The following is a 57,671-nucleotide window of genomic DNA, read 5'->3' as shown; positions in this document are numbered from 1 at the left end:
TAAATTATCTTCTCGCCATTTCGTTAATGCGAGAATGCGAAACCCTGCAAATTGATTCAAAATCAGTTCAGGAAGGTTTTTACTTGCTAAACGAACTAGCCGAAATTTTGAATCCTTATCTGGATGCTAAATAATTAAAAACGAGAAAAGCCACTGCGAAGTGGCTTTTTTTATTTTGTGGTTTGGTCTGCTTTTTCTGCCTGCTTTGTCATTACAAAGAATGAAAAATTGCAAAATGTTGTCAGACTGAGCGAAGTCGAAGTCCCCGCAATAATTATAAAACTTGTCTTTCTGCAATCGCCTTCTGAATTTCAACAATACAGGAATCTAAATTCTTTTTGATATCATTACTCCAAAAACGCAGAATTTTCCAGTTTTGAGATTCTAAATACGCATTGACTTCTATATCCCGTTGCATATTTCGCTCGATTTTTTTGACCCAGAATTCAGGATTGGTTTGCGGTTTTTTTCTCGTCTCCCAATCTTTCGCATGAAAGAATTCACCGTCAACAAATATTGCAATTTTAAGTTGTTTGAAAGTTAAATCTGGAGTTCCAAAAACTGTTTTGTTATTTTTTCGATATCTGTAACCTAGGTTCCATAATGCTTTTGCCAAAGTTACTTCGGCTTTTGTTGCGGTGCTTTTGATTGCACGCATGTTTTTGGAGCGTTGTTGTGGATTATGGACATCCATTATAACTAGAAATGTTATTTATGTTAAATCAATTATGTTATCTTGAAAAACGAATTTCCTATGGAATTCTAAATAAATCTCTCTGTTTTCAGGGAAAATTCTCATTTTGTTTTTAGCATTTGGATTGATATTTACTCTTTCCCAAGTAATTGAGCTAAATTGAGTTCCACAAATTAAAAAACCATCATCAGTAAATGTTATGTAACCTTGATCAAATAACCTGTCATATGTAGGAGAAAGAGCAAGTCCATTTAAATAATCTAAAGCTTGATCTTCCCTGTTTTCTTTTATACATATATTATAGGGTTTAATGTGACTTGCAATTAGTAATCTTTCTTCAGTAATTTTTGAAAATGGACATTGCGGCATGTATTCTAGTACTTTTTTTCTATATTTTTCAGAACCTTGTCGATAAATTTTTTGCAATTGTTCCATGGGTACCTCTAGATGAGTAGTTTCATATTCAACTAACATAGCTTGTGGATGTACAAATGATCTGAATTGATAGTCTAATAAAATTCTAAAATAAAATAATGTTTCAGATGAATCAGTAATGTTTTCAATTGGTACAAGTTTAAGTATTGAGAGATAACTTATTTTAGGTAAAATTAATTCTCTCCATAATTTCCAAATATAATCATCAGATCTAATATATCCTCTATTTTGATTTTGAGATAAATTATCTGAGGCATCATAAATACTAAAGAAAATATTTTCATTATTAAGATCTAGGACTTTATTGTATCTTTCTTGATAGTATTTTCCAATATCATTGTGATATAATTGATCTTGAGCATAATATTCGGTTTTTGCATCATCTAAATATTTTAACATATTTGATTTGCTGAAAAAACACTTCCTTTCTTGTATAATTGCATTATGTGCTCTTGCGGATTCTACTGTTTTCCTTTTTTTAATATTATCAAAATGTTCTACCCCCCAATTTGAATAATTGAAAAAGTTTGACATTCTTCCACCTAATTCTCCTTTATAAGTGCCAACATGTTTTTTCGATTCACCATTTCCTCCAAATTGAGCTAATTTGTTTTTTCTGTCGATAAAACTATCTTCTGCTCTAAAATCTTGGATAGAATCAACTATATAATATTCTATTCCATCAACCTTAATTTTTTGAAAATTTTCCATAATTTATTTGGTAATAAATTTAGTTATGTCCATTTGTTTCATTAGCGCGATAAAAACATTTACAACAATACTATTTCCAGCTTGTCTATACATTTGAGTATCACTTACTACTTGTTTAAAATCATCCTTAAAGCCCATTAATCTTAAGCATTCTCTAGGTGTTAATTTTCTGATTTTACCTTTATTATGTGTAACATAATTGTCAACTCCTGAACGATGCATTTTATGCATTGATTGAAGAATTGGTCTTGCGATTTCTAGATCGGTTCCTACTGTTGTTTTAAAAGTTTTAGTTCCTGTAGATAAAACGTATGCTTTTGTTTTTTCGGAGAGATAATATTTCTCTTCAACTTTATTAACATCAAAAACAAAATCATTAAAGTCATTTTCAGTTTCTTCAAAGACAAAATCTCCATGCCAGTTAAATTGTTGATTTGCTTTTTGACATAAAGCTATTTCACCGTTTATCTGTGTGTATCTTTTGTTTCTGTTTTTTGTACTTGTAACAAATTTTATTCCTTTCTCTTTTAGATAATATTTACTATCAATATAATCTTCAAGAAAATCTTGCATTTTATATTCTAACGAAATTGCTTCAGGAAAATCAAATTTAGTTTCGATGTCTCGAAATCCTACTACAAAAATTCTTTCCCTATGTTGTGGAATACCAAAGTTCTTAGAATTTAATAGTTGATATTTAATTTTATATCCTAGTTCTTTAAAGGTTTCCTTAATTACTTTAAACGTATTCCCTTTATCATGATTTACTAAGCCTTTAACGTTTTCAAAAATGAAAACTTTAGGCTGGCTTTCTTTTATAACTCTTGCAAATTCATAAAAGAGTGTTCCTCTGGTATCTTCAAAACCTTTTCTTTTTCCAACCATTGAGAAAGATTGGCAAGGACTTCCACCTACTAGTAAATCAATATCTCCTTTATACTTAGATCCATCTATTTTCGTTACATCATCATACCAACTTTTTTCAGATATGTCATAATTAGCAAAATAACTCTGTTTGACATATTTATCATTATCACATGCAAAAATGATTTCACTTTTTAAGTCAAGTCTTTTCAAGGCATGTTCAATTGAGCCAATTCCACTAAACATAGTAGCTAATCTTATAGTCGCGTTTGGTTTGGTAAATTTTTTATCAACCCAATTTTCAAGCTCATAAAAAACATTATATTGAGATTCATTTACTTCGATGTTGACAATTTCTGTTTTTTCGCCATATATATTCTTTTTCATCTTTTAAAATTATTATCATTAAAAAAAACCTCAAAATCAGTGTCAAGAGCGATAATAATTTTTTCAATAATCTGTATTGAAGCATTTCTCTTCCCTTTTTCTATCTCAGAAATATATGTTCTGTCTACATTTGAAATATTAGCTAGATATTCGATTGAAAATCCTTTTTCTTCTCTTAGTTCTTTGACTTTAGATCCGAATTTTTCTTTTATATTCATAGGCTATAAAAGTAGACCTGAGTTGACAATTGACCTGCTTACAATTGTCATCATTGAAATTTAGTTTTCAACTTATTATAAAATAGTGCATATAAAAAAACGCCAATCATTTCTGACTGGCGTTAATTAATATTTCTAAACTTGTTACGAAAACCAAAAGCTCTAGCCCTGATGGGAACGGCATCCTTTTGTTGCTTTCTTTAAGCAATAAAAGATATAGTGTACAGCAGGAAATAGCTCCTGGATATTCAAGTTAAAGTATTTTTAAAACACAAATTTTAAGTTACAAAAGCTTTTCGACTTCGCTCAGAGGGACAAATCTTTGGCGAGTTTCTAGTGTGATTTCTCCTTTCGTTGAGATGACAAGATTGCTGATAATTTGTGATTGCTTTCGCCACGACGAACAGGTCTTTCCTCGCAATGACGATAGAAACTACTTATCCTTCTTTCCCCATTTAATTTTCATTTTTCCTTCATCATCTAATGCGATTAAATGCAGAACAATTCCGCGGTCGCGAACGGCGTCTCGTTCGGCTTTGGTGGCAAGTTTGATATCGTTTTTAGAGTTTCGGAGTGGGATTGTGAGCGCGAGATTGGTGCCACGACCAAAGGAATAAATGCCTTCGGCATCGAGGTTTAAAACGCTGGAACTAATAGTAAAATTATTAACATCGACTTGTTCTCCGCGTAATTTAAGATTGCCGGATAAATCGCTGAAGGTAATATTCTTTACATCGCGAAACGGAAACGCAAATTTGCCAATTTTTACGATAGGCTCAAAGTCTAACAAAGCGCCCTGATTGACGTTGAAACTCAGATTGCCGTGCATAGAATTGGTGATCAACGCACCGTTGCTGTTGATGAATCCGGTAACATTTGCCTGACTGCTCAGTTTTCCTTTGATATTATTAGGATTAAAAGACGTCACGCCAAAGTTGTTGAACGACTTTAAGAAACTCGCAATATCAACCCTGTTTACTTGTGCGTTCGAACTAAAAGCAAAGTTTTTTCCGCTTGGTTTTACTTCGCTGTTAAAGGTGATGCTTCCGCCGGAAGTTTGCAGTGAACCATTTTTTATGACCAATCTCGAATCGATCATTTGTACGGTTGCGGTAGTATTTGTTGCGGTTAATTTGTTGTAACTAATTTTATCTGCTTTAATGTCGATTACTACGGCACATTTGTCGATTGCGGTTCGTATTTGGTTCGATATCGAGGTTCTTTTATTGGTTTTGGCAATGGCTTTGCTTTTTTGCGAAGTGGCTAAAACGCCCAGAAATTGTTTGAGATCGATGTACGGAGAATAGATTTTCCAGTTTACGATCATTTTTTCGGGTGCATCATAATATAGGTTCAGGAAATTGTCGATTTTGCCTTCGATTAAAATGGTGTTTTTTAGGTGTTTGTAGGTAATTTGTTTGATTAGTAAAGCTTTCTCGGTAAAATCCAGATGAATGTTGGTTTTTACGGCGCGAACATTCTTCGGGATGTAATGAAACGAAGCGTCATCGACATCTATTTTGCCTATAAATCGAGGTTTTGTAATGTACAAATCGACAATATCAAACTGAAATTTCAGGTTTGCTTTGGCGTGTCCGTCTGTAAACTGAATCCATTTGTCGTTGCTGATTTCGTTAAGCCTTTCTACATCAAAATCAGAACTTACGTTTCCGGTAGCAACGGGTTTCTCCAGATTATTAATAGACAATTGCGGAATTGTAAGGGGGATATTCTCGTATTCGCCCACAAATTTCGTTAATATAATGGCTGAATTTGCGTCGTTGTAACCGTCTTTTGGTTTGAAATTATTGGTAAATATTCCTTTAAAATTACATTTTTTGATTAATCCGTCCGGAATACTCAGTTCGTTATCTTTTATAATCGCCTGAACTACAATTTTAGGATCTCCCTCAGCATTAAAATCGCCTTTTATGTCACAATTTACATCGATAGGTTTGCTTAGATTAAAACGGTTTAGCTTAGAACTGATATTTGCCGATAATACATTCGAAGCGTTTTGCCATAAAATAGTGGTTCCAATATTGATTCCGAAAAGGGCATTTCCTTTCGCTAAATTAAAAAAGGCAATAATGTCAAAACCGTCAGTTCCTATTTTTAGATTTTTGGTTACAACGTCAATTCGTTCTTTTTCGGATCCGTATGAAACATTAAAAGTTCCGGTAAGTTGCTTTTCTTTGGCAAAACTTCCGTGTACGGTATTAAAGGCTAAACTCTTGATTTTAGTATCCAGAAAAACATCAGTTTGCCAATTATCGCCGTCGTAATCTACTTTTGTTTTTAAACTGGCTACATCAAAATCAAATAATTTATGACCAAGACGATTATCTAAAATAAAATGCACATTGTTAAGGTCAACCTGATCGATTGTAGTTTCTCTATCTGATTTATTTTCGGGTATTTTTTTCTTTTTTGGCTTAAAGATATCAGCGTTCGAGTAACCATCTTCGGCTTTATAAACATAAATATCGGCGTCGTTAATGAGGATTTTATGAATGTTGATTTCGTTCTGTAGTAAATTCCAAACGTTCAGGCGTACTTCTATTTCTTTGGCATTTAATAAAGTATGTTTGTGCGTTGCCCATTGATTGTCTTTGAGTTCGACATCTTTTAAGGCTAAAGTAAAGTTGGGGAAACCGGTTAGAAATTTATAATGAAAATCGCCAACATGAAATTTTCCGTTGATGTTTTCATTAATCTTCGTATTGATCTTGGCGATGATTTCGGTTTTATTTTGGTTAAAATAAATCGCCAATCCTCCACAAGCGATTAATAGTAAGCCAATGAGTCCTAATATAAAAAAGCCAAAACGCTTGGCATATTTTTTAAAACGAACTGATTGAAAGAAGTTTTTTATATGGAGTAAAGTTGTTGTCATCTCGAAGAATTTTCTGGATCATTAAAGATAAGGTAAAAAAATGATGTTATTTTAAAAAGATGACCTTCAGTATATTGTAAGTTAAAGCTTATAGTTTTAAAATATGGGAATCATATAATAAATGACAATGCATTTATAATTAAAACTAATTTAAGAATGGTGTTTGATTAGTATTTAATTTTTAAATTTGTAGTCTAGTTTGAAACGAACAATTCAGACAATAATTTTAAAAGACAAAAAATTATGGCATTAGCAATAACAGATGCTACTTTTGATGAAGTAGTTTTGAAATCAGATAAACCAGTAATGGTAGATTTTTGGGCAGCATGGTGCGGTCCTTGTAGAATGGTTGGTCCAATCATTGACCAAATCAGCGAAGAATACGCAGGTAAAGTTGTCGTTGGTAAAGTTGATGTAGATGCTAACCAGGAATTCGCTGCAAAATATGGTGTGCGTAACATACCAACCGTTTTGGTTTTTCATAACGGTGAAGTAGTAGGAAAACAAGTAGGAGTTGCTCCGAAACAAACCTACGCAGATAGTTTAGACGCTTTGTTGTAATCGTAAGATTATGATTTATATAAAAAAGGTTTGGCGAAAGTCAAGCCTTTTTTATTGGAATAAAATAGGGCTTAAATTTCTAAACATATAGAATTATAAAAGAAATGTGTTTCTTTAAAAAAAACTTGGCGTCTGTGCGTCTTAGCGCGATTATAATTTTAAGCGTTTTAATTGTTGGTGTGAAATTTGCGCGCAAAGACGCAAAGGCGCCAAGTTTAAACATCATATGGCGTAAAAAAGCTTTAGAATGTAATCGTGAAAGTAGTTCCTGAATCTTGTTGAGATTTTACTTCGATTTTGCAATTTATGGCTGTAGCCAAATCTCTGATTAAGTGCAATCCTAAACCGGATTTGATTCCTATGACTTCTGAGTCGTCGTATAGCGCTTTAAATTGTTCCTGAGTTCCGCCTGGACCATTGTCTGTAATTGCAATATAAATTTGGTTGTTTTTTTGCCATGCTTTCCAGATTATTTTTCCGTTTATGGTTTTGTCGAGCGCTTTTATGGCGTTTCCGGTAAGGTTTCTAATGATCGTTTTGAGATAATTTTCATCGGTGTTTAAGATGAGGTTTTCTGGGTTTTCAAATGAAATTTGGATGTTTTCGATACTTGAAAAATGGTTCTTGATTTCCTTAAAAATAGCATCTACAGGAATTTCTTTAAAATGAGGTTTAAAGTTTTCCATTTGGCCTTTGCTCCATAACAAAATATCTTCCATAGACGATAATAGATTTTCGGCTCCGGTAATGACTTTGGTTTGCATTCTTGTGGCCATTTCTTCATCAATCAATTCAGGGCTTTCTTTTTGAAGATGCAGAAAGTGAATTAAATTGGAAACGGGACTTCGTAAATCATGATTTAAAATACTAAAGAATCGCGCTTTTATTTTATTGGCTTCATCCAATTCCTGATTCAAAAGTTGTAATTTTTTATTGGTTTTCTTTCTGTTTTGGTTTTGCCTGAACAGTAATAACCCAATAATTGCAACTAGAATTAATCCCGAAATTAGAAAAATACGCTGCTTTTTGGCTTCGTCAATCTGAATGTTTTTAATGGTGTTTTGAGTCGAAAGATTCTTGATTTCCTGTCCTTTCGTTTTATTTTGGTAACGCGCCTCGGCATTGGCAATATTTTGCTTCGCCGATTCCTGCATCATTTCGTCGTTGTATTTGCTATAGATTTCGTTATAATAAAAAGCTTCTTTCCAAAGTCCTAATGCGGCATAACTTTGAGAGAGTTTTTTGTTGATGTTTACAAACGATTCTTTGTCGTAAGTCAACGCATTTTTTGAAGCTTTCTTTAAGGTTTCGATGGCTTTTTTGTAATCTCCTTTTTCATATAAAACCCTTCCCATTATGGCATTGGCTTCCATAATAATATCTTCGTCATTTGATTTTTGTGCCAATAGAACTGCTTTTTTTGCATAACTAAATGCCGTGTTTGTTTTGCCCGCATTTGCATAATATTCAGATACGCTTCTGTTGGCGAAACTTAGATTGAGAAATAAAGAATCTTTTCTGGAAGGATACGTATATATTAAAGTGTAATATTTTTGAATGCTGTCAATATTTTTTAAAGGAACAAAACATTGTAAATAATAGTTGCAGGAAAAAGCACTGACATAAGGCGAAGTTTTGATATAAGGTTGGGCATAATTAAGATATTCAATAGCCTTATTGTATTGTTTCATTTTAGTATATGCCGCCGCAATCTGACTGTAAGAAACGCCAATGGTTTCGTCGTTTGGCACCGTTTTTTTAAGCAGTTTTTTGTAGTTAATAGCTTTTAGCTGATAACTAATAAAGATTTCATATTGTGCATTATCGAGATAATATTCGCCAAGACTTCCGTAAAGAACAGATTTAGTGTAGGTGCTTTTTGTAGTGTCAAGAACTTGTTTGACATATGCTATTAATTTTTTTCTTTTTAAAGTTTCGTTCAGCGCATAATAGGCATAACTAAGGCGCATCAAAGCCGAAGTTTCATTTTTAAGATGTCTGGCTTTTTGCGCATATTCTAAGGCAAACTCATAATTAATCGATGCCTCTTTGGTCTGGTTATTATTGAATTCGTATGCATTTCCTTTTAAAAAATAAAACCTTGATTTGTAGGCGAGATGATCTTTAGACAGTTCGATTCCTTTTTGTGCGGCAACGATTAGTTTGGGATAATCTTCAGCATCTAATACTTCGTTGGTGTATTTTAGCCAGGCTTTTAGTTTTTCGGGTTGGGTTTTATACTTTGCTAAAATAGGTTCCTGCTGCGCAAAAGCAGTTAAATTGATGAATAACAAAAACAAAAACCACATTTTTCTCATGAAAACAGGTTTAAGTTTTCTTTATAACTTCTTCCTACCGGAATGGCAACGTTATTATTTAAAATAATTTCGGTTGAATTAATCTTCTGAATAAATTGTTTCTGAACAGCATAACTTCTGTGAATTCTAATAAAAGATTGAAAATGATCTTCTTTCAATAAATTACCAATACTCGATAAAACGCAATGTCTTTTTTTATCGGTTATCACAAGCGTATAATCTTTTAATGCTTCGAGATATAGAATTTCGTGCAATTTGACTTTAGTTTGTTCGTGACCTTCTTTAATATAAATAGTATCACCGCCAATACTGGCTTCAAAAAGAGAAGCTTTGAGTTTGATCTCCATAAATTCCTCAATCCTGCTTACGGTTTGTGTAAAGCGATCCAGTTTTAGGGGTTTTACAATAAAATCAAGCGTTTCTATTTGAAAACTTTCTACAGCATGTTCAGGATGTGCGGTTATAAAAATACAAACCGGAATTTCCAGGGCTTTTTTTCTAAAGTCAATTCCGTTTAAACCCGGCATATCAATATCCAGAAACAAAATATCGACTTTTTCTTTTTCGATAAACGGAAGGGCATCTTCTGCCGATTCAAAAACAGCTAAAATATCCAGAACAGGAAACTTTTTGGCAAACGATACTACCGTAAGTCTGTCTATTTCGTCGTCGTCAACAATAATACAAGTGTATTTTTTTGCCATTTAGCTAGAATTTATGTCGTCTGTCTATTTAAAATGTTGTTCGTCTATTGGTGGTTTTTCTCCACATTTTAATCCTGCAAATTTGTCTTGTAATTCAATCATAACATAAAAAGGAATACTCTTTTTTACCAATTGATTGTTGCAAAAATAATGTTATTGAATTAAATACGAATCATTTAGCCAAAATTTTAAAACCAAATTATTATGAAATTTTCAAAAACAATTTTCACCCTTTTATTAGTAGCAATTTCTACAATTTCATGCAGCAGTGATGACGGAAGTAACGGAATCGATGGAACAAACGGAACAAACGGAACGAATGGACTTGATGGAAAAACCGGAGCAACAGGACCGGCAGGAACAGCAAATGTTATTTATAGTGCATGGTTAACAGCGCCCGCAGCAGTTGCAGAAACAATAGACGGAACTTCAGGAATGTCAACAAGTATAAATGCGCCGGAATTATCAGAAGATATCCTTGCAAAAGGAACGATACTGGTTTATGTGTCGTTTGGTACAGGTACTTATACACTGCCTTACACATCAACAGCCGGAGGATTTGTTAATACGATTACTGCTATTTCTACAGCAAAGAAAATCAAATTATTCAGATTTAGACATGATGCAGGAGGAACTGTAAATCTTCCAACATCACTTTCCTGGCGCTATATTTTGATTCCCGGAGGTGTCGCCGCTACAACAAAAACAGCAAAAACTGATTATTCGAAATTGAGTTATGAAGAAGCTTGCGCACGTTTTAATATTCAGCCTTAATTTTTTAGAGAGAAATCAAAAAACCAAAATAATTAAGATTATTATGAAGACTTTAAAAACCATTTTTACGATTTTATCAGTTGCATTATTAACTATTTCCTGCAGCAGCGATGATGACAAAGAAGATTCAGTAAAATATAACGAAGAAAATCCTCTTGATGCTTATATGGCAGGTTCAGGATTTAGCCAGAAAGCAGTTGATGTAAAAAACTCAGGAATTTACGAATACGGTTTTAGCTTTAAGCCTACAGTAACCGGAAAAATAAATGCTTTAATAGTGAAAATTCCGGATGTAAATGCTGCTTTAAGAATCACTTTATGGGATGCGGCGACGAAAAAAGTTATAAAATCTGAAACTGTAAATGTAGCCACAGCAAATGTTACGGTAGAAAAAACAATCGCTTCGATTGCACTTACAAAAGACAAAGAATACTTTTTTACGGTAAACAGCGACGACTGGATTAACAGAACAAAAACCGACGGATCAGCAACTACTTATCCTATTGTAGCCGGAAATATCACCATAACGGGATATGCTTATATTTCGAGTACCGCTGCAGAAACTATTTTCCCAACCAATGAACGCAATACGTATTATGCGGGAGATATTACTTTTAAATTTCAACGAACTGAATAATTTTATTTTGGATAGTGAGAATTAGTATTTTTTAAAAAGGTCTGGCTAAAGTCAGGCTTTTTTTTGTTCAGACCTAACAGGTTTTTAAAACCTGTTAGGTCTTTTTTTTAAATAAGGCATAAAAATTCGTAAAATTCAATTTTAAACATAAAGTGATTCGTGATAATTCGTGAAATTCGTGGCAAACTTTCAATAAAACCGATCCTTTTTTTTATTTTTACAGATCTAACATTCCTTTAAAAATGAAAATTTTCTACAGCTTTCTTTGTGTTCTTGCATTTACTACAATTGGTTTTTCTCAATCGAAACAAAAAGAAAATCTTGTTTTAGAAAACGGCGTTTCAGAACAAATGGCGCACTTTCGAAAAAAACAAATTTCAGAGGTTACTTACGGACTTTCGTTTGAAATTCCGCAACAAAAACAGCAGGAAATCAATTCGAATCTTGCCTTGAATTTGACGATTTCTGATTTAAGCGAACCTTTATATTTAGATTTTAAAGAGAAAAGTCAGAACATAAAATCGATTCAGGTTAATACTAAAAATGTTGCTATTGTTCACGAAAAAGGGCATATTGTTATTGCTGCGAAAGATTTAATTCAGGGAAAAAACACCATTGCCATTTCGTTTATAGCAGGAAATTTATCCTTAAATAGAAATGATGATTTTTTATACACCTTATTAGTTCCGGATCGCGCGAGCACTTTATTCCCGTGTTTTGATCAGCCGGATATTAAAGCGACTTATAAGTTGAGTTTAACGGTTCCTAAAGACTGGACGGTTTTGGCTGGAGCCGATGTAAAAGAGAAAGTAGAAAAAGGAGATTTTACAGCTTATAGTTTTGGAGAATCAGATAAAATGAGCATGTATTTGTTTTCATTCGTTGCCGGAAAATTCAAAACGGTAACACAAAAACCAGGAAATAGAGAAATGACAATGCTGTATCGCGAAAACAATGCTGAAAAACTTCGCGTAAGTACCGATACGATTTTTAATTTGCACCAACAATCAGTAGACTTTTTAGAAAAATATACCAATTATCCGTTTCCGTTTCAGAAATTGGATTTCGCTTCGATTCCGGTTTTTCAATATGGCGGAATGGAACATGTAGGCGCGATTCAGTACAGAGAATCGACTTTGTTTTTAGATAATAGTTCAACGGATAGCGAGAAGTTAGACCGAGCGAAACTAATTGCGCACGAAACCTCGCATATGTGGTTTGGAGATTTGGTAACAATGAAATGGTTTGATGATGTCTGGATGAAAGAAGTGTTTGCGAATTTTATGGCAGACAAAATCATGAACCCAATTTTCCCGAAAGTCAATCATAATCTACAGTTTTTAACGGCGCATTATCCTAATGCTTACGCGGAAGATCGTTCGTTAGGCACACATCCTATAAAACAACATTTAGCGAATCTAAAAGATGCAGGTTCGCTTTACGGAGCCATTATTTATAATAAAGCACCTATTATGATGCGCCAATTAGAAGCTTCGATGGGAAAGGAAGCTTTTCAGAAAGGAATCGAAAAATACATTAAAAAATACGCCAACGATAATGCCGATTGGAATAATTTGGTAGAAATCCTCGATGCTGAAACACCGCTTGATATACAAAAATGGAGCGAGGTTTGGGTGAATAAATCCGGAAGGGCAATTTTCTCTGATAAGATTGAATACGATGCTAAAAACCGAATTTCGTCGTTTGAAATAAGCCAGCAAGCCGAAGATAAATCAGCAAATGTATGGCCTCAAATTTTTGATATTGGTTTGGTTTATAAGGATCAGGTTAAAGTGATTACTGTCAATATAAAAGATAGAAATTTAGCTGTAAAAGAAGCAATTGGACTTGAAAAACCGCTTAGTATCATTTACAATTATAATGGATTTGGTTACGGTGTTTTTCCGCTTGACGGAAATAATATTGAAGCTGTTTTATCTTTGAAAGATGAGGTTGCGAGAGCTTCAACCTATATTAATATTTATGAAAATACCTTAACGGGAAATGTTGCGCCAAAGAAAGCTTTTGATTGTTTTGTAAAAGGAATTCAGCAGGAAGAAAACGAGTTGGTTCTAAAGATAATTACCAATCAAACCAGTAATGTCTTTTGGAAATTTTTAACCGAAAAACAACAAACTAAAGCGCAAAAACAATTAGAAGAAGTTTTGTACAAACGCTTGCAAGTCAGTTTGCCAAGCAATATCAAAAAGACGTTGTTTAATTTGTTTAGTTCGATTGCGTACTCAAATTCGGCGAAAGCCAAATTATATGCGTTATGGAGTAGAGAAAAAGTGATTCAAGGTTTGAAATTAAACGAAGACGATTATACGAATATGGCAATGAATTTGGCTATATTTAAACATGAAAAAGCAGATGAAATTTTAAATAAAGCCAGAACAACCATCACAAATCCTGACAAACAAAAGCGATTTGAGTTTTTGCTTCCGTCATTATCGAAGGATGAAATGGTTCGTGATGCGTTTGTAAAATCGTTGAAAGACGATGAAAACAGAGAAAAAGAATCGTGGGTTGCTGTAGGTTTGGCGAATATTAATCATCCTTTACGTCAGGAAAGTGCTCAGAAGTATATAAGGTTTTCATTAGATTTGGTGGAGGAAATTCAGCAAACGGGAGATATTTTCTTCCCGAAAGACTGGCTTAATAATACTGTTGGCAAATACTCATCGAAATATGCTTTTGATGAAGTGCAGCGATTCTTAAAAGAAAACCCTAATTTTAGTCCAATTCTAAAAAGGAAATTATTGCAGGCGACAGACGGTTTATACCGTGCGCAAAATATTAAAAAAGAAACCGAATGAAAATCGAATCGGAAATAGAGAAAGTCTCCAGTTTTCAGCATCTCGAAATGCTGGCAAATCAGGTTGTAGAAGGTTTTATATCCGGAATGCACAAGAGTCCGTTTCATGGATTTTCGGCTGAATTTGCTGAGCATAAAGTCTATAATGCAGGAGAAAGCACCAAACACATCGATTGGAAATTATTTGCCAAAACAGATCGATTGTACACGAAACGTTATGAGGAAGAAACCAATTTGCGTTGTCATCTTATAGTCGATAATTCGTCGTCAATGCATTATCCCGAACTAAAATCAGGTCAGCCTTTTTATGAAAAGAAGATTGGTTTTGCGGTTTTAGCTTCGGCAGTTTTAATGAATATCTTAAAGAAACAACGTGATGCTGTGGGTTTAAGCGTTTTCTCAGACAGTTACGAATATTATGCTCCCGAAAAAGGAAGTGATCGCCACCACAGAATGTTGCTCAATAAATTAGAGCAATTATTAGAACAGCCAAAAGTCAAAAAAACAACGGACACGATTACGTATTTGCATCAAATTGCAGAGAAAATGCATCGCCGTTCGATGATTATTTTGTTTACAGATATGTTTCAGTCAGAAGATGATGAAAAGCTTTTTAGTGCCTTGCAACATCTTAAACACAACAAGCACAAAGTGGTTTTGTTTCATGTGGTAGATAATGAAACAGAGCTTAAATTCGACTTTGATAATACGCCAAGAAAGTTTATTGACTTAGAATCAGGCGAAGAAGTGTCGATTTTTGCCGATAATGTAAAAGTGGAGTATGAAAAGAGGGCAGAAGCTTATTTTAAAAATCTGGCTTTAACGTGTGCAAAAAACCAAATTAAGTACGTTCCGGTGAATGTTGGTGATAATTTTGAAAAAATATTGACTACTTATTTGGTTGAAAAACAAAACTTTGGCTAACGATTTAAAAATATATTTATTTTTTTTTAGCAAAACGCTTGCAGAAATGAAATTCTGTACTATCTTTGCAACCGCAATAACGCAGAGGTTTGGTAGTTCAGTTGGTTAGAATACATGCCTGTCACGCATGGGGTCGCGGGTTCGAGTCCCGTCCAGACCGCAATATTGGGAAAAGCCTTTCTTAACGGAAAGGCTTTTTTGCCCAAATACGGTATCTAAGATTAGTTGTGTTGTTTTGCTACGACTTTGTAACTCGTAGCTGGTTTAGTAGTTAGACCAATGAAAAGCTTTCCACTTTTGTGGATGGCTTTTTTGATTTACGACACTTTTGATTTTTGTTTTTAACCTCAAAGAGCGCTACGATTTACGCAAAGTCCGCAAAGTTTTTATAAGCTTTGCGGATTTTTTGGTTTTATACTATAATTCCAATTTTAACTTACGGTTTGTCATTTCGAGCGGAGGGAGAAATCACACAAGAAACTCTGCAAAGTATGTTTTCAATCTGTGTAGATCAACTAATGCGATTTGCTTCGCCTGTTCGCTATCGCTTGAGTCTCCCTTCGCTCGAAATGACAAGATTGTTGATATTGTTCTATCTCAAATATAGTCTGTGGTTTTAACAACGGGAAACTAATTGTTATGAGTGTGATAAATATATTACGTCTTATATATTTGAAAATATTGACAATGTTTTAAAATAAGACATTGTAATTTATGCGAAAAATAGTAGTAAATACTCTGGACTTTTGTAGGACAGCAGAGATTCGCTTGAAATTTTGAAATTTATAGGTTTGGAATTTATTTAAAATCAGCTCATTAAAAATATTTCAATTTTTATTCCTAAAAACCCTTGTATAATCCAAGTTCTGTTGTATTTTTGCACTCACAATAACGCAGTTGGTTTGGTAGTTCAGTTGGTTAGAATACATGCCTGTCACGCATGGGGTCGCGGGTTCGAGTCCCGTCCAGACCGCAATATTGGAAGAAGCCTTTCTTAACGGAAAGGCTTTTTTGTTTTTATAGCTTTAAGGCTTAACCGCAAAGAGCGCTAAGATTTACGCAAAGTTCGCAAAGTTTTAATTTAGCTTTGCGAACTTTGCGTTTTTACCTTGCGCTCTTTGCGGTTAAATCGCCACAATTTATATTATTCTTACTATATTTAATATCGCAAAAACCGTCGTATTAAACTTCAATGGAACATTCCGGTCAGAAACTAGATAAATATTACATCAAAAAAGTAGATGCCGACAAAAAAAGCATTTATTGTCACCATGATTTAATGGGGGAATTGTTTGTGCCTACACATAAACATGACAAAGCACAATTGTTGTATGCTGAAGGAGATGTGGTTTTTGTAACAACAGAAACCAAAACCTACTTTTTGCCGGCAAGGCATTTTATCTGGATTCCTAGTGGTGTTGCGCACAGCATCGAACCAAAATCTGAAAGTGTTACAATGCGGAATTTATATTTTCCGGTTGAAAAAGACGAAGATGATTTTTATAAAGTAGAAGGTATTTATCCGGTCAATAATTTATTATTGCAAATGATGCTTTTTACCAATAGATGGAATGGCGATCTTAAAAAAGGAAGTCCGAATTTTGCGATTGCCAAAGCGATTAAGGCAATATTACCTCAAATTTGCCTGACCAATTTACCTTTAGAATTACCACAGCCAAAAGATCCGCGTTTGAGTAAGATTCTGAGGCATATTGAAAATAATCTGGGAGAAACCATTTTATTTGCTGAGGTTGCGCATCAATTTGGCTATAGCGAACGCTCTTTGTATCGCTTGTTTCAAAAAGACCTTAATATGTCTTTTATTCAATATTATACCATTCGAAGAATTTTAAAAGCGATAGAACTTCTACTTGACAGAAAACTTTCGGTCAAAGAAGTTGCTCTGGAAGTAGGATATAGTAGTGTACCGACATTCAGTAATACTTTCTTTAAATTCCTGGGACAAAGACCTTCTGATTACTTAAATGGAGAAGATATTTTGAAAAGCAGATAAAGATTGTTTCACGCAGATTTAAAAAAGATTAAAGCAGATTTTGTAGATCTTTTTTAAATAAAATCTGCGTATATCTGCCAAAATCCCTTTAAATCTGCGTGAAACCCTAATTTATATAATTTTTTACAACGCATTGTTTTTCAATATTTTAATATAACGTTTTCGGAAAATAAAATTTTAACATTTGTCCGAAATGAATATGTTATTGACTTTTTAGAATTATCAGTCATCAGAAAAATGCAGGAACTTTGCAGTATAAAATTATTTAAATATTCATGTTCCTTAAAACAACAAATTCTACAGAAGATTGTTTTCTCAAAATCGTGTTGATATTACTAATTGTATTAACATTTAATGGTTTACAAGCTCAGGAAATTCATTCGGTTTCCTTAAATGAAGCGGTGAAACTGGCCAAAGAAAACAATAAAAAGATCCTTAGATCTCAATTAGAGACTACGCTTTCAGAGCAAAACATCAAAGAAAGAAAAGAACTCCGTTTGCCGGATATCGAATTAAACGGTGAATATTCCAGAATTACCAACATTACGGAATTCAAAGGAAATGGTTTCCTAAATGGCAAAGAAGTAACCAAGGCAATTCCTGAAATCTATCAGGTTAATTCGACTTTTAAAATGCCAATTTATGCTGGTAATAAGATTAACAATGCCATTAAAATTGCCAATCAGGAAAACGAAATTGCCAAAATAAAAACTGAAAAGACTCAAAATGATATCGAGCTTGAAGTTGTGGCAAATTATCTGGCGATTTATAAAATGATGGAACTTCAAAAGATATTCGAAGAAAATATTAAAGAAGAAAAAAGCCGATTAAAAGAAGTTCAGTCTTTGCAAAAACACGGAACGGTAACCAAAAATGAAGTCATTAGAGCCGAATTACAGCTTTCGGATCGTGAATTAAGTGCACTTACAAACTCCAAAAACATAAAAATCGCACTTCACGATCTGAAAACTTTAATTCAGCTTCCGGAAAGTGAAGAAGTAGCGATTGATACAACGGCGAATATTGATGAAATGAAAGGTTTGGATCCGTATGATTTTTACTTGGGAAAAGCTTTTCAGAACGAAGAAATGCGAATTGCAAGCCAGGAATTAAACATCAAAAAAACGGAAATGAAATTGGTTAAAGCAAATTATTTGCCAACAGTAAACTTCTTCGGGAATTATGGATTTTACTATCCAAACTACAAATTCTTTCCGCCAAATCCGTATTTGTACACTTTAGGACAAGTTGGTATTGAAGCGCATTTTGACCTTTCGGCATTGTATAAAAACAAAACTAAAGTAGATCAGGCGAACACAAAAATTGAATGGCAGAAAATGCAAACGGAAATTACAAAAGAGGAGATTCAGGATAAGCTGTTTAAAGAACATACGCAATATCAGGAAATCCTTGAGAAGTTTGTGGTTGTTGATAAAGCTTTGGATTTAGCCAATGAAAATTACCGAATCGTAAAACTAAAATACCTAAATCAATTGGTTTTAATAACCGAAATGGTCGATGCTGATAACGCTTTATTACAGGCGAAATATAATAAGATTTCTACCCGATTGGATGCGATTCTAAAACATTACGAATTGTTGCATACTGCGGGGATAATGCCGGATCAGATTTAGATTTAAGAGGAAAGAGGCAAGATGTTAGAAGAAAGATGTTGGGAGTTAGAAGCTAGAGAATAGAGTAAAGAATATAGATTTTAAGTTCCGGAGGAGCGATTTATATTGTAGCGCCGTCCCGACGCTTCGGGATTAATCCGGGGAGAATTAGAAAGAATATAGAATTTAAGTTCCGAAGAAACGATTCATATTGTAGCGCCGTCCCGACGCTTCGGGATTAATCCGGTGGAGAATTAGAAAAAATAGATAAAGAATATACAATTTATTATGGTCAAGATAAAAAATGAAACTCGAAGAAACAGAACGTTTCATATATTAATAACAATTATAGCTTGCGTTTTGGTAGCAAGCGGAATCATTTTGGGGATTTGGTTTTATGTGTTTAATAGAAACCACGAAGAAACCAATGACGCTCAGGTCGAGCAATATGTGACGCCTATTATGTCGCGAATTACGGGTTATGTGCAGGAAGTTCGTTTTGATGAAAATCAATTTGTGCATAAAGGTGATACTTTGGTTATAATCGATAATAGAGAATATAAATCAAAGTTGAATGTGGCTCTTGCCGATGTTCAAAATGCGAAACAAAGTAGCGTTGTGGCCGAGAAAAATGTGGCGACAACGGCAAGTTCAACTGCAATTGGAGAATCGCAATTGGCTGCAGCCAAAACTAATCTTTGGAAAACAAAATTAGAATACGACAGATACAAAGCTTTGGTTAAAGATGAAGCTGCAACTTCGCAACAATTAGAAAAAGTTAAGGCAGATTATGAATCGGCGCAAGCGCATTTACAAGAAATGCGAGACAGAATTCAATCTTCAAATTTGAGCACTTCTCAAGCGCAGGCAAATGTTCCTACAACGCAAACTAATATCGCATCAAAACAAGCTGTGGCAGACAATGCGGCATTGTTTCTTTCGTACACGATAATCACCGCGCCTTATGACGGTTGGGTTGGTAAAAGAACTTTGCAACCGGGGCAAATGGTAAAAGAAGGACAATCTTTACTTTCGATAGTAAGTAAAGAAAAATGGATTACGGCCAATTTTAAAGAAACACAATTGCAATATTTAACCGTTGGTCAGCAAGTAAAAATTCAGGCAGATGCTATAGACGGTAAAGAGTTTACAGGAGTTGTGACTTCGTTATCTCCGGCAAGTGGAGCGAGATTTTCGTTATTGCCACCGGATAATGCAACAGGAAACTTTGTAAAAATCGAACAAAGAATTCCGGTTAGAATTCAATTGAAAGACACTGATAAACAAGCTGATTTTTTAAGAGCCGGAATGAACATAACAGTTATTGCCGAACACCAATAAAATGGAAGATAAAAGTATTTTTAAATCCTGGGTTCCCAAATGGGCAATCATTATTATTTTGTTTGTCTGTTTGCTGCATTCCATGATTTTATTGGGAGTTTATACTTCAAACGTAACTTATGCAGCGAGTTTTCTGGACATTGAGCCCGAAGATTTGCAGTTTGCAATGTGCGTAACTTACGGAACTTTGCTGGCAACAATCTTGATCGAAAGTAGATTTTCGAGTTTTTTTCCGGCAAAAAATTACCTGATGGCGGTTTATTCCTTAATCGGAATTACGATTATTTCATCGGCGTATATTACCAATTTCTATCTTTTTTTATTGCTCAGAGTTGCCGAGGGAATCTTGATGGCGCTTCCGGTAATCACAATTAGACAATTATTGATCGAGCAGTTTCATTCTAAAAATGCTATAATAATTGGTTTCTCTTTTTATTACGGTTCACTGTTATTGTCGACGCCGTTTATTATGAATATTGCGGTTTGGTTTCTGGATCATTACGATTGGAAATACATGTTGTATGTTTCAGGCGGACTTCAGGTTTTGAATGTCTTTTTGATCTTGGTGACTTTCCGCGGACATAGAATCACAAAGAAAATTCCGTTGTATCAAATCGACTGGATTAGTTATATTTTGGTTTTGACAGCAATTCTTTGCGGCGCTTACTTTTTTGTTTATGCCGAAAAAAAATACTGGTTCGAATCTTCTCAAATGGTTATAATGTTGATGATTGCTTTAATAACCGGAGGTTTATTCATATTTAAAGAGCGTTTGGTAAAAAGACCCACTTTTGATTTTGAAGTTTTTAAATATGCCAATCTGCGAATAGGATTCTTGTTGTTTTTCCTTTTTTATATCAGTAGAGCAACGTTGAGTCTTTGTCATTCGGCGATGTTTTCGATTTGGAATTGGGATCCATCGCGAGTTGCGGGCGTGCAATATATTAACGGATTAGGAAATGTAATTGGATTGATTTTAGCCGCTTTTTTTCTGATGAAATCCGTTTCTACGAAAATCATTTTTATCATTGGTTTTTCGCTAATTGCGCTTTTTCATTTCTGGTTTACCTTTCTTTTTGTGCCAGATGTTGCATTGTCAGATATTATCATTCCGTATGTTTTACAAGGCATTGGAGTCGGGTTTTTATTCGTGCCGTTAATATTATTTACCACATCATCTGTTCCTGCAAAAATGGCGGTTTCTTCGGGAATTGTTGGAGTTTCGGGGCGTTTTTGGGGAAGTACAATTGGATTTTGTGTGATGCAGAATGCGATGGTTTTTTTGAATAAAAAACACTTTCTGAAACTTAGCCAATTTGTAACCGGAGATAATCCCGAAGCGCAGCAAACAATCGCTTCAACAGCGCAGAGTTTTATGGCAAAAGGATATTCGGCAGATAATGCAAATACTTTGGCGCTCAAAAAACTTTTTGGAACCATCACCAAACAATCCACTTTATTGGCCGATATGGAAATTTATACCATCGTAGGTTACGGTCTTGTAGTTTTGATTATTCTTATTGCGTGTAATCAGCATTTGAGAGAAACAATGACTTTGGTTAAAAGTAAGATTTGGATTGGGTAAAGGTTTTTGTTTCAGGTTTCAGGTTAATGGTTAATCGCGCAAAGTCGCAGTCCCGAGGCTTCGGGAGCAAAGTTTTTTATTTTAAAGATACAGATTAATAATGTTTTAAGGATTTTTACTCTCGCAGATTTGGCAGATTGAGCAGATTTAATTTTAATAATTATCTACGTTTATCGGCTTAGATCTTTTTTAAATCTGCGTGAAACAAAATCTTTGCTCCCGAAGCCTCGGGACTGGGACTTTGCGAGATTCTATAAAAAAACTCCACAGAAAATAAGTATCTTGCAATCGTTAAAAAACAAAATATAATGAAGCAGCAATGTGTTATTTTTGATATGGATGGCGTGATTTGTCACACCAATCCGCATCATGCAAAAGCTTTCGAAGCATTTTTCGATAAATATCAAATTCCTCATTCAGAACAAGAGTTTGAAGAACATATGTACGGAAAACACAATGGTTATATTATGACTCATTTCTTCAAACGTCCTATTGCGGGAGAAGAACTCATAAAACTAGAAGACGAAAAAGAAGGAATGTTTCGTGAGATTTATAAAGACAAAGTCGAAACCATTCCGCATTATCTCGACTTTTTAGCCGAACTAAAATCGCGAGGCTTTAAAACCGCTGTGGCAACATCCGCACCACGCGCTAATCTTGATTTGATTATGGGAGCGTTGCAATTCCAGGACAAAATGGATTCTATGATGTCAAGCGAAGACGTAACTTTTCATAAACCAAACCCCGAAGTATATCTAAAATCTGCAAAGCGTGTTGGAGTTTCTCCATCTGATTGTATTGTTTTCGAAGATTCATTCTCGGGCGTTACAGCAGGATTAAATGCAGGAATGAAAGTCGTAGGTGTTTTGAGTACACATACAAAAGAACAGCTTCCGCCATGTAGTTTTTATATCAATGATTATAGCGAAGTAAATGTCGATAAAGTTTTGGAGTTATTAAATAGCTAAAATTTTTAAATCATATAAGTGATATAAGTTCATTTAAATAAAGGAACTAATTTGAATAGCCTTCAGTTTTAACTGGAGGTTTTTTTTGTTTTGTTTTGAAGGAAAGGCTTTAGCTGAAAATTGTTTTTTATAAGAAAATAATAATTAGAGTTGAACGCATATATGGGTTTAGATGAAAATAAGTTCTAAGGACTTTTACTTTTTAAACCTTAAAATTATGAGTACAGAAAACCATTTAAAAGAAGTTGAAGCAAGACTACGAGATTTTTTTATTACAGTTATTGATTCTAAAGATCTGGCGAGGAAAATACGTCAAGTAAATTATGTTCTTGCCTTGTCTTTAATGCGAGGATGCGAAACGGTAGAATCTGAAGCGAATAATATTGAAGATAATTTTTATTGGCTCAATAAACTAGCCGAAGTTTTAGATCCTTATTTGGATGTTGAATAGAAAAGAGGTTTCGCTTAGTTCTAAACCCGACAGGTTTTTAAAACCTGTCGGGTTTGACAATATTGGGGTTACATTGCGCTTCAAGGGATTGAAATCCCTAGCTACAAAATAAATCATTCCTCCGGAATTTTATAAAGAGTTCCGGAGGAACGAAACAAATTGTAGGGATGGATTTTAATCCATTCTTCGCAAGAAGCTCGACAACGATGCATATTCTAAACCCGACAGGTTTTTAAAACCTGTCGGGTTTGACAATATTGGGGTTACGTTGCACTTCAAGGGATTGAAATCCCTAGTTATAAAATAAATCATTCCTCCGGGATTTTATAAAGAGTTCCGGAAGAACGAAATATATTGTAGAGATGGATTTTAATCCGTCTAAGAAGTTATAATTTAGAATGTTGAAAATAGGAGATAATAGATTATTCAGTCGTTAACAGCCGCACTCTCCATAAAATGTTTTTGTAATTATTTTTCCTTTTTTATCTGTAATTGTAATTTTTCCAGTTTTTAAAGAAGTTTCATCGCCACTTTGTTTTCCGTCTTTTATTTCAAGCGTCATGTTTAAACTTTTGCTTTTGTATTTAGATAAAGTAGTCAAAGAATCAATTTCTTTTGCATCAGTTAGTATGAACTTAGTTAGTGTACCATTTATTTTTAAAAAAGAGGTTCCTTCAAAATCCTCTATATAGATATATCCTCCTTTTTTAAATTCGATAGAATCATTAGAAAAGTAACAGGAACAGCCATTAATTTCAGGAGGGAAGGTAGAAAAAGTATCAATAGAGAATTCTCGTTTATTAATTTTTGTATTTTTTGCCTGAGATGGATTATTGTTGAGATTGTTTCTTTGACAAGAGACAAAAATCATTATGGCTAAAATTAAGCTGATTGGGATAAGTTTGTTTTTTAATGTCATTTTTTGTTCCGTTTACTATTTGTTATCTTAAAAAAATAAATCGCATTTCAGTTAGAAAATGTTATTCAAAATTAAAAATAGAAAAGTCAAAAGAGGTATTGTTGTAATCTGTTTATCAACAATTTTAGCAACAAAAAATAGAAATAGTTTAAAAACAAAAAAGCTTCTGATTTCTCAGAAGCTTTTTCAGTGCGGATAATAGGACTCGAACCTACACGCCTTGCGGCACCAGATCCTAAGTCTGGCATGTCTACCAATTTCACCATATCCGCTCAATTGTGGGTGCAAAGATAAACATAACTTCTAGATTTCAAAACATTTTTTCAAAAAAAATATTAATTCTCTTTTTCGTATTTTTGAATTTCTATAAAAATAATTGAAATGGAAAATATTAAGTCTTACGTTCAACAACATAAAGATCGGTTTATCAACGAATTGATCGAATTATTGAAAATTCCGTCGGTAAGTGCCGACACTGCATATTCGCAAGATGTGATCGATACTGCAGAGGCTGTTAAGGAAAGTTTAACAAAAGCAGGCTGTGATTTTGTCGAAATTTGCGATACTCCGGGCTATCCAATCATTTATGGAGAGAAAATAATCGACCCAAATTTACCTACAGTTCTAGTTTACGGACATTATGATGTTCAACCACCAGATCCTATCGAATTATGGACATCGCCACCATTCGAACCCGTAATTAAAAAAACCGAAATTCACCCAGAAGGCGCAATTTTTGCCCGTGGAGCCTGCGATGACAAAGGACAAATGTACATGCACGTAAAAGCTTTGGAGCTTATGGTGCAAACCAATACTTTGCCATGTAACGTAAAATTCATGATCGAAGGCGAAGAAGAAGTAGGTTCTGCAAGTTTGGCTTGGTTCGTAGAACGTAATCAAGAGAAACTAAAAAACGACGTAATCTTAATTTCAGATACCGGAATGATCTCTAATCAACAACCGTCGATTACGACAGGTTTGCGTGGTTTGAGTTATGTAGAGGTCGAAGTTACCGGACCAAATCGTGATTTGCATTCAGGATTATACGGTGGAGCAGTGGCGAACCCAATTAATGTTTTGGCAAAAATGATCGCTTCTTTACATGACGAAGACAATCATATTACCATTCCTGGTTTCTACGACAACGTACAGGAATTATCTCTTGAAGAAAGAGCTGAAATGGCAAAAGCGCCTTTTAGCTTAGAAAAATATAAAAAAGCCTTAGACCTAAACGACGTTTATGGCGAAAAAGGATATGTTACCAACGAGCGCAACTCGATTCGTCCAACATTAGACGTAAACGGAATCTGGGGCGGATATCAAGGCGAAGGAGCAAAAACTGTTATTGCGAGCAAAGCATTTGCTAAAATCTCAATGCGTTTGGTTCCTAATCAGGATTGGCATGAAATCACAGAGCTTTTTACTAAACATTTCACAAGCATTGCACCGTCTGGAGTTACCGTAAAAGTTACGCCACATCACGGTGGGCAAGGTTATGTTACCCCAATTGACAGCGTTGGATATCAGGCAGCAAACAAAGCTTACACAGAGACTTTTGGAGTTCCTGCGATTCCGGTTCGTTCAGGCGGAAGTATTCCAATTGTAGCGTTGTTCGAAAAAGAATTAAAAAGCAAAACCATCCTTATGGGCTTCGGTTTAGACAGCGATGCAATTCACTCGCCAAACGAACATTTCGGAATCTTTAATTTCTTAAAAGGAATCGAAACTATTCCTTTGTTTTACAAATATTTTGTAGAGCTTTCTAAGTAAATTCTATTATCCTAACAGGTTTTTAAAACCTGTTAGGTATAAAAATACAATCCGTTTATTCTTTTAGAGTAAGCGGATTTTTTTATGGAATTTAATATGTTTTTGGGCGTTTCCGCCGCGGCGGACGGGCTTTCAGCTATATTTCCAATTAACAAAAACTACGGCTAAAAAGCCTTGTTTTTCTAAATCGGGAGATACCGCCTCTATCCCTAACGCTTAAAAGAGGTTCAAAGGAACAAAGGCTCAAAGGGACAAAGGTTTTTCGCATCAGAATTGAATAGCCTCCAGCTTCAGCTGGAGTTTTTTGTGAAAAGAGTAATTGGCTTTAGCCGAATTCTTTAATCTTTTATAAGCGTATTTATTCGGCTAAAGCCATTTCCTTCGCATTTATTCTAAACCCCAGCTAAAGCTGGAGCCTATTGAAAACCTTTGATGCTTTGCATCTCTGCGCCTTTGAGCCTAAAAAAATCGGCTAAAGCCATTTCCTTCTCATTTATTCTAAACCCCAGCTAAAGCTGGAGCCTATTGAAAACCTTTGATGCTTTGCATCTCTGCGCCTTTGAGCCTAAAAAAAATCGGCTAAAGCCATTTCCTTCTCATTTATTCTAAACCCCAGCTAAAGCTGGTGCCTATTCAAAACCTTTGTCGCTTTGCATCTCTGCACCTTTGAACCTAAAAAAAAGAACCCTCAGAACCTTAGCAACTTAGAATCTTAGTAACTTTTTTTTGCTTATTAAAAAAATAACTCTACATTTGTAGAGCAACATCTATAATTGTAGAGTTAATTCAGGAAATATGAAAAACCTTCTTTTGTTATTTTTTTGCGGAATGATGCTTTTTGGTTGTAAAAGCAAACCGATCAATCAAAAGATTGATAAAAAGAAAGGAGGTCTTTGGATTGATAATTACAAACAAGATAGTACGACATATAAATCATTCGAATATTACAAAAGCGATCAACCCATAAAAAAGTGGAAATCCTACATTAACGGAAAAATCTATAAAACCGAAAAATACAAAAACGGAATCTGCATCGTAAAATATTATTATGAAAACGGAAAACTACAATCAAAAGGAAAGACAAAAATCGAAGTCGATGCCGTCGAAACACATTGGTTTTATTTTGGAGTCTGGAAATTTTACTCCGATAAAGGAAAACTAACAGAAATCAAGAACTATAAGAATGGAGAATTAATTTCAGAAAAAGCGATAGAATAGACCACAGGTTTTTTTTAGAATAAAGAATAAAGAATAAAGAATAAAGAATAAAGAATAAAGAATAAAGAATAAAGAATAAAGAATAATTGTAATCATCAAAAAAAATCATTTTAATCATTCTAATCTGTGGCAAAAAAAACTCAGCAACTTAGCAACTCAGAACCTTAGTAACTTAGAAACTTAAAAAAAAACATGCAACTATCAAACTCAGAAGAACAATTAATGGAGCATCTTTGGAGGCTTGAAAAAGCTTTTATGAAAGATTTACTCGAAGCCTATCCCGAGCCAAAACCGGCAACAACAACCGTTGCAACGCTTTTGAAACGAATGATCGATAAGAAATTCGTAGCCTATAACGAATTCGGAAATTCGAGAGAATATTATCCTTTGGTCGAAAAGACGGTTTATTTCTCGAAACACGTAAACGGATTAATCAGTAGTTTTTTCAATAATTCGGCATCACAATTTGCTTCTTTTTTTACGAAAGAAACCAATTTGTCAACTTCAGAATTAGAAGAACTTAGAAAAATAATTGATTCAGAAATTCAAAAAAAGAAAAAATGATACTCTATCTTTTAAAATCAGGAATACTGCTTTTAATTTTTTATGCAGTATATAAATTGTGGCTGGAAAACGAGAAAATGTTTCGTTTTAATCGTGCTTATTTGTTGTTGAGTTTGGTTTTTAGCTTTGTAATTCCACTACAAATAATTTCGTTTCAATCTGCTTTGTCAAGTAGAATAGGATTAGTTCAATTGAACGAACTGGTGATTCAAAAAAACAGTAAAAATCTGGAAGCCATTTCATTGAATGATTTTCTAATGATTTTAACTGCTGTTGTTTATGCTCTGGGAGTTTTGTTGCTAACAACCCGATTTACATTTAGTTTATATTCTTTTTATAATAAAATAAAAACGAATGAAGTACAATTTATAAAAGGAGAAAAAATAGTTTTAATCGACGAAGCTATTTTACCGCATTCGTTTTGGAGATCTATTTTTATTCATAAAAAGGCATTCGAAAGCGGCAAAATTCCATCAGAATTAATTGCGCACGAAAAAGCACATTTGCAGCAAAAACACACTTTGGATATTCTTTTTATCGAGGTTCTGCAAATTGTTTTTTGGTTTAATCCGTTGCTTTTGTTTTATAAAAAAGCAATCAAACTCAATCACGAATTTTTGGCTGACGAAGCTGTAAACAAACAGTTTGGTTCTGTTAAGAATTATCAAACTCTACTATTAGATTTTGCGACAAATAAAAATACAATTGCTTTGGCTAGTAATATCAATTATTTAATAACTAAAAAACGTTTACTTATGATGACTAAAAAAGAATCTCCGATTAAAATTGTTTTAAAAGTATTTTCTGTAAGTGTAGTTTATGCTTTACTATTGTGTGTTTTTAGTACAAAAACAATGGCTCAAAAAGCATCTAACAAAGCTGATGTAAAAGAAAAAGATCTTTATGTATTAGAGGATGTCGAAAAATTACCTGAATTTCCGGGCGGTATGAATGAGTTCTATAAATTTATTGGTACAAATTTTAAAATGCCCACAGCGGTTGGGAAAAACAAGATAGAAGGAAAAGCATATTTACAATTTGTCATCGAAAAAGATGGAAGTTTATCAGATATCGTAACACTAAAAGATCCGGGTTACGGAATAGGCGATGAGGCTATTCGCGTTTTAAAACTTTCTCCTAAATGGACCGCCGCTACTCAAAAAGGAAAAACTGTTCGAGTGATGTACAGCTTGCCAATTACGTTTCAGGCCCAGAAATAGGTTTTTTTGAAGGTTCAAAGTTTCAAAGTGACAGAGGTTCAGAGATTTCTTTTGAGACATAAATATCTGAACTTATTTAAAACATCTTTTAAATTTTGCACTTTCCTAACTTTTAATAAAAAAAATCCGCTTCAGTTTTCATGAAGCGGATAAATTAAAAAACTAAAAAAAAAATTCTAAAAACTAACAAATCCAAGTCTTAAAATAAGTCTGGATTATATCCAAAATAGGGCATATTTTGTTCGTTGAAAATCACCCCGTATTCTTCTAACTCTTTTAAAATAGGCAGATATACTTCTTTTTTTATAGGAAGCTGTACGCCAGGAGTTGTAATTTTGCGGTTTAAGATTAATAATGTTGCCATTGCAACCGGTAATCCAACCGTTTTTGCCATTGCAGTATAAGTTTGATCGTCGCCAATACAAACCATTTTTGAGTCAATTTGTCGTTTTTTGCCATCCAGTTCGTATCCAAATTTATGATACATCACAATCATGTCTTTATCGTTGGGTTCGAGAGTCCAGCTGTCGGATAATATTTTTTCTAATATTTGTGCCGGAGTTGCATTGGGTAAATTCACTTTTTTGTCTGGATTAAACAAATCCAGTTCCAGAAGTTTATCCCACATAATATCGTCCTGATCTATTTTTAAGATCAATCTCGTTTTAATTTCTACAGAATCTGTTGGGTGATATGGTAAAAATGAATTTACGAATTCTCTGTAACTCATGTTTTCAGAACCTTCCATAATATAGCTGTCATCTGTCATGCCTAATTGCACAAACATATTCCATGCTTTCGAATACCCAACTCTTCTAATCGTTCCGCGATATAAGGTTAGGATATCATCTAACCCATAAATCGATCTGTATTTAAGCGAATCCCGATTAGAATAGGCTTCGAATTTTCCGTAACCTTCGACTTCTAAAAATTCCGTTCTGCGAAACACAGTTCCGTATGGTATGTATTTATAAGTGCCTTCCTGAATAAATTTTGCTGCGCCGCCTTGTCCAGCAAGAACAACGTTTCTTGGTGCCCATGTAAATTTGTAATTCCATAAATTGTTATCACATTCCGGAGCTACTAATCCGCCGCAAAAGGATTCAAAAAGCAACATATTACCGCCTTTTTCTCTAATTTCATCAATTACTTTCATGGCACTCATATGATCAATTCCAGGATCAAGACCAATTTCGTTCATGAAAATAAGATTGTTTTTCTTTGCTTCTTCATCAAGTGCCTGCATCGCGTCGCTTACATACGAAGCCGTTACCAGGTGTTTTTTAAATTCAAGACAATCTTTGGCAATTTCTATATGCAAATGCGCAGGAAGCATCGAGATTACAATTGATGCTTTTTCGATTGCTGATTTTCTTTCTTCTGTTTCAAAAATATTCAAAGCAATTGGAGTTGCATTGGGATGGCCTTGTGTCTTTTTTTCGGCTAAAGCCAATGATAAGTCCGCTACAACAAGATGAAGGTCTTCGGTTTCTGATTTTGCTAATAAATAACGTATCAGCGACGATGCAGATCTTCCGGCTCCAATGATTAAAATGCTTCTCATGTTTTAAATATATAACACAAATATATTAAATTGTTAAATATGTAACAATTTTAATTTTGTAAAAATGCGTTATTTTTTATTTTTGAGCCAAATCACAACAGATTTCTTTTTCCGGAAAAGATTTTTTAAAACTAAAATGCTTTTTTAAATGTATTGAAGTATTTTTGTTGAAGAATAAAAGTATAGAAAATATGAAAAGAAAAATTGTTTTAGCAGGAGCTTTGATGGGAATGATAGCGATCATTTTAGGCGCTTTTGGCGCACATTTACTTAAAAAATATTTATCTGTAGAAGAGTTAAATACCTTTGAAGTTGGAGTTCGTTATCAAATGTATCATGCCTTGTTTTTGCTTTTTCTTTCGACCAGAAAAGATATTGCTGAAAAGACTGTAAAAACAATCTATAATTTAGTTGTTGCCGGTGTTCTTCTTTTTAGTGGTTCGATCTATTTATTAGCGATAAAAAGTCTTACAGTTTTCGATTTTAAAATTATCGTATTCGCAACACCTTTGGGAGGTTTTTTATTAATTATTGCCTGGGCAGCATTATTTGTTACGATTTTGAGGAGAAAATCATAAAATCCCGAATAAAAAATTCTATCTAAAAATTAATCTTTAATTTTGTCACATAAATAACATATAATCTTATTTATGTGAATTTATCTTGTTTTTTGCTTTAATGGGTAAAAAATATAACAAATTCATTTATAAGATTATAAGAAAACAAATTGGAAGCAGTTATTTTTTTATTTTATTGATTTTTAAGATCAAATTTTACCTTATTGATATAAATAAAAGTAAAATTTAGTTTTTTTTAATGGATTAATAATAAATCTGTAATTTTGTTTCTTATTAAATATCACACACAACTAAAAATTTATGGACAGTCACACCGTTTTCACGCAATCGATTTCGCTAAATGAACTAGGAATTGAAAATGCAAAAGTTCGCTACCAATTATCTGCTGATGAATTGCATGCGATTACTTTGCAATCAGGCCAAGGTGTTGAGAACTCTACAGGCGCATTGGCAATTAATACAGGTGAGTTTACAGGACGTTCCCCTCAGGATCGTTATATTGTAAAAGATACTATTACTGAAGATCAGGTTTGGTGGGGAAAAGTAAATATTCCTTTTGAACCGGCTGCTTTTGAGAAATTATACAATAAGGTCACTCAGTTTTTATCAAATAAAGAAGTTTTTGTACGTGATTCTTATGTTTGTTCTGATGCAAATTACAGATTAAATGTTCGTGTAGTTACAGAAACTGCCTGGTCTAATTTGTTTTGTTATAATATGTTCTTAAGACCGGAAGAGTCAGAGTTAGCTAACTTTACTCCGGAATGGACCGTAATTTGTGCTCCAAGTTTTATGGCAGATCCTGCTGTAGACGGAACACGTCAGTCTAATTTTGCTATTTTGGATTTTACTAAAAAAGTAGCACTTATTGGCGGAACAGGTTATACAGGAGAAATGAAAAAAGGGATTTTCTCTGCTTTAAACTTCATTTTACCAGTTTTCGAAAATACTTTACCAATGCATTGCAGTGCCAATGTTGGTGAAGCTGGAGATACTGCTATTTTCTTTGGATTATCAGGAACCGGAAAAACTACTTTATCTGCAGATCCTGCACGTAAATTAATTGGAGACGATGAACACGGCTGGACAGGAGAAAATACGGTTTTTAACTTTGAAGGTGGTTGCTATGCAAAAGTAATTAACCTAACAGAAGAAAATGAACCGGACATTTTTAGAGCAATCAAAAAAGGAGCGCTTTTAGAAAATGTGGTTTTCAAAGAAGGAACAAATGAGGTGGATTATGATGATGTTTCTATCACACAAAATACACGTGTAAGTTACCCAATAACACATATCGATAATATTCAACCGGGATCTATAGGTCATAATCCTAAAAATATATTTTTCTTGACGGCAGATTCTTTCGGAATTTTGCCTCCAATTTCAAGATTAACTCCAGGTCAGGCGGCTTACCATTTTATCTCAGGATATACAGCTAAAGTTGCCGGAACAGAAGCCGGAGTTACAGAACCACAACCTAATTTCTCAGCTTGTTTTGGAGCACCATTTATGCCATTACACCCAACACGTTATGCTGAAATGCTAACCAAGAAAATGAAAGATGCAGATGTAAAAGTCTGGTTGATCAACACAGGTTGGACAGGCGGAGAATACGGAACAGGAACGCGTATGAAACTAAAATATACTCGTGCTATGATTACCGCTGCATTAAACGGAGAACTGGATGATGTAGAATATAAAAATCATGCAGTATTTGGAATCGCAAAACCACAATCTTGCCCGAATGTTCCATCTGAAATTTTAAATCCTAGAAATACTTGGGAAGATCCTGAGTTATACGATAAAAAAGCAATTGAATTGGCACAGAAATTTAAAGCTAATTTCGCCAAATTTGAAGAGTTTGCCAATGCTGAAATTTTAGCCGGCGCACCTATTACAGAATAAGGAAGATTACTAATTCAAACTAAAAAAAGCTGTTCAGTGATGAACAGCTTTTTTGTATATATCAGTTTTCAGTCTCAGTCTCAGTGTTCAGTCTCAGTTAAGAAACTGAAAACTGCGACTGCGACTGAAAACTTATTTCTTATCATCGATACGCTTCTGGATTAAATCCCAGGCATAATAATGAAACGTCATTCCGTTGCTCATGGCTACGAAGAGTCCGTTTTTGAAACTTCCTCCTAAGTTTATACTTGTGGCATCAGCACCATCACATTCAATAGTCGAAGTTGGAATTTCTGCCAATAAAGGATAATCGTTCGGATTTCCTTTTGCACCTTCTCTTGGGTATACCATAAAAGTATTTGCTTGCTGGTTTGATACTAAAATATATCCCGTAGAATCTGTTTTTTTATAAATCGCAATTCCTTCATTATCGGCTTTAAAGCCTGTTTTTCCAAAAATAGCTAATTCCTTATTATCGTTTAAAGCAGGATCGGCTTTGTATTTTCTGATTCCAAATTGTTCGTCGCAATATAAAACAGTTCCTAATTCGTTGTCAACCGCTATAGCTTCGATTTCTTTTTTCCCACTATAAGCACCGAATTTTCTAACCACTTTTGCAGTAGCAAATTTCCCGTTTCCGGAAAGTTCATATTGCCATAAATAGCTTCCTGATGGTCCTGATTTTCTACCTACAATGGCAAAGATTTTATTATCGCTTTTTCTGGTATACAATGCAATTCCCATTGGGTCGCGTAATTCTTCACCTTCAAATACAGCGATTCCGCCGTTGTCAATTGCTTTTAAATCTGGTAAACTAAAAACTCTTATTTTATTAGACTCGCGTTCTGTTGTTACGGCAACATCAACTTTTTTCCCGTCGATTACCAAACCGTAAGCGATATCAACATTGTTCGGGCGTTTTAAAACCTCAGATTTTGCAACGATTTTTCCCTTTAAATCAAAAGCATACAAAGCGCCGTCTGTATCTTTATCTGTTCCTACGACAATACTTTTAGACGCATCTGTTGGGTGAATCCAGATCGAAGGATCATCTGTATCGTGAGGCAAAGCTTGAGTAACAACAGTTGGTTTTACTGCATTTGCTGCAATAGGAGCTAGTTTGTCATCTTTACAAGCTATAAATAAAGTGTTTAAAAGTAAAAAAGCTATTATAGTTTTATTTTTCATTACGAATTTCATTTTAATAAAATTAGACAGAACCGCTAAGTTCTGCCTAATTTAAGCATTTTATAAATTGATTATTACAAGTCAAGTTTCAAACCAAAATTGTATCTGGCCTGATAGTACTCTGCTTGTTTGGTATGCGCCTCAACTCCTTGGTAGTAGCGTAAAGGCTGGTTAGTTAAGTTGTTAGCTTCGGCAAAAAGGCGAAGTTTAGGTGTGATTTTGAAAGACGCATTTGCATCTAAGAAAAACTGCTTGTCGTAGTAACTGTCTTTATAAGATTCTGAACCTAATTCGTCTAAATAATCTGAAGTGAAATTGGTAGAAATTCTCGCAGAAAAACGTTTGTTTTCCCAAGACAAAGATCCGTTGAACATATGTGGAGTTGTTCCGGGAAGACTAATATTGTTTCTTTCGTTTCCGTCTTCGTCAGCAATTCCTTTTGCTTTAGATTTAGTGTACGTATAGTTCAAATAGATGCCAAATCCTTTCAGGAATTTTCCAGGAAGAAAATCTAACTGACGTTGAAACGCAACTTCAAAACCATAAACATCAACCGTATCTCCGTTTCTTGATTGCAAAAATGACCAGTTTTCTCCAGTAGGAATCGGGTTTGCCTGATTTGGGAAATCAGCAGCAAATTTTGCAGCAGTATATTGATTGTCGCTATAATTATAAATAAAATTATCTAATTTTTTGTAGAAAACTCCTCCAGAAATTAAACCTACGGATTTGAAATAATTCTCGGCCATAAAATCATAATTGTAAGAGTATGTTGCGTCAAGATCCGGATTTCCGGCTGTAATTTCTTTATCGGCAGCAATATTATTTACGTAAGGAGCCAATGCATAATAGTTAGGTCTTGCTAAAGCGGTTGTAACAGCAGCTCTTAAAACTAAATCTTTTGTAGCATTATATTGAAACGAAATACTTGGCAGCAAATTAGTGTATGAATTTGTCGTATTGATCTCGCTTTCTAATTCTTCTTCATCTAAAACACGATTTCCAGTGTAATCAATATGAGTATTTTCTACACGAAAACCCAAAACCATAGAAAGTTTGTCGTTAAAATCCTGATCCCATCTTACATAAGCAGCAGAGATTCTTTCTTTAGCATTATAATTCACAGCTAAAAATTCTGCCGGATCTGATGATTTATCAAATAATGCGGCATTATTTAAATCTAGACTTCCTAAAAAGCTTGCCGAAGCAAAACTTCCCGGAACATATTTACTTCCCGGATTAAAGTTCTTTCCGTCATAATAACTGTTTGGAACTTCTGACAATAATTCCATTCCATCGTTGATTGGCTCGTACGAATAGAAGTTGTTATTTCTTTCTTTTTCTTTTAATCGAAGTCTAAGCCCGGTTCTTAATCTTCCTTTTTGAGATGGAATAATCGTAAAAGGGAAACGGATATTAACTTTTGCTCCAAATTCACTTTCGCTGGTTTCATCTGTATTTTCAGTAACTGTTTGAAATTTGAATTCATCTGTAGCTTCTCCAACTGTTGTCATCAAAGGAAATCTGATATCAGATAAATCTTCAGTCATTTCCAAACCTTTCTGACGGTATTCGATGTAACGTTCCTGCGGACGATATTCTCTGGCTTTTGCATAATTTGCAGACCAGTCTAAATCTAGTTTAGAGTTGATTAAATGTTCTCCTCGAATAGAATAATTTTGAACACGCTGATCTTCTAATCGTCTGTTTTTATTACGATTATTATCGACTCCGCCTTTTGTCTGACGTTTTACACGACCTTCAAAACCTGTAATTTGTTCCCCATTATAAATAGGTTCAATATCGTCATAAGTTGTTCTGAAACGGTTTTCTCGATCGTCTCTCCAATTATAAATAGCATTGGCAAAAATCGTGTTATTCTCATCAAATTTATAATCTAAAGCTACAGATCCGCTGCGACGAATACGCTGTACATCATATTTTCTAATTTCTGAAGCTTGTAGATATTCATTTCCAAACTCGTCTTTTACCCATTCATTTTCGATATTATCAGATCCATAATCTACATTATTATAAGATCCGCTAAAAACAGCGCCCAGTTTATTGTCTAAAAAGCGATTTCCGTAAACTAAACCTGCAGTATATGTAGCATGCTCACGAATTGGCATATAACCACCTGCAAGAGTTGCAGAGATTCTTTCGCCATTTGGAGTTGCCCTTGTAACTAAATTTACAGAGCCTCCAATTGCATCTGCATCCATGTCTGAAGTTAAGGTTTTATTAACTTCGATAGTAGAAATCATATCAGACGGAATCAAATCCATTTGTACGTTTCTATTATCTCCCTCTGCAGACGGAATTCTGTCTCCATTTAAAGTAACCGAGTTTAAAGATGGAGCCAAACCTCTAATAATAATGTTACGCGCTTCACCCTGATCGTTTTGCATCGTAATACCCGGAACACGTTTTAAGGCGTCTCCAACATTGGCATCAGGAAAACGACCCATTTGATCCGATGAAATTATATTTCCAATATTTTTACTGTTTTTTTGTTGATTCAATGCTTTTGCCTGACCTTTTAAGATGTCCCCAACAACTACTTCGTTCAGCTCTGTTCCTGAAGTTTTAAGGCTAAAATCAAGTACATTGTTTTTGCCTTGCTCAACAGTAATTTCATGAGTTATGGCAGTATATCCTATATATTTTACTTCTACTTTATAAGTTCCAACATTAATATTAAGTAATTCAAAACGACCATTGTAATCTGAAACTGTGTACTTATTTTCACCTACAATTTGAATCATCGCTCCCGGCAAAGGAAGTTTGTCGTCTATATCTAATACTTTTCCTGAGATTATGGCTTTTTGGGCATAACCTGAAAAGGCTAATAGCATGAATGTTACTACTAAATAAATTTTTTTCATTGTGTTTTAATTTGATTTCCTGCGAAACTAGAACCTTAATGTTATTAAAGGCGTTAGAAAAAATTAACATAGTGTTATGATTCCTCTTACATATTTAGAATTGATTAATGTTTAAATAACATTTAATGAAAGAATAATTTTTATAGTCCGCAACTAAAAACAAATCAACTATTTACCTCAGAATTAAATTTTTGGCGCTAAATTTGCCCTATCAATCACAATCAAAAATCATCAATCATGTTAAAACAATTTTTTATCGTATGTTCCGGGGCAGATCGGGATTTACTCGAAGGCTGCTCAGAAGGCGAACAAACCAAATATGTAGGTATTGGTGCTACCGTTTTTTTTACCGCAGTTATGGCTTTTCTTGCCAGTGCTTATGCTCTTTTTACTGTTTTTGACTCTATTTATCCAGCTTTAATTTTTGGGTTTGTATGGAGTTTACTTATTTTTAATCTGGACCGGTTTATCGTTTCTACAATTAAAAAAAGAGATCGTTTTTTTGACGAATTCATACAAGCGACACCTCGAATTATATTGGCAGTTATTATTGCCATCGTTATTTCTAAGCCTTTGGAGATTAAAATTTTCGAAAAAGAAATCAATACCGTTTTATTGAAAGAGAAAAACGAAATGGAATTAGCCAATAAAAAGCAAGTTGGTAATTATTTCAAATCAGATTTAGATAAAAATAAAGCGGAAATTGCCTCATTAAAAAGTGATATTCTAAAGAAAGAAAAAGAAGTAAATGCTCTTTATTCTACTTATATTACAGAAGCCGAAGGAACTGCCGGAACTAAAAAACTGGGAAAAGGTCCGGTTTATAAAGAGAAACGGGAAAAACATGATGCCTCTTTACAAGAATTGGCAATTTTAAAAACAACGAACGAAGCAAAAATTGCTGAGAAAGAAAAAACCGGCAAACAATTGCAAGCCGATTTAGATAAAAAAGTATCACAGACACAACCAATTATTGAAGGTTTTGACGGATTGATGGCACGTATAAATGCATTAGATAAATTGCCCTGGCTGCCTTCATTTTTTATCATGTTATTATTTCTGGCTATAGAAACTTCTCCTATTATTGCAAAACTTTTAGCACCAAAAGGTGAATTTGATTTTAAGCAGGAAGAAGCCGAAACGGCGATGAAGGCAACTTTAACCCAGAACAAATATCAACGCGAATTATTGGTGAAAACCAGTGCTCAAATGCACGATAAAGTATATGCAGATATTGCCGAAGATAGAAGTCTATATGATTTACAACGCAAGAAAGCAACAGAATTATTAGAACTTCAGGCACATAGTTTTGTAGAAAAACAAAAAGCGACTCTTTAAGTCTTAAAGCCGAAGGTCGAAAGTCAAAAAGAATAGAAATGATAAAGCCAGAAATAGAAAATTCTATTCTGGCTTTTTTATTTTGTCAACGAAAATTTTAAGACTTTATGACTTTCGACTTTAAGACTTACATGTAACTCAATATTTCTTTTTTGTAAGCATCATATTCACCTTGCATGATTAATCCGTTATCAAGTAATTTTTTGTAATTCTGTAATTTATCAAAAAGTTCTTCTTTAGATAGTTCACTTAATTTACGATCTCCGCTTGCAGGTTGTGTTGGCTGAATTGGCTCATAAGTTTCGTAAGGAGTTGTTGCCGGTAATATTTCAGCATAACTCGTTACTTCTTCAGTTTCAACTTCTTCAACTTCCTCATCTTCTTCTTCAATAATTGGCGCAGTTTCTACAATTGGAGTTTCGGCAACAATAGGATTTTTAATTAAATCTAATTGTTCTTTAGCATACGTATAAATTTTTCTTGCCTGCGTTTTCGGAATATAATCTATAGAAATAGTCAGGTCAGTTGTAGTTCCAAAAGAAAATTCAGAACCCAAAATATTCTCTTTTACAAAAGTACTTGTAATATCATCCCACGTATAATCTGTAAAATCCATTGAAAGACCTAAATTTTTAGGCTTGCAGATAATAATACGTTTATTGGTCAGGATTATGCTATCTGGAAAAACAGTTATTGCTGGTTTTTTTTGAACCGCTATATAACCAATTTCTTCGTTTTTCATCAATAAATCATTGAGTTTCGAAGTGATTTTTTCAATCGCTTTTGGATCTTGTTCTTCGTTCAGAAATTTTTTAAATTGTTCTTTCATGGTTGTATAAGTTGCTAAGTTATCTAGTAACTATCCCGATACTTCGGGGCTAAGTTTTTTTCTTACGTTGCAAATGTAATGCCTAATTCTCTAATTCAATAATTTCATTTTGAATTTTCTTTGTCAAACTTTTGAAAACCAATTCATACGAATGATCGATCAGTTCTTTTACAAAAGCAGTCGACAAATTCCCTTTTAAATCAATGGTGTTCCAATGTACTTTGCTCATATGAAAGCCTGGTTTTATCTCGTCATATTCGGCTCTTAATTCTTGTGCACGCTCAGGATCACATTTTAAATTTACCGAAGGTTCGTTTTTTTCCCACTGAGATAAGGAAGATAAAGCAAACATTTTTCCACCAACTTTAAAAACCAATGTGTCTTCATCAAAAGGAAAATGTTCGCTGGCGCCTTTTTTAGAAAGACAATATTCGTAAAACGTTTCTAGATTCATATTATTTTCTATTTACCAATTTCACCTAAATGAGTGTATTTAAAACCTTTTTCATATTTTAAACCGTAACCAAAAATTCGATCCATTGCCGAATGTGAAAATAGAATAATTCCGGCTAATTGAATACTTTCAATACTTAAATAACATCCGAAAGCATAAATAAAAAGTGCAATTGCTTTATGATGAAAGACGTTATAAAAAAAAGCACCGCTTTTATTGCCAAATAAATATCCCAACATGGATAAATCCGGTGCCAAAATTAAAACTGGAAACCACCACCAATCAAAATTTAAACGATTGAATAAATAGATACCGAGAATAAATAAGGCTAATTCTTCGAGTTTGATAATTGTTTTCATTATAGTTTTTTCTCCATTAATTTTTCAGGATATTCCAATTCTGTAAAACCAAATTTACGATATAAAAAATGTGCATCAGTTGTCGCCAATCTCCATATTTGAATATTTTTAAGAATGGGTTCATTCATCATATTTTCAATTAAAATAGACGAATATCCTTTACCACGATGTTCTTCAGTAATAAAAACATCCATCACGTAACCAAAAACTACATAATCAGTTATTACTCTGGCAAAGCCAATTTGTTTTTCGTTCAGGTAAATTCCAAAACAAACCGAAGCATCAATTGTAATTTGAACTTCTTGTATAGTTCTTCCCGCGGCCCAATAAATGTCTTTTAAAAAGTTTTGTATAAAAGGAACGTCAAGTTTATTTTTATCTGTAGAAACGTTAATCATAGTATTCAGTCTCAGTTTTAAGTATTCAGTAAATCTAAAATCTACCCTATAAAATCTACAATTTTGTATAATATTGGTTTACTGGGACTTGCGTCGTTTTCAAACGAAGCGATTTGTAAATTTAGTATATAATCGCCATCTTGAATTTCGTCCGGAACATAAATCATTTCTGTAATTGTTGCATTTAATCTGGCATCAGCGTTTAGATTAACCGTATCTTTTACATTCCAAAATGCTTTATGCGCTAATAATTTACCTTCATCATGTTCCTTATCTACACTTGGTAAATCGATCAATAAATGCTGAATTTTGTTTTCACGGATGAAAATAGCTGCTTCTTCAGACAAATAAGGCGGATTTGTATTAGAGTATTTTCTTGACTTTTTATCTTTTTGGTTTGGAAGTGTTCTGATAATAATTGCTTCCAAAGATTTCCCACTGAGCGGAGTTGAACCACTTGTCACATTGAGCGAAGTCGAAATACTTTCTTTCGTAATCACTAAATCATCCCCAATTTTTTCAGGTTCAACCGTAATCAATTTTGCATAAAAGAAAAACTGTTTCAAAGATTGATTGATGCTGTAAAAATCATTAGTAATATGTCCCAAGCATTCTGTGTGCGTTCCGTGTCCATGCGGATTGAAGAAGATATTATTGAAATTAGTAGATGATTTTCCTTCAGAAACTTTCCCGATCCAATCGCCAAAAATGACAGGTTCAATAACCGGTTTTTCGATATACCAGGCAATCGGATTTTCATCTGTATTCGTTAACGGAATCGAAATATCAATGGGTTTTGATAAGTCTATTTCGAAGTTGTTGATTTTAGCTAGCACAAATTTGGGTTTTATGCCGCAAAGACGCTAAGTCACAAAGTTTAAATAATTTGCGTCTTTGTGCCTTCGTGGCTAATTTTATTCTTCCAAATTTAAGTAAAAGAGATCACTTGCAATTCCATCTGTTAAAAATTTTCCTTTTAGGGTTGGTTTTAGGATATTGTTTTCGATGAAAAGCAATTCATCATTTAAGAATTTTTGACTTTGTTTTTTAAGATAATTGAGATATTCTAAGCCAAATTCATTTTCGATTCTGTCTAAAGAGACACCCCAAATGGTTCGTAATCCGGTCATAATATATTCATTATAACGATCAGAAATGGTGAGGATTTCAGTTTCGATTGGAAGTTCGTCGTTCTGAATCGATTTTAGATAAAGTGAATTATTTGCCACATTCCAGCCTCTTTTTTCGCCATCATAACTATGCGCCGAAGGACCAATGCCGATATATTTTTTTCCTAACCAATAAGCTGAATTGTTTTTAGAGAAATAACCTTCTTTCCCGAAATTCGATAATTCATAATGAATAAAATCATTTTGTTGAAGCGTTTCAACCAAAATTATAAAATGATTCGAAGCGACTTCGTCTTGAGGTTCAGCAATTTTTCCGGTATCAATAAGTTTTCTTAAAGCAGTTTTTGGTTCAACTGTTAGAGCATAACTTGATATATGCGGAATACCAAAAGATAAAGCTGTTTCGATATTTTTCTTCCACATTTCGTCAGTTAATCCCGGGATTCCATAAATTAAATCGAGGGAAATATTATCAAAGTATTTAGTCGCTTCTTGTAAACATTTTATGGCTTCTTCCGAATTATGAGCACGATTCATCATCTTTAAATCATCTTCATAAAAAGACTGAATCCCAATACTTAAACGATTTATCGGGCTTTTTGATAATTCTAAAATTCTTTCCGCAGATAAATCATCCGGATTGGCTTCGAGGGTGATTTCCGGATTTTCGACAACATCATAATTTTTATAAACTTCAGAAATTAAAAAGTTTATTTCGTCATTTGTCAAAACAGATGGAGTTCCTCCTCCAAAATATATAGTCTCAATTTGGTTGTCACTTTGATCATTCCCGAAACTTCGGGAGAGAAGCTCATTTTTGCGCATGGCAATTTCTTTGGCTAAGGCCAAAACCATTTCGTCTTTCTTTTTCATCGAAGTAGAAAAGTGAAAGTCGCAATAGTTGCAAGCCTGCTTGCAAAAAGGAATATGAATGTAAATACCGCTCATTTTATAGTGTTCAGTCTCAGTTTTCAGTGGCAGTTTTGAGTCTCAGTTTAACTGTAAACTGCCACTGAGACTGAAAACTATTTTCTTACTTTATCTTCGTTTTGTTTTACAAATGCGTCCCAACCAGTATAACTTTTTCCTGCAACTATTTTTCCGGAGTTAAAGAAATGGCAAACCGCAGCTGCCAGACCATCTGTTGAATCCAGGTTTTTAGGTAATTCTTTTAATCCTAAAAGTTGTTGCAGCATTTTTGCAACTTGTTCTTTGCTGGCATTTCCGTTTCCGGTAATAGCCATTTTTATCTTTTTAGGTTCGTATTCCGTAATTGGGATATCTCGAGAAAGTCCTGCTGCCATTGCAACACCTTGTGCACGACCCAGTTTTAGCATAGATTGTACGTTTTTACCAAAAAAAGGAGCTTCAATCGCTATTTCGTCAGGATTATGCGTTTCGATTAATTCGATAGTTCGCTCAAAAATTATTTTTAACTTTTGGTAATGATTGTCATACTTGGAGAGTTGCAATTCGTTAAGTTGCAAAAACTCCATTTTTTTATTGATTACTCTAATCAATCCAAACCCCATGATGGTTGTTCCGGGATCAATACCTAATATGATGCGTTCTTTTGTCAAGTGATTTTTGTTTCTTGTTTCAGTTTTAGAAAATGGACTCATTTTCTAATTTTCAAATTGGCACATTTTCATTGCCACATTTTCAAATTGATTACTTTTGCGGCATGATTTCAATTCCTCACAAAGCTAAACAATTCCTTGTTCTTGTAGTCAAACTTTTGATTGTAGGTGGTGCATTTTATTTTATTTATAATCAGTTGGCAAACAACGACAAACTCGACTGGCAAAAGTTCATCACACTATTTCGTAAAAATCAGTCAGTTTTAGGAATTGGGTTTATATTGCTTTTGAGTGTTTTGAATCGTTATTTTGAAATTCTGAAATGGCAAAATCTGGCTAAAGTAATTCATGAAATTTCATTGGGTGAAGCTACAAAGCAAGTTTTGGCAGCACTTACAGCCGGAATTTTTACGCCAAACGGAGTAGGAGAGTACGCCGGAAAAGCGTTGTTTTATCCGAAATCTGAAGCTAAACAAGTGGTTTTTCTTAACTTGATTTGCAACGGAATCCAAATGATCTTAACTGTGATTTTTGGGCTTTTTGGCTTATTGTATTTTAATGCTAAATATGAAGTTATTACGACTCAAACAGTTGCCATTTTGTTTGGAGGTTTTGTATTGCTTTTTATTGTTTTGTTTTCAGTGAAGAAAATAAAAATCAAAGGATATTCGATCGAAAAGTTATTGCATAAAATCAATGAGATTCCCAAACCAATTCATCGTAAAAATATTCTTTTAGGTGTTTTGCGTTATTTGGTTTTCTCGCATCAGTATTACTTTTTGTTTCTGGCTTTTGATGTAGATTTACCTTATTTTACTTTGATTGCGACAATTGCAGTAGTTTACTTTTTGGCGTCATCATTGCCAACTTTTCAGTTTCTGGATTTTGCCGTAAAAGGAAGTGTAGCGATTTACTTCTTCGGGATTTTGGGAGTAAACGAATGGATTGTGGTTTTTATAAGTACTTTGATGTGGTTTCTTAATGTAGTTTTGCCAGTGATTATTGGAGCTTATTATGTGTTGAATTTTAAAAGTTCACCTAAGATTTAAGTATCCATTTTTAATGATTAAGTAATATTGTATCGTTCCTATGGGACAAGATATTCTGGGCGGAGCAATTTTGTTACCAATATATAATCTCTACGAGATATACTCCGTTAGGAGTTAAATGTTGGTAGAAATAATAGAAACAACATCGGCAAAATGTCCCGTAGGGACTGCATTTATTCATGAAAAATGATTTAAAACCAAAGTTATGATTGCCATTATTCTTAGTGTAATTTTAGTTATTTATTTTTCAAGTATTGGCTTGCTTATTTATGGTTTTACCAAAGTAAAAAAGTATCACAATAAAAATCTAAAACCTCAAACGAGTTTTACCATTATAGTTCCGTTCAGGAATGAAAAAGAGAATTTGCCAAACCTTTTGCAAAGCTTTTCAAACTTAAATTATCCAAATGATCTATTCGAAGTGATTTTAGTAGATGATAATTCTCGCGAAAAATTCCAAATTTTAAATTCCAAATTCCAGATTTCAATAATAGATAATATTCGGGCTTCGAATTCTCCTAAAAAAGATGCTATTGCTACGGCAATGCAACACGTAAAGACCAATTGGGTGATTACTACAGATGCTGATTGTCTGGTGCCTGAAAATTGGCTTTTAACATTCGATAATTATATTCAGCAAAATAATGTTTCGATGCTTGCGGGCGCTGTAACTTATAAATGTGAAAATTCATTTCTGGACCATTTTCAGCAATTAGATTTAACGAGTTTGCAAGGGGCAACAATAGGTAGTTTTGGTATTAAAAAAGCTTTTATGTGCAATGGCGCGAATTTTGCGTACACGAAATCCCTGTTTGAAAAATTAAATGGATTTGAAGGAAATAATAAAATCGCGAGTGGAGATGATGTTTTCTTATTACAAAAAGCTGCCAATTTATTCCCAACTGAAGTTCATTATTTAAAAGCTAAAGAAGCTATTGTGATTACAAAACCAACTGAAAACTGGAAAGCTTTATTTTATCAAAGAGTACGCTGGGCTGCGAAAACAAGTTCATATCAAAGTAAGTTTGGAAAGGTTTTGGGATTGATAGTTTTTGCTGGAAACGTCAATTTTATCATTGGTTTTTTCTTTTTTATTTTCGGAATTTGGCCTTATCAATTTTTTGTTTTACTGGCCTTTTTTAAGTTTATAATCGATTTTGTTTTACTTTATATCACGAATCAATTTCTGGCAAAAAACGGCATAAAAAGTTTGGTATTAAGTAGTTTGCTGTATCCTTTTTTTAGTACAACTGTAGCTTTGTATAGTTTGTTTGGGACTTATGAATGGAAGGGAAGAAGGTTTAGAAATTAAATTCCAATCCCGAAAGCTTGGGATAAATTCCAAATTCCAATGGAAAACCTATACTATTTGGAACGCTAAATGGCACGCGGATGACACAGATTCGCTTCGCGAAAGTGCGGATTTATGCGGATTTTTATTTTGAAAACTTCTATTCTTGAGAAATGTTTTTATGAAAACCGAAGCCCTAGCCCTGATGGGAGGGAAAATCCTTTTGTGCCGGGGTTCGGCATAAAAGATTGGAAGGAACAGCAGGAAATAGCTCCTAAAAAAAATAAATCTTAAAAAGTAAAATTTATTCTTTCCCTTTTTCTTTAAGAATAACAGGCAAAATAAATTGGGTTTTTACCGGAAGTCCGCGTTTTAAGGCAGGATTTATTTTAGGGAAATCGACTAACCTCGCATGCAGAATACTGTCGATTTTGATAGTGTCGTAAGCGACAGAATCTTTAGGAAATTGCGGTTCGAATTTCATTGTGGCGTTTGGAAAAACGGTTACTTTTACTTCGATAGTATCCAGTTCAGGATACAATATTGAAAGTGTATCGATATCTAGTTTCTCCTGGATAAGCTGCGCCATAACTTCAAAAAAACATTGTTGGCGTTGTTTTTTATCAGCAATTTTTTCGCAATTAGCTACAGATGGATATTCGTCAACTTCTTTCCAGTTGATTGATTTTAATTCTTTTTGAAGTAACTCTTTTTCAGAGGGAACCTGCTTCTCAAAATATTGACAAGAATTGAAAAATAGGATAATTAAAAAAAGGAAAAACTGCTTCAAGATTCTGATGTTGATTGAATGAAATAATTAAAGTATAAAAATACGATTATTTTTTTTGGGAACCTTTGTATTGCAGATAATCTTCATAGTTTTCTGATAGCCATTTTTCTTTATTTTTTGCAGCAATTTCTTTTTGTTCAGGATATAAAGATGATAATCTATCAGAAAAAGTGGCAATTTGAACAGTATAATTGTAAAATTCTTTTTTGGTTAAAACAACATTTGGATCATTTTTACGATTAAAGTATTCGAAGAAAAGTGCATCAAATTCTTTCATGGAAAAATTTAAAACTTTTTTCTTCTTACTTTTATAAATGCTATCCTGAATTAATTGATCGTCTACAGATAATTTTTTAGTTTGCGCATAAGCAGTGTTATTGATCAAAATGATCAAAAATATAAATATTAGAAATTGCAAAAGTCTGCGCATTGACTAGCTTTAATTAAAGGTTTGTAGGCGTAAAATTACAAAAATATATATGGATTTACTACTGTTATCACTTGGTTTTATATGCATGATTGTTGGTGTTTTTGGTAGTTTTTTACCCATTTTACCCGGTCTTTCAAGTTGTTGGGTTGGTTTGCTATTGTTATATATGACAAAGGCGGTCGAAAATAATTATTGGATTTTGGGAATTACGCTTTTAATAACAATAATCATCACGGTTCTGGATTATGTAATTCCTGCAAAAGGAACGAAGAAATTTGGCGGAAGTTCCTATGGAATTTGGGGTACAAATATTGGATTAATAGTTGGTATTCTGGCTCCAATACCTTTTGGAGTTATTATTGGTCCTTTTGTTGGTGCATTTGTAGGAGAATTAATTTTTGATTCTAAAAATCATAAACGAGCGTTAAAAGCCGCAACTGGATCTTTACTTGGTTTTCTCGCCTCTAGTTTTATCAACTTTATGTTTTGTATTATTTTTCTAGGTATATTTTTGAGTGTGACATGGGAATATCGAAACCTTTTGTTTTAATTATGTAACAATTATTAAGCTTTTTTCTTATTTTTTGTTTTAAATGTAAAATTTACAAAAAAATAATTTTACTTTCATTTGATAACGAAGGGGTTATATTTACTGGCTAGAGCAGTTTTTTTAGTTAAACAACTGTTAATTGGTTGTTCAAGTATTTAACTTGCTTTTTGGAAATGTTAAAATATTTTATATTTTTATCCTGATAAACGATAAAAAGCCTCACTTTATCGATTATTTTGAACTGATTTAAATAATTTAAACAATTTAAGTATGACTCCTAACCTACAAATTGAACTTAGACGTTTTATTTCTTCTAATGTTGTTTCAAAGTTGAACAAGTTTTATTTTGAAAATGATGCCCTTTTAATCAAGGGAATTGATGTTTCGATAGGGACAGTTTTAATGGGCTTGTATAATAGATCTGAAGACTCGGATTTTTGTAAAGGAATTGTTTCACAAATATCGGAAGATTCTACCTTTTATCAGGAAGTCGATTTTACATCCGGTAGAATTTTATCAGTAGATGATTGTTACCGTTTAGAAGGAAATGCTTTGCTGAAAGAAATTTTTACCAATAAAAAAGGAAGAATTTCAGAAATGATTTCAAACGAAGTCGGAATCAAAAGCGAGACAGCGAGAGAAATTCTTAACTTTTCAGCTTTATTAGTAGCTTCTTATCTTAAAAACAATCTTCAATTACTGGAAAGTTTAAAATTACTTCTCGACGATCAAAAAAGAGATATTTTAAACAGTATTCCTCCCGGAATCAAAATCATCCTTGGTTTTTCATGTTACGAATCAGTCGAAGAAAAAAATCAATCTATTGGCAGATCTATCTTCACTCTTTTCGGTCATAATTTCTTCAGTTTCTAGAATAAAAAAATCCCATCTTACAAAGTAAAACAGGATTTTATATTTAAATCAATTTTGAGATGTTTCTTAAACGTTTTTCAAATTGATGATTTCTTGCTCGGTCAAAAAGCGCCAGTTACCTCGGGGTAAATTCTTTTTTGTTAATCCGGCAAATGATACACGATCTATACGTAAAACATCGTAGTCAAAGTTTTCGAAAATCGCACGAACCACTTTTACATTCGATGAACGTAATTTAAGACCTACTTCACTTTTTGCTTCTTTTTCAATGTAACTAATCTCTTCAACAAACACGCGATGTCCGTCAAGAACAAGACCTTTGCTTATTTTTTCTAAATCTTCAAATTTTAGATTTTTATCTAAAGAAACCTGATAGATTTTTGATGATTTCTGACTTGGCAGAGTAAATTTACGAATCATATCTGTATCATTCGTAAACAACAACAAACCAGTTGTGTTTTTATCCATTCTTCCAATCGGAGCAATTTTTGCTGTTGTAGAACCACGAACAAGTTCAAGTACGTTACGGTATTCCTGACCTTCGTCAAGTGCCGTCGTAAAGTTTTTAGGTTTATTCAGTAAGATGTATTCTTTCTTTTCAGGAGTCAGAACAACACCGTCAAAATTAATAACATCATTTAATTTTACTAAATAGCCCATTTCAGTCACTGGTACGCCATTTACTTTAACGTTTCCGGACTGAATGTATATATCAGCATCACGACGCGAACAAACACCGGAATTAGAGATGTATTTGTTCAAACGAATTTCGTCTGCAGCTTTTTGTCTTTTTGGAGCCTGATTCTGTTTTTTAAGTTTTTGCGCCGCTTCTTCTTCCGCAGCCTTAACAGCAGGTTTCACTTTTTTTGGCCCTTGGGCGCGCTTCGCCATAGGAGGTTTTGGCTTGTTAGAGTTTGGTCTAGAGCTATTTGGTCTTGATCCGCCTCTTTTATTATTGCCTTCCTTATTGTTCATAAATTCTGTAATTTGTGCAAAGATAGTTTATTCTTGCTAAATAATCCTAAGTTCATTGTTCTTAGATTAATAGCTATTATTTTTTAGAGTTGCAGGAGCCGTACAATTGGCTTTTTTTTAGGCAGGATTCCCGCTTTTTGTTTCAATCTTTTATTTTTTAGCAATAAAAAAATGATTTCCAATATAATCGAAGTTCAATGAGCTCCTATGAAAATAAATATTAAGTAAATTAATCGATTGTATTTCAGGCAATTGGGTTCTTAAGACATTTGAACAAGTCTTGGGAAACGAGATTCACAAAAGATTTACATTAAAATCTGCGTCATTTTAGCGCTATTTTTAAGGATGTAAAAGCAAATTCTTCCCGTGCCATAAAACACTAGGATTAATCAAAACGATGCAGCAAACACCAGAAACAATCAAAAACTTAAGCACATTGTGTAACAGCAAAAACTGTTCTTTAGAGTTCGATCTCCATAAATAAATCAGGAAAAACAATAAAACCCCAAAACAGACATAAAAGTAAATGTCCATGTAGCCTACATCATAAATGTTGATTAAGATATAAACCGGAATTACAGTTAAAATGGTCAAAGCTGTAATGATTTGTTTAGAAACTGTCTCATTATAAATGATTGGAATCGTTCTGTAATTGTTTACCAAGTCACCTTTTAAATTTTCGAGATCTTTTATCATTTCCCGAATCAATAATAACAAAAACAAGAAAACGGCATGTGCTGAAATCACCATGAAATGGTTCATATGATCCTCAATCTCTTCAAATGAAATCTTATTATAGAAATATAAAAGAATTGCAAAAAAAGGAATCACAGCCATAAAAGCGGCGGTTAAATTGCCAACAATTGGGTATTTTTTTATTTTATGGGAGTAAAACCAAATCAGGAAAATATAGGCTGAAAAGAATATAAAAGCTCTCCAGGAAACAATCAAAGCCATTAAAGCGGCAATAAAATTTAGTGTAAAATAAACCGAAAGCTTTGTTTTCTGACTTACTAATCTGTCCAGCATTGATTTGTTGGGCCTGTTGATTAAATCTTTCTGACTATCGTAAAAATTATTAATTATATATCCGGAAGCGATAGTGATTGCAGAAGCAAAAACGATTAAAAATAAGTTGAAATCAAGTAAAATATCAAGAGCTCTTTTTTCTGGAGCCAATATAAAAATTGCAGATAAATATTGTGCCAAAACAATAATCGGGATGTTATAGCCTCTCACTACTGAGAACAGACTAACAATTTTCATTACTAAAAGTTTATGCTGTCTGCTTAACATTTTTTGAAGTTAGTTTGGGATTTTAAATTAAAGTCTTGTATTGTAAAAGTGCGTTTTGAAGCAATTATTAAAGCTTATCTTTTAGTATTGCTGCAGAACCAAGACCAAGTTTTCGAATGCAAGCTAAGGCTTCTTTTTGAGAAATTCCTACTTCTGTGATATCTTTTTTTTGTACAAAACAAACAGAACCACTCCACGGGCTTGGTGCATCCGGAATAAAAACTGCAAAATTGTTTTCGTTTATTTGCTCGATTAAAAAGGCAAATTGCAGTCCTGCATCTGTAGGAACCAGGATAACTTTTAAGTTTTCATTAGATTCAAAACCCATTATACTTTCATTTATACCTTTCATAAATGAATATCCGGGAACGAAACTTAAGATTCCGTCTTCCAGTTTTTGAATCAATCTTTTTGCATAAGCTGTTCTGGCTATTAGTCCGGCAGTAATGCAAATAATGCAAAGGATTAAAATAGCGGCTATCTCTTCAATTGCCAATCCCAGAATTTTCACTTTAGGAAAATGATTTATAATTGGAAGTGTAATTTTCTGAATAATGTGATATCCTTTTTCTAAAAGAACCAATAATAAAACGAGAGGTGCAAGAAATAGAATTCCGCCTAAAAAAGTTGCTTTTATAATCTTTAAAATACTTTTCATATTAAATAACTTTTAAGGTAATAATTCTAGGAAAGCATATTCAATAAGCCAGTCTTTTTAGCGGTCTACTTATTTAGAATTGGTAAACGACCTCTAACTTATAGTCTTTTAGAGATTGTTTCGCACGCTCTAAATCTTCAGTAAAGCCTAGAATATAACCACCTCCGCCAGAACCACAAAGTTTTAAATAATAATCATTTGTGTCTATGCCGTTTTGCCAGATTCCATGAAATTGCTCCGGAATCATTGGTTTAAAGTTGTTTAAAACGACTTTTGATAGCTTTTTAGTATTCATAAACAACGATTTCATGTCGCCATGCAAAAAGTTCTCTACGCAAGCATCAGTATATTTTACAAATTGGTTTTTAAGCATCGCACGGAAACCTTTGTCTTTTAGGTTTTCCATGAAAATGTTTACCATTGGTGCAGTTTCTCCAACAATTCCAGAATCTAATAAAAACACAGCACCTTTTCCGTCAAAACTTTGAGTCGGGATTCCGGTTGCTTCAATATTGTCTTTGGAATTGATTAAAATCGGAATACTCAAATAACTGTTTAAAGGATCTAAACCAGAGCTTTTACCGTGGAAAAAACTCTCCATTTGAGCAAAAATATTTTTAAGTTGTAACAGTTTTTCGCGAGTTAAATTCTCTAAAACGGTTATTTTGTGTGTAGCATATTTGTCGTAAATAGCAGCAACAAGAGCGCCGCTACTACCAACTCCGTATCCTTGCGGAATACTGGAGTCAAAATACATACCTGTTTCGACGTCATTCTTTAAACTTATCAAATCAAAAGCAACCAATTCCGGTTGTTCAGTTTGTAAATTTTCAAGGTAAGTTACGTAACGTTTTAAACTTGCGTTTGATGCGATTGCTTCTGCCGAAGGTTCTTCGGATTTTTTCAATGCACCATTATAAAAATTATAAGGAATAGAAAGTCCTTTAGAGTCGCGGATAATTCCGTATTCTCCAAAGAGTAATATTTTTGAGTAAAATAATGGTCCTTTCATGTTTATTTAATGTCTTTCTTTTAGGAAGAAGTTTTCTTCGTTTATTAACCTTTAATATATAATCCAATAATCATCATGGCCAATGCAAAAAATAGACCAACAAACCATTTTATCATATCATTTTTTGCATCTGTAATTTCTTTTTTTACAAAATCTCTAGTTGCAATTTCGTTTTTATCCTGTCTAATTTCTTCGCTAATAGTTCTGTCGATTGCTTCAACAAATTCTTTAGCCTTACTTTCGTCAAGATTAAGTTCTTTTCTAAATAAATCGTAAAGTTTTATTGTTGCAGTGTTCATAACTAAAATAGATATTATATATAAAGATACGGAAAATTATAATGCAATTGCACCGTCTCCAATTTGGTCACAAATGTACTGACCATTCTGACAAAATACAACTAATTCGTCCTGAATAAATTGTAATACTTTATCGCTAACGTTTTCGGGATAAAGTACATGGACATTTGCTCCGGCATCAAGCGTAAAACAAACCGGAATCTGGGTTTCATTTCTGAATTTCCAGATTGCATTTATGATCTGCAATGTGTTTGGTTTCATCAAAATAAAATACGGCATCGATGTCATCATCATAGCGTGCAGAGTCAAAGCTTCGCTTTCTACAACTTTAATGAATTCGTCTAAATTTCCACTTTCGAAAATAGCAATCAATTGATCCAGATTTTCGTGTGCCTGAGCAAAACGTCTTTCCGCATAAGGGTGATTGTGCATTAAATCATGTCCTACAGTACTCGAAACTTGTTTTTCGCCTTTATCAACTAATAAAATCGTATCCTGATAATTTTTGAAATTCTCATGTATAGCATACGGAAATTCAACTCCGTATAAATCTGAACTTCTTTTGATATTTGCCTGATTTCCCCAAGCAACAACATTTCCTTTTACACTTCTACAAGCACTTCCGGAACCTAAACGGGCTAAAAAAGAAGCTTTTTGGTAAAAGTATTCCTCTGTCATTTCAGGATTCAATACTCTTTCCAAACTCATAAAATTCATTGCCAAAGCTGCCATTCCTGAAGCCGAAGATGCAATTCCGGAACTGTGAGGAAACGTGTTTTGCGTATCAATCGTAAAATGATAGTTTTTTAGAAAAGGTAAATAAATTTCAATTCGTTCTAAGAACTTTTGAATCTTAGGTTTGAAATCTTCTTTTGGTTTTCCTTCAAAAAGTAAATCAAATGAAAAAGGTGTCACGCTGAGCGATCCCGAGGTTTCGGGAGAAGTGTCTTTCTTCTCAAATCCTAATTTGGTAATTGTTTTACAGTTATTGAGCGTAAAACTTACCGATGGATTTGCTGGAATTTGATTGTCTTTTTTCCCCCAATATTTTACTAATGCAATATTGCTGGGAGCACTCCATTCAAAATTTCCATTTTCTATAGTCGAAGTATATTTTTCAGGAATAAAATCAGTTGCTGTAAACATGAATTATAAATTTTGGCAAAGATAGTTTTTAAATATTTTTACCATATAAGTTATATAAGAAAATATAAATGAAACTTCAACTAAAATGAACTTATAGGACTTACTATGGTTTAAACTTTCTTTTGATTATTTTTGAAAAAAAAATCTAATGAATAAGGTCACCAAAATCGTCATATCGCTAATTATTTGTTTAATGGTAGGTTATTCTGCAAGTGTCGTTACAAGGCCAAGTGTTGAAAGCTGGTATCCAACGATTATAAAACCTGCTTTTAATCCGCCAAATTGGATTTTTATGCCGGTTTGGACATTGCTTTACATTTTAATGGCGGTTGCTGCCGGATTAGTTTGGGATAAAATAAAGGAACAGAACGAAGAAGTAAAAAAAGCTTTGGGTTTCTTTTTAATTCAATTGACATTAAATGCTATATGGTCGTATATTTTCTTTGGTTTAAAAAATCCGATGTTGGCTTTAATCGAAATTGCACTATTATGGCTAATGATTTATGAAACGTATTTAAAGTTTATAAAAATCAATAAAACGGCAGGATATTTATTAATTCCGTATATGGCTTGGGTTGCTTTTGCCGGAATTTTGAATGCAAGTATCTGGTGGCTTAACAGATAGTTTTTCTAATTTTTAGACTCTACTTTTTCTTTTTTGAACATCTCATTTTTAGCATACAAAAAATCCATTGTGGTCAATATATTATTGTTTACTAAAAGTTTTGCAGATCTTGGGTCAGCATCGCAGAAATCAATAAAAAGATCTTTTTCTTCTGGCTTTAATTTTAATTCCTGAGTAAAAAAGGCATAAGGAATCGATGCTGCTACTAATTTTTTGAAACCGGTTTCTGAAGTTTTCTTTTTGAGTTCTTCTTGTTTATCTTTTTTAAATAAATTTAAAAGTCCGGTTCCCATTCTGCCAAAGTCCATGCCATTGGCAATAGTTCCGTCATAAACGCCGGTATATTTTTGTAAAGACTGGTTGTCTTTTGTAAATTTTATATCATCTATATTTTTTTGGGAACTGTGGACTTGGTCAAATTTTATAGACGTAACGATGACTTCTCTTAATTCTTCGGCCTTTATAGTCATATTTACAGTTAGATTATCACGATCAATAATTTCTGGAGTTATTTTTAATCGTGTAAAAAAATAATCTTTAGAGAAAAACAACAAACTGTCGTTGACCTGAACCAGAATAGAGAAACCTCCCAAATCATTTGTTCTGCTGCTGGTTTTTGCAGTTTTATTGATAACTTCTACTTTATTAAGCGGATTATTATTAGAGAGAACTATTCCGTGAAGTAGTTTTTCTGTTTGCGAAATTCCAAGTTGGTATGATAAAAAAGAAATTATAGTAAATAATATTACTTTCATTTAGGATTAATTAGATGAGAGTAAAATTATTAGAATACTCTTAATGAAAACTTACAGAATCTGTAAATTCGTGTTAATTTGTTTATGTTTTTTTATTTTCTGCTGCAATTTTAAAGGTTGAAATTGTGACTGAAAACTGCGATCAAATGATTTTATACGATTTCAATTAATTCCAACGGACTATTTATTACCAATTTTGCGCCGCTCGCGATTAATTCTTCTTCTGTTCGATATCCCCACTAAACACCAACAGGAAACATTTCAGCATTTATAGCAGTTTGCATATCAATATCAGAATCTCCTACGAAAATTATTTCTTCCGGTTTTAAATTCCAGTTTTTGCTTATTTCTATTGCTTCAAACGGATTTGGTTTTTTAAGGGCTTCGGTACTTAGTCCAATTGCATTATTAAAATAATCAGGAAATATTTCTGTAGCTATTTTTTTAGTAAGCTCATCGGCTTTGTTCGAAAACACGGCTAGTTTTATGTTTTGTGAAACCAAATGATCTAATAATTCATTGATTCCGTTATAAGGTTTTGTTTTAAGCGTACAGATTTTACGATATTCATTAATCATAGTCTCAAAACAAGTTTCAATTTGATCTTCGCTATTGTTTGATGAAGGTAAAGCTTTGCTAACTAAATTTCGTAAACCACTACCAATAAAATATTGATAAGCATCATAAGTATGTATTGGATAATTCAGACTTGTAAGTACTGTATTCATTGCGTCGGAAATGTCTTCTAATGAGTTTACTAACGTTCCGTCTAAATCAAAAATAATTCCTTTGTATTTCATTCTATTAAATATTATTAGCCAAAATAAACCCGCTTGTCCAGGCATTCTGAAAATTGAACCCTCCGGTAATCGCATCAATATTAACAATTTCACCTGCAAAATATAGGTTTTGATGCAACTTGCTTTCCATGGTTTTAAAGTTGATTTCTTTTAAATCAATTCCGCCTGCGGTAACAAATTCTTCTTTAAAAGTACTTTTTCCATTTACTTTAAATTCAGCTTTTGTGAGTTGAGCAGCTAAGTTTTGTAATTGAATTTTAGACAAATCAGCCCATTTTGTTTCGGCTTCAATTGCTGCAGCTAGAACCAGACTTTCCCATAAACGATTTGGGAAATCGAAAGGAGATTTTTTAGAAACCGCTTTTTTGGCATGTTCTTGTTTTAAGTCTTTTAGGATTTTTTCGGCATCTTCGGTATCAACATCATTTAGCCAATTGACAAAAATCGTAAACTGGTAATTTTTATCGAATAAAATGCGTGCTCCCCAAGCCGAAAGTTTCAAAATTGCGGGACCACTCATTCCCCAGTGTGTGATTAATAAAGGTCCGGTAGATTCTAGTTTGGTATCTTTTACGTTTACGGTAACTTGTGCTGCTACGCCTGGTAATTCTTTTATACGGGAATCTTTGATGTTGAAGGTAAATAGGGAAGGTACAGGACTTACAATGGCATGTCCTTGGGTTTGTAACATTTCCCAAATTTTAGGATTACTTCCTGTCGCGAGAACTAATTTTTCTGTAGCATAATTTTCGTCCTGCGTGTCAATTTTCCAATGATTTTCGGCTTTAAAGATCGATTGTACACTTTGACCAGTTAGAACTTTAATACCTAATTTTCCGGTTGCTTCGAGGAAACAATCAATAATGGTTTGCGATGAATTCGAAACGGGAAACATTCTTCCGTCGTCTTCAATTTTTAATTCAACACCATGTTTTTCAAACCATTCAATTGTATCTCCGGAACAAAACTGATGAAAAGGCCCACGAAGCTCTTTCTCGCCACGAGGATAAAATTTGACGAGTTCACTTGGCTCAAAACAAGCGTGAGTTACATTGCATCTTCCGCCGCCGGAAACGCGAACTTTAGAAAGTACTTCTTTTCCTCTTTCTAAAATGGCAATTTTAAGTTTCGGATTTTTCTCTGCAATATTAATCGCGGTAAAAAAACCTGCAGCGCCTCCGCCAACAATAATTATGTCGAAATTTTTGATCATATTTTATTTTTTGTCACAAGAGTTTTAGCCACGAATTCACGAATTTTTATTCTCACACATTGTCAAAAAATAATTCGTGAATTCGTGGCTATTACACTTTATAGTTTATCAGGAAAATCAGAGATAATTCCGTCTACGTGGTAACTTTGTATTTTTTTAATGTCTTCTTTATTGTCTACTGTCCAGGGGAAAACAAGAAAACCTTTTTCCTGTATTTCCTGAACATTCTCCAGATTTAATAATTGGTAATCCGGATGAATGGCGTGTGCTTCTATTAATTCGGCAAAAGCCAAAGCTTTCTCCAGATCATCTTCTGTTAAAACTCCAATTGCTATATTTGAATTTAGATTTGTCGTTTCCTGTAGTAAATCCCAATCAAAACTAGAAATGATAAAATGTCCGTAATTCCAGTTTTTATCAGCAATATATTTTTCAATCAAAGCGACAACTTTAGCTGCAGTTCCTAAACCTTTCAATTCGATATTGATCAGGCATTTTTTGTTTACCAAATCAAAAACCTCATTTAAAGTTGGTATTTGATCTTTCTCATCAATCAAAAACGTCTTTAATTCAGATAAGGAGAAGTCATTTACAGCACCTTTACCATTGGTCGTTCTGTCAATTGTTTCGTCATGAATTACTATAATATGTCCGTCAGAACTAAGGTGAACATCCAGTTCAATTCCGTCAGCATTTAAGTCTAATGCTTTCTGGAATGCTTTTAAGGTATTTTCGGGGTCGTATCCTTTGGCACCGCGATGGGCTATTTTTAGCATGTGTGAAGATTTTACCGCAAAGGTCGCAAAGTTTTACGCAAAGGTTGCAAGGAATGGAAAAAAAGTTGGACACAGATTAAAATGATTTTTTGTTTCACGCAGATTTTAAAAAGATTTGAGCAGATTTTGCAGATTTTTTTAAAATGTATTTATAAATAATCTGTCCGTATAGACTTTTTAATCTGCGAGAGAAAGATTTCTAAAAGTTTAATCACAGTAATAAGGAATGGAAAAAAGTTAGCCACAGATTAAAAAGATTAAAAGGATTTTTAAAATCTGTGCTAATCTTTTTAATCTGTGGCTAAAAACTTTTAGAATAAT

At 33.5% G+C, this 57,671-nt stretch carries 54 protein-coding genes and 3 tRNA genes (1 of these 57 only partly in view); 26 read left to right on the top strand and 31 right to left on the bottom strand.

Annotated features, from left to right (window positions below; translation table 11 throughout):
• A protein-coding gene (locus BXU01_RS21245) for a hypothetical protein (protein ID WP_083695286.1) crosses the window boundary here: on the top strand, positions 1–134 show its 3' portion. 100 nt of this gene lie to the left of the window's left edge; only the last 134 of its 234 coding nucleotides appear in the window; its start codon lies off the left edge, out of view; its stop codon occupies positions 132–134.
• 140 nt (positions 135–274) lie between these two features.
• Here BXU01_RS21245 and BXU01_RS21240 read toward each other — a convergent pair whose 3' ends face one another.
• The 5 genes from BXU01_RS21240 to BXU01_RS21220 all read right to left on the bottom strand — a co-directional run bounded on the left by BXU01_RS21240 (position 275) and on the right by BXU01_RS21220 (position 6,205).
• Positions 275–694 (bottom strand): very short patch repair endonuclease, encoded by a 420-nt coding sequence (locus BXU01_RS21240; protein WP_083695283.1) that lies wholly within the window; start codon positions 692–694, stop codon positions 275–277.
• Between the two features lie 18 nt (positions 695–712).
• Positions 713–1,840: an HNH endonuclease gene (locus BXU01_RS21235; RefSeq protein ID WP_083695281.1), complete on the bottom strand. Its 1,128-nt coding sequence runs from the start codon at positions 1,838–1,840 to the stop codon at positions 713–715.
• Between the two features lie 3 nt (positions 1,841–1,843).
• Entirely contained in the window at positions 1,844–3,091 is a 1,248-nt protein-coding gene (gene dcm / locus BXU01_RS21230) for a DNA (cytosine-5-)-methyltransferase (RefSeq protein ID WP_083695278.1), read from the bottom strand.
• Positions 3,088–3,309, bottom strand: coding sequence for a helix-turn-helix domain-containing protein (locus BXU01_RS21225; protein WP_083695275.1), 222 nt, complete (start codon positions 3,307–3,309; stop codon positions 3,088–3,090). Before BXU01_RS21225 ends, dcm begins: the two co-directional genes overlap by 4 nt.
• A gap of 433 nt (positions 3,310–3,742) precedes the next feature.
• The gene (locus BXU01_RS21220) at positions 3,743–6,205 is read right to left on the bottom strand and encodes an AsmA-like C-terminal region-containing protein (protein WP_083695273.1); all 2,463 of its coding nucleotides are present in this window, start codon (positions 6,203–6,205) and stop codon (positions 3,743–3,745) included.
• 243 nt (positions 6,206–6,448) lie between these two features.
• On the opposite strand from BXU01_RS21220, the gene trxA reads away from it, so the two are divergent.
• A complete protein-coding gene (gene trxA, locus BXU01_RS21215) occupies positions 6,449–6,766 on the top strand; it encodes a thioredoxin (protein ID WP_041516662.1) in 318 nt (105 codons plus the stop codon).
• A gap of 242 nt (positions 6,767–7,008) precedes the next feature.
• On the opposite strand, the gene BXU01_RS21210 is transcribed toward trxA, so the two are convergent.
• Positions 7,009–9,084, bottom strand: coding sequence for an ATP-binding protein (locus BXU01_RS21210; protein WP_083695270.1), 2,076 nt, complete (start codon positions 9,082–9,084; stop codon positions 7,009–7,011).
• Positions 9,081–9,788, bottom strand: a complete 708-nt coding sequence (locus tag BXU01_RS21205) for a LytTR family DNA-binding domain-containing protein (RefSeq protein WP_083695267.1) — start codon at positions 9,786–9,788, stop codon at positions 9,081–9,083. Before BXU01_RS21205 ends, BXU01_RS21210 begins: the two co-directional genes overlap by 4 nt.
• A gap of 204 nt (positions 9,789–9,992) precedes the next feature.
• On the opposite strand from BXU01_RS21205, the gene BXU01_RS21200 reads away from it, so the two are divergent.
• The 12 genes from BXU01_RS21200 (at position 9,993) to BXU01_RS21145 (ending at position 22,913) form a co-directional block, all read left to right on the top strand.
• Entirely contained in the window at positions 9,993–10,562 is a 570-nt protein-coding gene (locus tag BXU01_RS21200; RefSeq protein ID WP_083695265.1) for a hypothetical protein, read from the top strand.
• A gap of 43 nt (positions 10,563–10,605) precedes the next feature.
• Positions 10,606–11,199 (top strand): DUF4082 domain-containing protein, encoded by a 594-nt coding sequence (locus BXU01_RS21195; protein WP_083695263.1) that lies wholly within the window; start codon positions 10,606–10,608, stop codon positions 11,197–11,199.
• A 242-nt stretch (positions 11,200–11,441) separates the two neighbouring features.
• Positions 11,442–14,018, top strand: a complete 2,577-nt coding sequence (locus tag BXU01_RS21190; RefSeq protein WP_083695260.1) for a M1 family aminopeptidase — start codon at positions 11,442–11,444, stop codon at positions 14,016–14,018.
• Positions 14,015–14,941 (top strand): DUF58 domain-containing protein, encoded by a 927-nt coding sequence (locus BXU01_RS21185; RefSeq protein WP_083695257.1) that lies wholly within the window; start codon positions 14,015–14,017, stop codon positions 14,939–14,941. Before BXU01_RS21190 ends, BXU01_RS21185 begins: the two co-directional genes overlap by 4 nt.
• An 86-nt stretch (positions 14,942–15,027) precedes the next feature.
• Positions 15,028–15,101: transfer RNA gene (locus tag BXU01_RS21180), tRNA-Asp, on the top strand.
• 739 nt (positions 15,102–15,840) lie between these two features.
• A tRNA-Asp gene (locus BXU01_RS21175) sits at positions 15,841–15,914 on the top strand.
• 219 nt (positions 15,915–16,133) lie between these two features.
• Entirely contained in the window at positions 16,134–16,955 is an 822-nt protein-coding gene (locus BXU01_RS21170; protein ID WP_083695255.1) for an AraC family transcriptional regulator, read from the top strand.
• Between the two features lie 323 nt (positions 16,956–17,278).
• Positions 17,279–18,589, top strand: coding sequence for a TolC family protein (locus tag BXU01_RS21165; RefSeq protein ID WP_255373818.1), 1,311 nt, complete (start codon positions 17,279–17,281; stop codon positions 18,587–18,589).
• A gap of 267 nt (positions 18,590–18,856) precedes the next feature.
• Positions 18,857–19,909, top strand: coding sequence for an HlyD family secretion protein (locus tag BXU01_RS21160; RefSeq protein ID WP_083695249.1), 1,053 nt, complete (start codon positions 18,857–18,859; stop codon positions 19,907–19,909).
• A gap of 1 nt (position 19,910) precedes the next feature.
• Positions 19,911–21,494 carry an MFS transporter gene (locus BXU01_RS21155; protein WP_083695246.1) on the top strand — a complete coding sequence of 528 codons (1,584 nt, stop codon included), beginning with the start codon at positions 19,911–19,913 and terminating at the stop codon, positions 21,492–21,494.
• A gap of 308 nt (positions 21,495–21,802) precedes the next feature.
• Complete coding sequence (locus BXU01_RS21150; protein WP_083695243.1) at positions 21,803–22,462, top strand: HAD family phosphatase; 660 nt, start codon at positions 21,803–21,805, stop codon at positions 22,460–22,462.
• Between the two features lie 217 nt (positions 22,463–22,679).
• The gene (locus BXU01_RS21145; protein ID WP_083695240.1) at positions 22,680–22,913 is read left to right on the top strand and encodes a hypothetical protein; all 234 of its coding nucleotides are present in this window, start codon (positions 22,680–22,682) and stop codon (positions 22,911–22,913) included.
• A gap of 433 nt (positions 22,914–23,346) precedes the next feature.
• Here BXU01_RS21145 and BXU01_RS21140 read toward each other — a convergent pair whose 3' ends face one another.
• Both BXU01_RS21140 and BXU01_RS21135 read right to left on the bottom strand, forming a co-directional pair.
• Positions 23,347–23,832 carry a hypothetical protein gene (locus BXU01_RS21140; RefSeq protein WP_083695237.1) on the bottom strand — a complete coding sequence of 162 codons (486 nt, stop codon included), beginning with the start codon at positions 23,830–23,832 and terminating at the stop codon, positions 23,347–23,349.
• A gap of 190 nt (positions 23,833–24,022) precedes the next feature.
• A tRNA-Leu gene (locus tag BXU01_RS21135) sits at positions 24,023–24,104 on the bottom strand.
• 109 nt (positions 24,105–24,213) lie between these two features.
• On the opposite strand from BXU01_RS21135, the gene BXU01_RS21130 reads away from it, so the two are divergent.
• The 4 genes from BXU01_RS21130 (at position 24,214) to BXU01_RS21115 (ending at position 28,604) form a co-directional block, all read left to right on the top strand.
• Positions 24,214–25,602, top strand: coding sequence for a dipeptidase (locus BXU01_RS21130; protein WP_055097353.1), 1,389 nt, complete (start codon positions 24,214–24,216; stop codon positions 25,600–25,602).
• A gap of 795 nt (positions 25,603–26,397) precedes the next feature.
• Positions 26,398–26,820 carry a hypothetical protein gene (locus tag BXU01_RS21125; RefSeq protein WP_255373817.1) on the top strand — a complete coding sequence of 141 codons (423 nt, stop codon included), beginning with the start codon at positions 26,398–26,400 and terminating at the stop codon, positions 26,818–26,820.
• 192 nt (positions 26,821–27,012) lie between these two features.
• The gene (locus BXU01_RS21120) at positions 27,013–27,384 is read left to right on the top strand and encodes a BlaI/MecI/CopY family transcriptional regulator (protein ID WP_083695234.1); all 372 of its coding nucleotides are present in this window, start codon (positions 27,013–27,015) and stop codon (positions 27,382–27,384) included.
• A complete protein-coding gene (locus BXU01_RS21115) occupies positions 27,381–28,604 on the top strand; it encodes a M56 family metallopeptidase (protein ID WP_083695231.1) in 1,224 nt (407 codons plus the stop codon). The genes BXU01_RS21120 and BXU01_RS21115 overlap by 4 nt, the downstream gene beginning before the upstream one ends.
• A 199-nt stretch (positions 28,605–28,803) precedes the next feature.
• Here the strand turns inward: BXU01_RS21115 and BXU01_RS21110 are convergent, their stop codons facing one another.
• Positions 28,804–30,168, bottom strand: a complete 1,365-nt coding sequence (locus BXU01_RS21110; RefSeq protein WP_083695229.1) for a saccharopine dehydrogenase family protein — start codon at positions 30,166–30,168, stop codon at positions 28,804–28,806.
• Between the two features lie 191 nt (positions 30,169–30,359).
• Between BXU01_RS21110 and BXU01_RS21105 the strand changes: the two genes are divergently transcribed.
• Both BXU01_RS21105 and pckA read left to right on the top strand, forming a co-directional pair.
• Positions 30,360–30,746, top strand: a complete 387-nt coding sequence (locus tag BXU01_RS21105; RefSeq protein WP_083695226.1) for a DUF423 domain-containing protein — start codon at positions 30,360–30,362, stop codon at positions 30,744–30,746.
• A gap of 300 nt (positions 30,747–31,046) precedes the next feature.
• Positions 31,047–32,651, top strand: a complete 1,605-nt coding sequence (gene pckA / locus BXU01_RS21100) for a phosphoenolpyruvate carboxykinase (ATP) (protein WP_083695223.1) — start codon at positions 31,047–31,049, stop codon at positions 32,649–32,651.
• 132 nt (positions 32,652–32,783) lie between these two features.
• Here pckA and BXU01_RS21095 read toward each other — a convergent pair whose 3' ends face one another.
• Together BXU01_RS21095 and BXU01_RS21090 are read right to left on the bottom strand one after the other, a co-directional pair.
• Positions 32,784–33,839 carry a phytase gene (locus BXU01_RS21095; protein ID WP_083695474.1) on the bottom strand — a complete coding sequence of 352 codons (1,056 nt, stop codon included), beginning with the start codon at positions 33,837–33,839 and terminating at the stop codon, positions 32,784–32,786.
• Positions 33,840–33,913: 74 nt separating this feature from the next.
• On the bottom strand, positions 33,914–36,724 hold the full coding sequence (locus BXU01_RS21090; protein WP_083695220.1) for a TonB-dependent receptor: 2,811 nt from the start codon (positions 36,722–36,724) through the stop codon (positions 33,914–33,916).
• Positions 36,725–36,961: 237 nt separating this feature from the next.
• Here BXU01_RS21090 and BXU01_RS21085 point away from each other — a divergent pair, with 237 nt between their 5' ends.
• The gene (locus BXU01_RS21085) at positions 36,962–38,062 is read left to right on the top strand and encodes a DUF4407 domain-containing protein (RefSeq protein WP_083695218.1); all 1,101 of its coding nucleotides are present in this window, start codon (positions 36,962–36,964) and stop codon (positions 38,060–38,062) included.
• A gap of 127 nt (positions 38,063–38,189) precedes the next feature.
• On the opposite strand, the gene BXU01_RS21080 is transcribed toward BXU01_RS21085, so the two are convergent.
• The 7 genes from BXU01_RS21080 to ruvC form a co-directional block, all read right to left on the bottom strand.
• A complete protein-coding gene (locus tag BXU01_RS21080) occupies positions 38,190–38,891 on the bottom strand; it encodes a PH domain-containing protein (protein ID WP_083695215.1) in 702 nt (233 codons plus the stop codon).
• Between the two features lie 82 nt (positions 38,892–38,973).
• Complete coding sequence (locus tag BXU01_RS21075; RefSeq protein ID WP_083695212.1) at positions 38,974–39,345, bottom strand: MmcQ/YjbR family DNA-binding protein; 372 nt, start codon at positions 39,343–39,345, stop codon at positions 38,974–38,976.
• 8 nt (positions 39,346–39,353) lie between these two features.
• Positions 39,354–39,704, bottom strand: a complete 351-nt coding sequence (locus tag BXU01_RS21070) for a DUF4260 domain-containing protein (RefSeq protein ID WP_083695209.1) — start codon at positions 39,702–39,704, stop codon at positions 39,354–39,356.
• On the bottom strand, positions 39,704–40,102 hold the full coding sequence (locus tag BXU01_RS21065) for a GNAT family N-acetyltransferase (RefSeq protein WP_083695206.1): 399 nt from the start codon (positions 40,100–40,102) through the stop codon (positions 39,704–39,706). Before BXU01_RS21065 ends, BXU01_RS21070 begins: the two co-directional genes overlap by 1 nt.
• Before the next feature lie 41 nt (positions 40,103–40,143).
• A complete protein-coding gene (locus tag BXU01_RS21060; RefSeq protein WP_083695203.1) occupies positions 40,144–40,938 on the bottom strand; it encodes a cyclase family protein in 795 nt (264 codons plus the stop codon).
• 78 nt (positions 40,939–41,016) lie between these two features.
• Positions 41,017–42,180, bottom strand: a complete 1,164-nt coding sequence (gene hemW / locus BXU01_RS21055) for a radical SAM family heme chaperone HemW (RefSeq protein WP_083695200.1) — start codon at positions 42,178–42,180, stop codon at positions 41,017–41,019.
• A 77-nt stretch (positions 42,181–42,257) separates the two neighbouring features.
• The gene (gene ruvC, locus BXU01_RS21050; protein WP_082421310.1) at positions 42,258–42,812 is read right to left on the bottom strand and encodes a crossover junction endodeoxyribonuclease RuvC; all 555 of its coding nucleotides are present in this window, start codon (positions 42,810–42,812) and stop codon (positions 42,258–42,260) included.
• A 104-nt stretch (positions 42,813–42,916) separates the two neighbouring features.
• Between ruvC and BXU01_RS21045 the strand changes: the two genes are divergently transcribed.
• Complete coding sequence (locus tag BXU01_RS21045) at positions 42,917–43,861, top strand: lysylphosphatidylglycerol synthase domain-containing protein (RefSeq protein WP_083695471.1); 945 nt, start codon at positions 42,917–42,919, stop codon at positions 43,859–43,861.
• 205 nt (positions 43,862–44,066) lie between these two features.
• Complete coding sequence (locus BXU01_RS21040) at positions 44,067–45,173, top strand: glycosyltransferase (protein ID WP_083695195.1); 1,107 nt, start codon at positions 44,067–44,069, stop codon at positions 45,171–45,173.
• Positions 45,174–45,456: 283 nt separating this feature from the next.
• Here BXU01_RS21040 and BXU01_RS21035 read toward each other — a convergent pair whose 3' ends face one another.
• Positions 45,457–45,942 carry a hypothetical protein gene (locus BXU01_RS21035; RefSeq protein ID WP_083695192.1) on the bottom strand — a complete coding sequence of 162 codons (486 nt, stop codon included), beginning with the start codon at positions 45,940–45,942 and terminating at the stop codon, positions 45,457–45,459.
• Between the two features lie 46 nt (positions 45,943–45,988).
• Positions 45,989–46,336, bottom strand: coding sequence for a hypothetical protein (locus BXU01_RS21030; RefSeq protein ID WP_083695189.1), 348 nt, complete (start codon positions 46,334–46,336; stop codon positions 45,989–45,991).
• An 85-nt stretch (positions 46,337–46,421) separates the two neighbouring features.
• Between BXU01_RS21030 and BXU01_RS21025 the strand changes: the two genes are divergently transcribed.
• Together BXU01_RS21025 and BXU01_RS21020 are read left to right on the top strand one after the other, a co-directional pair.
• Complete coding sequence (locus BXU01_RS21025) at positions 46,422–46,922, top strand: DUF456 domain-containing protein (protein ID WP_083695187.1); 501 nt, start codon at positions 46,422–46,424, stop codon at positions 46,920–46,922.
• A 270-nt stretch (positions 46,923–47,192) separates the two neighbouring features.
• Positions 47,193–47,795: a DUF937 domain-containing protein gene (locus BXU01_RS21020; RefSeq protein WP_083695185.1), complete on the top strand. Its 603-nt coding sequence runs from the start codon at positions 47,193–47,195 to the stop codon at positions 47,793–47,795.
• A 66-nt stretch (positions 47,796–47,861) separates the two neighbouring features.
• Here BXU01_RS21020 and BXU01_RS21015 read toward each other — a convergent pair whose 3' ends face one another.
• The 6 genes from BXU01_RS21015 to BXU01_RS20990 form a co-directional block, all read right to left on the bottom strand.
• A complete protein-coding gene (locus tag BXU01_RS21015) occupies positions 47,862–48,770 on the bottom strand; it encodes a pseudouridine synthase (RefSeq protein WP_083695183.1) in 909 nt (302 codons plus the stop codon).
• Positions 48,771–49,109: 339 nt separating this feature from the next.
• A complete protein-coding gene (locus BXU01_RS21010; protein WP_083695180.1) occupies positions 49,110–50,066 on the bottom strand; it encodes a geranylgeranylglycerol-phosphate geranylgeranyltransferase in 957 nt (318 codons plus the stop codon).
• A 67-nt stretch (positions 50,067–50,133) separates the two neighbouring features.
• Positions 50,134–50,724 (bottom strand): hypothetical protein, encoded by a 591-nt coding sequence (locus BXU01_RS21005; RefSeq protein WP_083695178.1) that lies wholly within the window; start codon positions 50,722–50,724, stop codon positions 50,134–50,136.
• 73 nt (positions 50,725–50,797) lie between these two features.
• Positions 50,798–51,736, bottom strand: a complete 939-nt coding sequence (locus BXU01_RS21000; RefSeq protein ID WP_083695175.1) for a mevalonate kinase — start codon at positions 51,734–51,736, stop codon at positions 50,798–50,800.
• A 44-nt stretch (positions 51,737–51,780) separates the two neighbouring features.
• On the bottom strand, positions 51,781–52,035 hold the full coding sequence (locus BXU01_RS20995; RefSeq protein ID WP_055097316.1) for a hypothetical protein: 255 nt from the start codon (positions 52,033–52,035) through the stop codon (positions 51,781–51,783).
• Between the two features lie 36 nt (positions 52,036–52,071).
• Positions 52,072–53,181: a diphosphomevalonate/mevalonate 3,5-bisphosphate decarboxylase family protein gene (locus BXU01_RS20990; protein WP_083695172.1), complete on the bottom strand. Its 1,110-nt coding sequence runs from the start codon at positions 53,179–53,181 to the stop codon at positions 52,072–52,074.
• A gap of 148 nt (positions 53,182–53,329) precedes the next feature.
• Here BXU01_RS20990 and BXU01_RS20985 point away from each other — a divergent pair, with 148 nt between their 5' ends.
• Positions 53,330–53,806, top strand: coding sequence for a TspO/MBR family protein (locus BXU01_RS20985; RefSeq protein ID WP_083695169.1), 477 nt, complete (start codon positions 53,330–53,332; stop codon positions 53,804–53,806).
• Positions 53,807–53,811: 5 nt separating this feature from the next.
• On the opposite strand, the gene BXU01_RS20980 is transcribed toward BXU01_RS20985, so the two are convergent.
• The 4 genes from BXU01_RS20980 to BXU01_RS20965 form a co-directional block, all read right to left on the bottom strand.
• The gene (locus BXU01_RS20980; RefSeq protein ID WP_083695166.1) at positions 53,812–54,561 is read right to left on the bottom strand and encodes a hypothetical protein; all 750 of its coding nucleotides are present in this window, start codon (positions 54,559–54,561) and stop codon (positions 53,812–53,814) included.
• Between the two features lie 239 nt (positions 54,562–54,800).
• Entirely contained in the window at positions 54,801–55,361 is a 561-nt protein-coding gene (locus tag BXU01_RS20975; RefSeq protein WP_255373816.1) for an HAD family hydrolase, read from the bottom strand.
• A 4-nt stretch (positions 55,362–55,365) separates the two neighbouring features.
• The gene (locus BXU01_RS20970; RefSeq protein WP_083695164.1) at positions 55,366–56,574 is read right to left on the bottom strand and encodes an NAD(P)/FAD-dependent oxidoreductase; all 1,209 of its coding nucleotides are present in this window, start codon (positions 56,572–56,574) and stop codon (positions 55,366–55,368) included.
• Positions 56,575–56,672: 98 nt separating this feature from the next.
• Positions 56,673–57,350, bottom strand: a complete 678-nt coding sequence (locus tag BXU01_RS20965; RefSeq protein WP_083695161.1) for a glycerophosphodiester phosphodiesterase family protein — start codon at positions 57,348–57,350, stop codon at positions 56,673–56,675.
• Positions 57,351–57,671 lie beyond the last annotated feature (321 nt).

The sequence above is a fragment of the [Flexibacter] sp. ATCC 35103 genome (assembly GCF_001975985.1).
Lineage (GTDB): Bacteria > Bacteroidota > Bacteroidia > Flavobacteriales > Flavobacteriaceae > Flavobacterium.
Note: the sequence above shows the minus strand (reverse complement) of the source record. Positions and strands in the feature narration are given on the sequence as shown.

Coding starts and splice junctions, on each gene's coding strand:
- BXU01_RS21240 (WP_083695283.1), bottom strand. CDS start 694: ATGGATGTCCATAATCCACAACAACGCTCCAAAAACATGCGTGCAATC.
- BXU01_RS21235 (WP_083695281.1), bottom strand. CDS start 1,840: ATGGAAAATTTTCAAAAAATTAAGGTTGATGGAATAGAATATTATATA.
- dcm (WP_083695278.1), bottom strand. CDS start 3,091: ATGAAAAAGAATATATATGGCGAAAAAACAGAAATTGTCAACATCGAA.
- BXU01_RS21225 (WP_083695275.1), bottom strand. CDS start 3,309: ATGAATATAAAAGAAAAATTCGGATCTAAAGTCAAAGAACTAAGAGAA.
- BXU01_RS21220 (WP_083695273.1), bottom strand. CDS start 6,205: ATGACAACAACTTTACTCCATATAAAAAACTTCTTTCAATCAGTTCGT.
- trxA (WP_041516662.1), top strand. CDS start 6,449: ATGGCATTAGCAATAACAGATGCTACTTTTGATGAAGTAGTTTTGAAA.
- BXU01_RS21210 (WP_083695270.1), bottom strand. CDS start 9,084: ATGAGAAAAATGTGGTTTTTGTTTTTGTTATTCATCAATTTAACTGCT.
- BXU01_RS21205 (WP_083695267.1), bottom strand. CDS start 9,788: ATGGCAAAAAAATACACTTGTATTATTGTTGACGACGACGAAATAGAC.
- BXU01_RS21200 (WP_083695265.1), top strand. CDS start 9,993: ATGAAATTTTCAAAAACAATTTTCACCCTTTTATTAGTAGCAATTTCT.
- BXU01_RS21195 (WP_083695263.1), top strand. CDS start 10,606: ATGAAGACTTTAAAAACCATTTTTACGATTTTATCAGTTGCATTATTA.
- BXU01_RS21190 (WP_083695260.1), top strand. CDS start 11,442: ATGAAAATTTTCTACAGCTTTCTTTGTGTTCTTGCATTTACTACAATT.
- BXU01_RS21185 (WP_083695257.1), top strand. CDS start 14,015: ATGAAAATCGAATCGGAAATAGAGAAAGTCTCCAGTTTTCAGCATCTC.
- BXU01_RS21170 (WP_083695255.1), top strand. CDS start 16,134: ATGGAACATTCCGGTCAGAAACTAGATAAATATTACATCAAAAAAGTA.
- BXU01_RS21160 (WP_083695249.1), top strand. CDS start 18,857: ATGGTCAAGATAAAAAATGAAACTCGAAGAAACAGAACGTTTCATATA.
- BXU01_RS21155 (WP_083695246.1), top strand. CDS start 19,911: ATGGAAGATAAAAGTATTTTTAAATCCTGGGTTCCCAAATGGGCAATC.
- BXU01_RS21150 (WP_083695243.1), top strand. CDS start 21,803: ATGAAGCAGCAATGTGTTATTTTTGATATGGATGGCGTGATTTGTCAC.
- BXU01_RS21145 (WP_083695240.1), top strand. CDS start 22,680: ATGAGTACAGAAAACCATTTAAAAGAAGTTGAAGCAAGACTACGAGAT.
- BXU01_RS21140 (WP_083695237.1), bottom strand. CDS start 23,832: ATGACATTAAAAAACAAACTTATCCCAATCAGCTTAATTTTAGCCATA.
- BXU01_RS21130 (WP_055097353.1), top strand. CDS start 24,214: ATGGAAAATATTAAGTCTTACGTTCAACAACATAAAGATCGGTTTATC.
- BXU01_RS21125 (WP_255373817.1), top strand. CDS start 26,398: ATGAAAAACCTTCTTTTGTTATTTTTTTGCGGAATGATGCTTTTTGGT.
- BXU01_RS21120 (WP_083695234.1), top strand. CDS start 27,013: ATGCAACTATCAAACTCAGAAGAACAATTAATGGAGCATCTTTGGAGG.
- BXU01_RS21115 (WP_083695231.1), top strand. CDS start 27,381: ATGATACTCTATCTTTTAAAATCAGGAATACTGCTTTTAATTTTTTAT.
- BXU01_RS21110 (WP_083695229.1), bottom strand. CDS start 30,168: ATGAGAAGCATTTTAATCATTGGAGCCGGAAGATCTGCATCGTCGCTG.
- BXU01_RS21105 (WP_083695226.1), top strand. CDS start 30,360: ATGAAAAGAAAAATTGTTTTAGCAGGAGCTTTGATGGGAATGATAGCG.
- pckA (WP_083695223.1), top strand. CDS start 31,047: ATGGACAGTCACACCGTTTTCACGCAATCGATTTCGCTAAATGAACTA.
- BXU01_RS21095 (WP_083695474.1), bottom strand. CDS start 33,839: ATGAAAAATAAAACTATAATAGCTTTTTTACTTTTAAACACTTTATTT.
- BXU01_RS21090 (WP_083695220.1), bottom strand. CDS start 36,724: ATGAAAAAAATTTATTTAGTAGTAACATTCATGCTATTAGCCTTTTCA.
- BXU01_RS21085 (WP_083695218.1), top strand. CDS start 36,962: ATGTTAAAACAATTTTTTATCGTATGTTCCGGGGCAGATCGGGATTTA.
- BXU01_RS21080 (WP_083695215.1), bottom strand. CDS start 38,891: ATGAAAGAACAATTTAAAAAATTTCTGAACGAAGAACAAGATCCAAAA.
- BXU01_RS21075 (WP_083695212.1), bottom strand. CDS start 39,345: ATGAATCTAGAAACGTTTTACGAATATTGTCTTTCTAAAAAAGGCGCC.
- BXU01_RS21070 (WP_083695209.1), bottom strand. CDS start 39,704: ATGAAAACAATTATCAAACTCGAAGAATTAGCCTTATTTATTCTCGGT.
- BXU01_RS21065 (WP_083695206.1), bottom strand. CDS start 40,102: ATGATTAACGTTTCTACAGATAAAAATAAACTTGACGTTCCTTTTATA.
- hemW (WP_083695200.1), bottom strand. CDS start 42,180: ATGAGCGGTATTTACATTCATATTCCTTTTTGCAAGCAGGCTTGCAAC.
- BXU01_RS21045 (WP_083695471.1), top strand. CDS start 42,917: ATGATTTCAATTCCTCACAAAGCTAAACAATTCCTTGTTCTTGTAGTC.
- BXU01_RS21040 (WP_083695195.1), top strand. CDS start 44,067: ATGATTGCCATTATTCTTAGTGTAATTTTAGTTATTTATTTTTCAAGT.
- BXU01_RS21025 (WP_083695187.1), top strand. CDS start 46,422: ATGGATTTACTACTGTTATCACTTGGTTTTATATGCATGATTGTTGGT.
- BXU01_RS21020 (WP_083695185.1), top strand. CDS start 47,193: ATGACTCCTAACCTACAAATTGAACTTAGACGTTTTATTTCTTCTAAT.
- BXU01_RS21015 (WP_083695183.1), bottom strand. CDS start 48,770: ATGAACAATAAGGAAGGCAATAATAAAAGAGGCGGATCAAGACCAAAT.
- BXU01_RS21010 (WP_083695180.1), bottom strand. CDS start 50,066: ATGTTAAGCAGACAGCATAAACTTTTAGTAATGAAAATTGTTAGTCTG.
- BXU01_RS21005 (WP_083695178.1), bottom strand. CDS start 50,724: ATGAAAAGTATTTTAAAGATTATAAAAGCAACTTTTTTAGGCGGAATT.
- BXU01_RS21000 (WP_083695175.1), bottom strand. CDS start 51,736: ATGAAAGGACCATTATTTTACTCAAAAATATTACTCTTTGGAGAATAC.
- BXU01_RS20995 (WP_055097316.1), bottom strand. CDS start 52,035: ATGAACACTGCAACAATAAAACTTTACGATTTATTTAGAAAAGAACTT.
- BXU01_RS20990 (WP_083695172.1), bottom strand. CDS start 53,181: ATGTTTACAGCAACTGATTTTATTCCTGAAAAATATACTTCGACTATA.
- BXU01_RS20985 (WP_083695169.1), top strand. CDS start 53,330: ATGAATAAGGTCACCAAAATCGTCATATCGCTAATTATTTGTTTAATG.
- BXU01_RS20980 (WP_083695166.1), bottom strand. CDS start 54,561: ATGAAAGTAATATTATTTACTATAATTTCTTTTTTATCATACCAACTT.
- BXU01_RS20975 (WP_255373816.1), bottom strand. CDS start 55,361: ATGAAATACAAAGGAATTATTTTTGATTTAGACGGAACGTTAGTAAAC.
- BXU01_RS20970 (WP_083695164.1), bottom strand. CDS start 56,574: ATGATCAAAAATTTCGACATAATTATTGTTGGCGGAGGCGCTGCAGGT.
- BXU01_RS20965 (WP_083695161.1), bottom strand. CDS start 57,350: ATGCTAAAAATAGCCCATCGCGGTGCCAAAGGATACGACCCCGAAAAT.